The organism is Aestuariivirga sp., assembly GCF_044239095.1.
In the GTDB taxonomy this organism is placed as follows: Bacteria; Pseudomonadota; Alphaproteobacteria; order Rhizobiales; family Aestuariivirgaceae; genus Aestuariivirga.
In genome coordinates this window covers 1-42,170 of sequence record NZ_JBIICB010000005.1, presented here as the reverse complement: position 1 = coordinate 42,170, position 42,170 = coordinate 1, and the positions used below count along the sequence as shown (strand labels likewise).

The 42,170-nt window shown below is 63.0% G+C and carries 38 protein-coding genes; 20 read left to right on the top strand and 18 right to left on the bottom strand.

Features of this window, described 5'->3' with window-relative positions:
* Positions 1-248: 248 nt before the first annotated feature.
* A complete protein-coding gene (tyrS, locus tag ACILRA_RS01125) occupies positions 249-1,490 on the bottom strand; it encodes a tyrosine--tRNA ligase (protein WP_395660244.1) in 1,242 nt (413 codons plus the stop codon).
* Between the two features lie 18 nt (positions 1,491-1,508).
* Here tyrS and ACILRA_RS01120 point away from each other — a divergent pair, with 18 nt between their 5' ends.
* On the top strand, positions 1,509-2,645 hold the full coding sequence (locus ACILRA_RS01120; protein WP_395660248.1) for an anhydro-N-acetylmuramic acid kinase: 1,137 nt from the start codon (positions 1,509-1,511) through the stop codon (positions 2,643-2,645).
* Between the two features lie 4 nt (positions 2,646-2,649).
* On the opposite strand, the gene ACILRA_RS01115 is transcribed toward ACILRA_RS01120, so the two are convergent.
* A complete protein-coding gene (locus ACILRA_RS01115; RefSeq protein ID WP_395660243.1) occupies positions 2,650-3,303 on the bottom strand; it encodes an alpha/beta hydrolase in 654 nt (217 codons plus the stop codon).
* A 182-nt stretch (positions 3,304-3,485) separates the two neighbouring features.
* Here ACILRA_RS01115 and ACILRA_RS01110 point away from each other — a divergent pair, with 182 nt between their 5' ends.
* The 9 genes from ACILRA_RS01110 to ACILRA_RS01070 all read left to right on the top strand — a co-directional run bounded on the left by ACILRA_RS01110 (position 3,486) and on the right by ACILRA_RS01070 (position 10,968).
* Positions 3,486-3,956, top strand: coding sequence for an Rrf2 family transcriptional regulator (locus tag ACILRA_RS01110; protein WP_395660242.1), 471 nt, complete (start codon positions 3,486-3,488; stop codon positions 3,954-3,956).
* A gap of 56 nt (positions 3,957-4,012) precedes the next feature.
* Positions 4,013-5,029, top strand: coding sequence for a cysteine desulfurase family protein (locus tag ACILRA_RS01105; protein ID WP_395660247.1), 1,017 nt, complete (start codon positions 4,013-4,015; stop codon positions 5,027-5,029).
* A gap of 4 nt (positions 5,030-5,033) precedes the next feature.
* Positions 5,034-6,551 (top strand): Fe-S cluster assembly protein SufB, encoded by a 1,518-nt coding sequence (sufB, locus tag ACILRA_RS01100; RefSeq protein WP_395660246.1) that lies wholly within the window; start codon positions 5,034-5,036, stop codon positions 6,549-6,551.
* Positions 6,552-6,556: 5 nt separating this feature from the next.
* Positions 6,557-7,312 (top strand): Fe-S cluster assembly ATPase SufC, encoded by a 756-nt coding sequence (sufC, locus tag ACILRA_RS01095; protein ID WP_395660245.1) that lies wholly within the window; start codon positions 6,557-6,559, stop codon positions 7,310-7,312.
* Positions 7,309-8,481: a Fe-S cluster assembly protein SufD gene (sufD, locus tag ACILRA_RS01090; protein ID WP_395660241.1), complete on the top strand. Its 1,173-nt coding sequence runs from the start codon at positions 7,309-7,311 to the stop codon at positions 8,479-8,481. The genes sufC and sufD overlap by 4 nt, the downstream gene beginning before the upstream one ends.
* Positions 8,481-9,701: a cysteine desulfurase gene (locus ACILRA_RS01085; protein WP_395660240.1), complete on the top strand. Its 1,221-nt coding sequence runs from the start codon at positions 8,481-8,483 to the stop codon at positions 9,699-9,701. Before sufD ends, ACILRA_RS01085 begins: the two co-directional genes overlap by 1 nt.
* Positions 9,698-10,078 (top strand): SUF system Fe-S cluster assembly protein, encoded by a 381-nt coding sequence (locus ACILRA_RS01080; RefSeq protein WP_395660239.1) that lies wholly within the window; start codon positions 9,698-9,700, stop codon positions 10,076-10,078. The genes ACILRA_RS01085 and ACILRA_RS01080 overlap by 4 nt, the downstream gene beginning before the upstream one ends.
* Before the next feature lie 10 nt (positions 10,079-10,088).
* Entirely contained in the window at positions 10,089-10,460 is a 372-nt protein-coding gene (gene sufA, locus ACILRA_RS01075) for a Fe-S cluster assembly scaffold SufA (RefSeq protein WP_395660238.1), read from the top strand.
* Between the two features lie 76 nt (positions 10,461-10,536).
* A complete protein-coding gene (locus ACILRA_RS01070) occupies positions 10,537-10,968 on the top strand; it encodes a c-type cytochrome (RefSeq protein ID WP_395660237.1) in 432 nt (143 codons plus the stop codon).
* A 65-nt stretch (positions 10,969-11,033) separates the two neighbouring features.
* Here the strand turns inward: ACILRA_RS01070 and ACILRA_RS01065 are convergent, their stop codons facing one another.
* Positions 11,034-11,237 carry a hypothetical protein gene (locus ACILRA_RS01065; protein ID WP_395660236.1) on the bottom strand — a complete coding sequence of 68 codons (204 nt, stop codon included), beginning with the start codon at positions 11,235-11,237 and terminating at the stop codon, positions 11,034-11,036.
* Positions 11,238-11,518: 281 nt separating this feature from the next.
* Here ACILRA_RS01065 and ACILRA_RS01060 point away from each other — a divergent pair, with 281 nt between their 5' ends.
* Positions 11,519-13,873 carry a glucose/quinate/shikimate family membrane-bound PQQ-dependent dehydrogenase gene (locus ACILRA_RS01060; RefSeq protein ID WP_395660235.1) on the top strand — a complete coding sequence of 785 codons (2,355 nt, stop codon included), beginning with the start codon at positions 11,519-11,521 and terminating at the stop codon, positions 13,871-13,873.
* 105 nt (positions 13,874-13,978) lie between these two features.
* Here ACILRA_RS01060 and ACILRA_RS01055 read toward each other — a convergent pair whose 3' ends face one another.
* A complete protein-coding gene (locus tag ACILRA_RS01055) occupies positions 13,979-14,341 on the bottom strand; it encodes a hypothetical protein (protein WP_395660234.1) in 363 nt (120 codons plus the stop codon).
* 132 nt (positions 14,342-14,473) lie between these two features.
* Between ACILRA_RS01055 and ACILRA_RS01050 the strand changes: the two genes are divergently transcribed.
* The 4 genes from ACILRA_RS01050 to ACILRA_RS01035 all read left to right on the top strand — a co-directional run bounded on the left by ACILRA_RS01050 (position 14,474) and on the right by ACILRA_RS01035 (position 17,241).
* Positions 14,474-14,926 (top strand): RbsD/FucU family protein, encoded by a 453-nt coding sequence (locus tag ACILRA_RS01050; RefSeq protein WP_395660233.1) that lies wholly within the window; start codon positions 14,474-14,476, stop codon positions 14,924-14,926.
* 52 nt (positions 14,927-14,978) lie between these two features.
* Positions 14,979-16,226: a hypothetical protein gene (locus tag ACILRA_RS01045; protein ID WP_395660232.1), complete on the top strand. Its 1,248-nt coding sequence runs from the start codon at positions 14,979-14,981 to the stop codon at positions 16,224-16,226.
* Between the two features lie 66 nt (positions 16,227-16,292).
* Positions 16,293-16,751 carry a L,D-transpeptidase gene (locus tag ACILRA_RS01040; protein WP_395660231.1) on the top strand — a complete coding sequence of 153 codons (459 nt, stop codon included), beginning with the start codon at positions 16,293-16,295 and terminating at the stop codon, positions 16,749-16,751.
* A 166-nt stretch (positions 16,752-16,917) separates the two neighbouring features.
* A complete protein-coding gene (locus ACILRA_RS01035) occupies positions 16,918-17,241 on the top strand; it encodes a hypothetical protein (protein WP_395660230.1) in 324 nt (107 codons plus the stop codon).
* Between the two features lie 255 nt (positions 17,242-17,496).
* Here ACILRA_RS01035 and ACILRA_RS01030 read toward each other — a convergent pair whose 3' ends face one another.
* From ACILRA_RS01030 to ACILRA_RS00985, 10 genes are all read right to left on the bottom strand, one after another.
* On the bottom strand, positions 17,497-18,300 hold the full coding sequence (locus ACILRA_RS01030) for an outer membrane protein (RefSeq protein WP_395660229.1): 804 nt from the start codon (positions 18,298-18,300) through the stop codon (positions 17,497-17,499).
* A gap of 248 nt (positions 18,301-18,548) precedes the next feature.
* Positions 18,549-19,856, bottom strand: a complete 1,308-nt coding sequence (purB, locus tag ACILRA_RS01025; protein WP_395660228.1) for an adenylosuccinate lyase — start codon at positions 19,854-19,856, stop codon at positions 18,549-18,551.
* Between the two features lie 37 nt (positions 19,857-19,893).
* Positions 19,894-20,130: an Lrp/AsnC ligand binding domain-containing protein gene (locus tag ACILRA_RS01020; RefSeq protein ID WP_395660227.1), complete on the bottom strand. Its 237-nt coding sequence runs from the start codon at positions 20,128-20,130 to the stop codon at positions 19,894-19,896.
* A 16-nt stretch (positions 20,131-20,146) separates the two neighbouring features.
* Complete coding sequence (locus ACILRA_RS01015) at positions 20,147-21,310, bottom strand: branched-chain amino acid ABC transporter substrate-binding protein (protein WP_395660226.1); 1,164 nt, start codon at positions 21,308-21,310, stop codon at positions 20,147-20,149.
* A 118-nt stretch (positions 21,311-21,428) separates the two neighbouring features.
* Positions 21,429-22,583, bottom strand: coding sequence for a branched-chain amino acid ABC transporter substrate-binding protein (locus ACILRA_RS01010; protein WP_395660225.1), 1,155 nt, complete (start codon positions 22,581-22,583; stop codon positions 21,429-21,431).
* 135 nt (positions 22,584-22,718) lie between these two features.
* Entirely contained in the window at positions 22,719-23,048 is a 330-nt protein-coding gene (locus tag ACILRA_RS01005; RefSeq protein WP_395660224.1) for a DUF6867 family protein, read from the bottom strand.
* Positions 23,049-23,057: 9 nt separating this feature from the next.
* Positions 23,058-23,780: an ABC transporter ATP-binding protein gene (locus ACILRA_RS01000; RefSeq protein WP_395660223.1), complete on the bottom strand. Its 723-nt coding sequence runs from the start codon at positions 23,778-23,780 to the stop codon at positions 23,058-23,060.
* Positions 23,777-24,676, bottom strand: a complete 900-nt coding sequence (locus tag ACILRA_RS00995; RefSeq protein ID WP_395660222.1) for an ABC transporter ATP-binding protein — start codon at positions 24,674-24,676, stop codon at positions 23,777-23,779. The genes ACILRA_RS01000 and ACILRA_RS00995 overlap by 4 nt, the downstream gene beginning before the upstream one ends.
* Positions 24,676-26,085, bottom strand: coding sequence for a high-affinity branched-chain amino acid ABC transporter permease LivM (gene livM, locus ACILRA_RS00990; RefSeq protein WP_395660221.1), 1,410 nt, complete (start codon positions 26,083-26,085; stop codon positions 24,676-24,678). The genes ACILRA_RS00995 and livM overlap by 1 nt, the downstream gene beginning before the upstream one ends.
* Before the next feature lie 2 nt (positions 26,086-26,087).
* A complete protein-coding gene (locus ACILRA_RS00985) occupies positions 26,088-27,014 on the bottom strand; it encodes a branched-chain amino acid ABC transporter permease (protein ID WP_395660220.1) in 927 nt (308 codons plus the stop codon).
* Positions 27,015-27,203: 189 nt separating this feature from the next.
* Here ACILRA_RS00985 and ACILRA_RS00980 point away from each other — a divergent pair, with 189 nt between their 5' ends.
* The 3 genes from ACILRA_RS00980 to ACILRA_RS00970 are packed head-to-tail and all read left to right on the top strand — an operon-like array spanning position 27,204 to position 32,087.
* A complete protein-coding gene (locus tag ACILRA_RS00980) occupies positions 27,204-27,740 on the top strand; it encodes a PadR family transcriptional regulator (protein ID WP_395660219.1) in 537 nt (178 codons plus the stop codon).
* Positions 27,741-27,758: 18 nt separating this feature from the next.
* On the top strand, positions 27,759-28,904 hold the full coding sequence (locus tag ACILRA_RS00975) for an efflux RND transporter periplasmic adaptor subunit (RefSeq protein WP_395660218.1): 1,146 nt from the start codon (positions 27,759-27,761) through the stop codon (positions 28,902-28,904).
* Between the two features lie 12 nt (positions 28,905-28,916).
* Entirely contained in the window at positions 28,917-32,087 is a 3,171-nt protein-coding gene (locus ACILRA_RS00970) for an efflux RND transporter permease subunit (protein ID WP_395660217.1), read from the top strand.
* A 1-nt stretch (position 32,088) separates the two neighbouring features.
* On the opposite strand, the gene ACILRA_RS00965 is transcribed toward ACILRA_RS00970, so the two are convergent.
* The gene (locus tag ACILRA_RS00965) at positions 32,089-33,291 is read right to left on the bottom strand and encodes a hypothetical protein (RefSeq protein ID WP_395660216.1); all 1,203 of its coding nucleotides are present in this window, start codon (positions 33,289-33,291) and stop codon (positions 32,089-32,091) included.
* 137 nt (positions 33,292-33,428) lie between these two features.
* On the opposite strand from ACILRA_RS00965, the gene ACILRA_RS00960 reads away from it, so the two are divergent.
* The gene (locus ACILRA_RS00960) at positions 33,429-34,295 is read left to right on the top strand and encodes a L,D-transpeptidase family protein (protein ID WP_395660215.1); all 867 of its coding nucleotides are present in this window, start codon (positions 33,429-33,431) and stop codon (positions 34,293-34,295) included.
* Between the two features lie 131 nt (positions 34,296-34,426).
* Here ACILRA_RS00960 and ACILRA_RS00955 read toward each other — a convergent pair whose 3' ends face one another.
* The 3 genes from ACILRA_RS00955 to ACILRA_RS00945 all read right to left on the bottom strand — a co-directional run bounded on the left by ACILRA_RS00955 (position 34,427) and on the right by ACILRA_RS00945 (position 41,084).
* On the bottom strand, positions 34,427-34,567 hold the full coding sequence (locus ACILRA_RS00955) for a hypothetical protein (protein ID WP_395660214.1): 141 nt from the start codon (positions 34,565-34,567) through the stop codon (positions 34,427-34,429).
* 813 nt (positions 34,568-35,380) lie between these two features.
* Positions 35,381-39,055, bottom strand: coding sequence for a vitamin B12-dependent ribonucleotide reductase (locus tag ACILRA_RS00950; protein WP_395660213.1), 3,675 nt, complete (start codon positions 39,053-39,055; stop codon positions 35,381-35,383).
* 490 nt (positions 39,056-39,545) lie between these two features.
* On the bottom strand, positions 39,546-41,084 hold the full coding sequence (locus tag ACILRA_RS00945) for a DHA2 family efflux MFS transporter permease subunit (RefSeq protein ID WP_395660212.1): 1,539 nt from the start codon (positions 41,082-41,084) through the stop codon (positions 39,546-39,548).
* A 275-nt stretch (positions 41,085-41,359) separates the two neighbouring features.
* Here ACILRA_RS00945 and ACILRA_RS00940 point away from each other — a divergent pair.
* On the top strand, positions 41,360-42,170 hold an 811-nt coding region (locus ACILRA_RS00940), incomplete at its 3' end, for a DedA family protein (protein WP_395660211.1).

The window sequence follows — 42,170 nt, the reverse complement described above, 5'->3', positions numbered from 1 at the left end:
AGGTTACAATTAGTTCCCCTTCTCCCGTCGCAACGCGATGGGAGAAGGTGCCCGAAGGGCGGATGAGGGCCTCCCTCCACGAGTCCCGCCGCCTGAAAGGGCCCTCATCCGGCCTTCGGCCACCTTCTCCCATCCTTCGGACGGGAGAAGGGACTCATGGTGAGGTTTCCCTTCTCCCGTCGCAACGCGATGGGAGAAGGTGCCCGAAGGGCGGATGAGGGCCTCTCTCCGCGAGTCCCGCCGGGTCCCTACGCCGGCTTCACCAGCACATGCTTCTTCTTGCCCATCGACAGCTTGATCACGCCATCCGCCAGCATCTCGCGCGTCAGCGTCAGCTTGTCGTCCGCCACCGCCTGGTCGTTCACCCGGATGGCGCCGCCCTGGACTGAGCGCCGCGCCTCGCCGTTTGACGAGGCAAAGCCCGCCGCCACGCAGGCCGCCAGAAGTCCCGTGCCGCCGTCGAGGTCGAGCAGGATCGAGGGCAGCCCTTCCGCACTCTGGCCTTCCTCGAAGGTGCGCCGCGCCGTCTCGGCAGCTTCATCCGCCGCCGCACGCCCGTGCAGCATGGCGGTCGCCTCGGTGGCGAGCAGCTTTTTCGCTTCGTTGATCTCGGATCCGCCGAGTGCCCCCAGCTTCGCGATCTCGGCGAGCGGCAGTTCGGTATAGAGCTTCAGGAAGCGGGCCACATCCGCGTCCTCGGAATTGCGCCAGTACTGCCAGTAATCATAGGGCGAGAGCATGTCGGCATTGAGCCACACCGCACCTGCCGCCGTCTTGCCCATCTTGGCGCCTGAGGATGTCGTCAGCAGCGGCGAGGTGAGCGCAAACAGCTGGCGCTGGTCGCAGCGGCGGCCGAGCTCGATGCCATTGACGATGTTGCCCCACTGGTCGGAGCCGCCCATCTGCAGCACGCAGTTCTGCCGCCTGGACAGTTCGAGGAAGTCATAGGCCTGCAGGATCATGTAGTTGAATTCGAGGAAGGTGAGCGGCTGCTCGCGCTCAAGCCTGAGCTTCACCGAATCGAAGCTCAGCATCCGGTTGATGGTGAAGTGCACGCCATAATCGCGCAGGAAGTCGATGTAGTTGAGATGGTCCAGCCAGTCGGCATTGTTCACCATCCGCGCGTCGGTTGAGCCCTCGCCGAAATTCAGGAACTTGGTGAAGACCTGCCGGATGCCGGACAGATTGCTGGCGATCTGCTCCACGCTCAGCAGCTTGCGGGATTCGTCCTTGAAGGAGGGATCGCCGATCTTGGTCGTGCCCCCGCCCATCAGCGCAATGGGCTTGTGCCCCGTCTTCTGCATCCAGCGCAGCATCATGATCTGCACGAGCGAGCCCGCATGCAGCGAGGAGGCCGTGGCATCGAAGCCGATATAGCCGGTGATGGTGCCAGCCTTCGCCTGCGCGTCCAGCGCCTCGGCATCCGAGATCTGGTGGATGAATCCGCGCTCGGAGAGTATGTTGAGGAAATCGGACTTGAACTGGCTCATGGCACTCGGACTTTCGGGATAAGGCTGCGGGCTCTTAACCTTCGGAGGCCCTTCCTGTCAAAACCGCTGAACGCCCTGGGGCTGATGTCCGGCACCTCGCTCGACGGCATCGACGTGGCGCTTCTGCGCACCGATGGCGAGGACGTGGTGGAGCGTGGCCCCGCCGTCACCTATCCCTATAGGCCGGACCAGCAGGCCCTGCTGCAGGATGCGCTGCGTGAGGCAAGGCCGCTCGAGAGCCGCGACGCCCGCCCCGGCATCCTCGCTGAGGCTGAACGCGCGCTGACAGCGTGGCACGCCGAGGCGGTCGCTGACTTCCTCCGGGTCCATCCCGCGGCGGTCGATGTCATCGGCTTTCACGGCCAGACTGTCATCCACCGGCCGGAGCGCCGCCTCACCGTCCAGCTCGGCTTGGGACCGCTGCTGGCAGACCGCACCGGCATCCCCGTCGTCTTCGACCTCCGTGCCGCTGACGTTGCGGCAGGCGGGCAGGGGGCGCCGCTGGTCCCGGTCTACCACCGGGCGCTGGCCGCCGGGCTTAACGAGCGGCCGGTCGCCTTCGTCAACATCGGCGGGGTGGCCAACATGACCTGGATCGGGCGGGAGGGGGAACTGGTCGCCTTCGACACCGGACCCGGCAACGCTCTCCTCAACGACTGGTGCGCGCGTCACACGGATGTGCCCCTCGACCGGGACGGCGCCCTGGCATCGCGTGGGCATGTTGCTGCGGATGCAATCGGGCAGCTACTCAAAAACAACTTTTTTGCAACTGCAGCACCCAAATCCGTCGACCGGAATGCGTTCGATTCATCGTTGCTCGATGGTCTATCGCCGGAAGATGGTGCGGCAACTTTGACTCGCTTCACCGCCGCCACCATCGCCGGCAGTGCCGGATTGGTACCGGAGGCGCCCCGGCTTTACGTCATCTGCGGCGGCGGCAGGCTCAATCCCACCTTGATGCGAAACTTGCGGGAATTGATCCAAGCTCCTGTAATTGCTGCCGAAGAGGTTGGATTCAACGGCGACTCAATGGAGGCGGAGGCCTGGGGTTATCTGGCCGTCCGGTCGCTGAAGGCGCTGCCGATCACCTTCCCCGGCACGACGGGCGCATCCCAACCTCGTTCCGGAGGTATTCTTGCCAAGCCTGTGAAATAAAAGCCTAAAGCTGGCCTTCCGCCGCAAGGCGTTTGTCCAGATAGGTCGAGCAGGTCTTGGTCAATTCGTCGATTTTGTCCTGGAAGAAGTGGTTGGCGCCGGCAATCACCTTGTGCTCGACCGCAATTCCCTTTTGCGTCTTGAGCTTGGAAACGAGGCTGTGAACGGCCTCGGGCGGCGTCACCGTGTCCTTCTCGCCGTTCACGAAGAGGCCCGAGGCCGGGCAGGGGGCGAGGAAGGAGAAGTCATAGTGCTTGGCCAGCGGGGCGACCGAGATGAAGCCAGAAATCTCCGGGCGGCGCATGAGGAGCTGCATGGAAATCCAGGCGCCGAAGGAAACCCCCGCGATCCAGCAGATCTTGGCCTCGCGGTTGAAGGACTGCAGCCAATCGAGGGCGGAGGCGGCGTCGGACAGCTCGCCCGCGCCATTCTCGAAGATCCCCTGGCTGCGGCCTACGCCCCTGAAATTAAAGCGTAAAACGGAAAACCCACGGCTCTGGAACATCTGGTACATGGTATGCACGATGGGGTTGTTCATCGTGCCCCCGAAGGTCGGGTGCGGGTGGAGCAGGATGGCGATGGGAGAGCCTGCGGCCTTGGAGTGGTGGTAGCGCGCCTCGATGCGGCCTGCTGGCCCGCTGAAAATCACTTCCGGCATAAAATCTGGTCCTCGTGCGGAGATGTCGGTGCAGGAAAAACCGGTGAGTGGGTCACCAGATAGTTGACTCCTGCACTCGGGTTTTTTATATCCTGTTTAGAATTATTCGAAACTGGCGCACCCGCCTCCTGATCCAATGGCCTTTAGCACGGGTGAGGGGTTCAAAATCAAGGGTTTCGTGGATGAAGATGAGCACCAAGGGCCGTTATGCCGTGATGGCGATGATCGACATTGCCACGCATTCGGATGGCGAGCCCGTTTCCCTTGCGGAAATTGCGGAGCGGCAGGACATCAGCCAGGAATATCTGGAGCAATTGTTCGGCAAGCTGCGCAAGCACAAGCTGGTGGAGAGCGCGCGGGGCCCCGGCGGCGGCTACCGTCTGGCGCGTGAAATGAAGTTGATTCCGGTAGCGGAAATCATTGCTGCCGTTGATGAGGAGTTGCATTTCACACGCTGTAACGGTGATGCCGTTGAAGGTTGCGTGAAGGGCGAGCGCTGCAACGCGCATGACCTGTGGTCCAGCCTCGGCCGCCAGATGATGTATTTCCTGTCATCGATTTCACTCGAGGACGTCGTCGAGAAGCGCAACCTGGCGCTCGCTGCCACCATCAAGCAGACCAAGGACCGCCACCCGGAGGGCCAGACGGCTTGAGGAGCTACCTCGACCATAACGCAACGGCGCCGCTGCGCCCGGAGGCGAAAGTGGCAATGGTCCGCGCAATGGATTGCACGGGCAACGCCTCCTCCGTGCATGGCGAGGGCCGCGCGGCCCGCAAGGTGATGGATGACGCGCGCGAGCAGGTGGCCCGGGCGGTTGGTGTGATCGCGCCCATGGTGGTGTTCACCTCCGGCGGGAGCGAGGCCAACAACATGGCGCTGAAGAGTGCGCCGGTGGAACGGCTGATCGTCTCAGCCATTGAGCACCCTTCGGTGCTGGAGGCGGCGAAGGCGTCCGGCAAGACGGTGGAGACGGTTCCGGTGGACGGCCATGGCGTTGCCGACCTGGCGGCGCTGGAGCGGATGCTCAAGGGACCGCGGGCGCTGGTGAGCTTGATGCTGGCCAACAATGAGACGGGCGTGATGCAGCCGGTGGCCGAGATCGTGCGGCTGGCCGAGGGTCATCTCGTGCACACGGATGCGGTGCAGGGGCTGGGCAAGGTGCCGGTCAATTTCGGGCTGCTGGGCGTGGACATGATGACGCTCTCCGCGCACAAGCTCGGTGGCCCGGTGGGGGCAGGCGCACTGGTCATCCGCGACGGGCTCCCTGTCGAACCTCTGATCCATGGCGGCGGACAGGAGTTGCGGCGCAGGGCGGGAACGGAAAATCTCGTGGCGCTGGCGGGCTTTGGCGCGGTGGCGCAGGCCAGGACCAATGTGCAGGCGCTGCGCGACAGGCTGGAAGCGGCGCTGGAGGGTGCCGTGATCTTCGGGCGAGGCGCAGACCGGCTTCCCAACACCACATGTTTCGCCATGCCCGGCATGAATGCCGAGACGCTGCTGATGGCTTTCGACCTCGAAGGCATCGCCGTCTCGTCAGGTTCTGCCTGCTCGTCGGGCAAGGTTGCGAAATCGCATGTGCTGGCTGCCATGGGTGTCGCACCCGAAATCTCCCGCGCCGCGATCCGCGTATCACTGGGCTGGGACACCACAGAAAACCACATCGACCATTTCATTGCCGCCTGGCGGAAGATCGTCTCCCGCCACAAGGCAAGGGCTGCTGCTTGAGGATATCATGGCTGACATCGAAACCATCGAACTCGTCAAGGACATCGACGTCGATAAGTACAAGTACGGCTTTACGACCGATATCGAGTCCGACTATGCGCCGAAGGGCCTGAGCGAGGATACCGTCCGCTTCATCTCGGGCAAGAAGAACGAGCCAGCCTGGATGCTGGAAGGCCGTCTCGAGGCCTATCGCCGCTGGCTGCAGATGGAGGAGCCGACCTGGGCCAAGGTGAGCTATCCGAAGATCGACTTCCAGGACATCTACTATTACGCGGCCCCCAAGGGCTCGGCGGCTCCGAAGAGCCTCGACGAGGTGGACCCCAAGCTGCTCGAGACCTATGCCAAGCTTGGCATTCCGCTGAAGGAGCAGGAAATCCTCGCGGGCGTCAGGAAGCAGGGCGAGAAGAGCGAGCTGGATGAGGAGGGGGGCGAATATGCCTCCGGCAGGGTGGCGGTGGATGCCGTCTTCGACTCTGTCTCGGTTGTCACCACCTTCAAGGCGGAGCTTGCCAAGGCGGGGGTGATTTTCTGCTCGATCTCGGAAGCGCTGCGCGAGCACCCGGAGCTGGTTAAGAAGTATCTCTTCTCCGTCGTGCCGCAGGGCGACAATTACTATGCAGCACTTAATGCGGCGGTGTTCTCCGACGGCTCCTTCGTCTATGTGCCGCCGGGCGTGCGCTGCCCGATGGAGCTGTCCACCTATTTCCGCATGAACGCCAAGAACACCGGGCAGTTCGAGCGCACGCTGATCATCGCCGACAAGGGCTCCTACGTCTCCTATCTCGAAGGCTGCACCGCGCCCACGCGCGAGGAAAGCCAGCTTCATGCGGCGGTGGTCGAGCTGATCGCGCTGGATGATGCCGAGATCAAGTATTCGACGGTGCAGAACTGGTTCCCCGGCGATTCGGAAGGCAAGGGCGGCGTCTATAACTTCGTGACCAAGCGCGGCGATTGCCGTGGCGCGCGTTCCAAGATCAGCTGGACGCAGGTGGAGACGGGTTCGGCCATCACCTGGAAATATCCGAGCTGCATCCTGAGGGGCGAGGAATCGCGCGGCGAGTTCTATTCGATCGCCATTTCGAATGGCCGCCAGCAGGTCGATAGCGGCACCAAGATGATCCACCTCGGCAAGAACACCTCGAGCCGCATCATCTCCAAGGGCATCGCGGCGGGCCGCTCCGACAACACCTATCGCGGGCTCGTCTCGGCGCATCGCAAGGCGACGAACGCGCGGAACTTCACGCAGTGCGACTCGCTGCTGATCGGCGACAAGTGCGGCGCGCACACGGTGCCCTACATCGAGGCCAAGACGTCCACCGCTCAGTTCGAGCATGAGGCGACGACGTCCAAGATCTCGGATGACCAGATATTCTACTGCATGTCGCGCGGGCTCTCACAGGAGGAGGCCGTGGCGCTGATCGTCAACGGCTTCGTGCGCGACGTGCTGCAGCAATTGCCAATGGAATTCATGGCCGAGACGCAGAAGCTGATCGGCATTTCTCTGGAAGGAAGTGTCGGATGACAAGTCTGCTCAACATCGACAATCTGCATGTGAAGCTCGAAGACGAGGACCGCGAGATCCTGCGTGGCCTGTCACTCTCGGTGAAGCCGGGCGAGGTGCATGCCATCATGGGCCCCAATGGATCCGGCAAGTCGACGCTGTCCTATGTGCTGTCGGGCCGCGCGGGCTATGAGGTGACGGAAGGCTCCGTGACCTACAAGGGCGAGGATCTGCTCGAGATGGCGCCGGAAGAGCGGGCCGCCAAGGGCGTGTTCCTGGCCTTCCAGTATCCGATCGAGATTCCGGGTGTTGCCACCATGCAGTTCCTCAAAGTTGCGCTGAACGCGCAGCGCAAGGCGCGGGGCGAGAAGGAATTGTCCACGCCGGACTTCATGCGCATGGTGAAAGACAAGGCTGCGAAGCTTAACGTCTCCCAGGACATGCTGAAGCGGCCGGTGAACGTTGGCTTCTCAGGCGGCGAGAAGAAGCGCGCCGAGATCCTGCAGATGGCGGTGCTGGAGCCTTCGCTGTGCATCCTCGATGAGACCGACTCCGGCCTCGACATCGACGCGCTGCGTGTGGTGGCGGACGGCGTCAATGCACTGCGCTCGCCTGACCGGGCGATGATCGTGATTACCCACTATCAGCGGCTGCTCGACTATATCGTGCCGGACTTTGTGCATGTGCTGTCCAAGGGCCGCATCGTGAAGTCTGGCGACAAGAGCCTGGCGCTGGAGCTGGAAGAGAAGGGCTACGGCGAATTCACGAAGGACGCGGCATGAGCATCGCGCTGTCCAGGACTGTTGCGGAGGAGGCGCTGGGACTTTCCCTGCCGCACCGGCGCATGGAAGAGTGGCGCTGGACCGACCTGCGCCAGATGATCGACAAGCCCTATCCGCCGCGCCAGCAGGTGACGGCGGCTGCGGGCGAGGTCGAACGGCTGCTGAATGCCTCGATCTTCCACGGCATTGCCGCAACGCGCATGGTGTTCGTGAACGGGCATTATGATGCCGCGCATTCGAAGCTGGCCAACGGCGCTGTGGACATCTTGGCGGAAGCCGATGAGCCGGTGCTGCAGATGAATGCGGCCTTTGTGTCGGACGGTGCGCGGATCAGGCTTTCCGGCAACATCGACCGGCCGGTGGAACTCGTATTCATTGCGACCAATGCCGCACCCCGCACCATTGCCACGCGCAATGTGATCGAGGTGGCGGATGATGCCTCGGCGACCATCATCGAGACGCATCTGGGCGAGGGAAGCTATCTTTCAAACAGCGTCACCGAAATTCGCGTGGGCGCCAATGCACGGCTTGACCGGGTGAAGGCCGAGATCGAGTCGCATGAGGCAACGCATCTGGCCCACACCCATGTGACGCTGGCGCGCAACGTGACCTTCCGGGACTTTACACTCTCCACCGGTGCGCGGCTGAACCGTCAGAACGGGACATATCGCTTCGACGGCGAATTCACCGATGCCAAGGTGTCCGGCGCCTATCTGCTGGCGGGCAAGCAGCATGCGGATACGCGGCTGGTGGTTGACCACCGCGTGCCGAACTGTGCCAGCCGGGAGCTGTTCCAGTGTGTGATGGATGACCATGCGCGCGGCATCTTTCAGGGCAAGGTGATTGTGCGCCAGCATGCGCAGAAGACGGACGGCAAGCAATCGAGCCATGCGTTGCTGCTCTCCGAGACGGCCGAGTTCGATGCGAAGCCGGAACTCGAAATCTATGCCGATGACGTGGCCTGCGGCCATGGCGCGACGGCGGGCGACCTGAACCATGACCACATCTTCTATCTGAAGTCGCGTGGAATCCCTGAGGCCGAGGCCAAGGCACTGCTGATCGCCGCCTTCGTGGGCGAGGCCTTCGACATGATCCACCATGACGGCCTGCGCGAGGCGCTGACGGATTATGCCGCGCGCTGGCTGACCGAGCACCGGAGGGCAGGCTGATGGATTTCGACGTGCAGGCCATCCGCGCCGATTTCCCCATCCTCTCGCGGGAGGTCTATGGCAAGAAGCTGGTCTATCTCGACAATGCTGCTTCGGCCCAGAAGCCGAAGGCGGTGCTGGATGCGATGACCAAGTCCTATACGGAGGAATATTCCAACGTCCACCGCGGCCTGCACTTCCTCTCCAACGCTGCAACACAGGCCTTCGAGGATGCGCGTGAGAGTGTCAGACGCTTTCTCAACGCGCCGTCGCCCGAGCAGATCATTTTCACCCGCAATGCGACGGAGGCCATCAACCTCGTGGCGCAGAGCTTTGGCGGGATGGTGCTGAAGCCGGGCGACGAGGTGGTGCTGTCCATCATGGAGCACCACTCCAACATCGTGCCGTGGCATTTCCACCGCGAGCGGAACGGTGTGGTGCTGAAATGGGCGCCCATCGACGAGGATGGCAACTTCCTGATCGAGGAATTCGAGAAGCTGCTGACGCCGAAGACGAAGATCGTGGCCATCACCCAGATGTCCAATGCGCTGGGGACCGTGGTGCCGGTGGCCGAGGTGATCAAGATGGCGCATGCCAGGGGCATTGCCGTTCTGGTCGACGGGTCGCAGGCCTGCGTGCACATGGCTGTGGACGTTCAGGCGCTGGATGCGGATTTCTACGTGTTCACCGGGCACAAGACCTATGGGCCCACGGGCATCGGCGTTCTCTATGGGCGCAAGGAGCTTCTGGCCAAGATGCCGCCTTACCAGGGCGGGGGCGAGATGATCTCCGAAGTGACGACGGATGCCATCACCTACAACGACCCGCCGCACCGCTTTGAGGCTGGAACGCCGGCCATCGTGCAGGCGATCGGCCTTGGCGCGGCGCTGGACTACATGCGGGGCATCGGCCTCGACAACATCGCCGCCCATGAATCGATGCTGCGGGACCGGGCCATGGCGCGGCTTTCCGAAATCAATGCCATCCGCATCTTCGGACGCGCCAGGAACAAGGGCGCCATCGTCTCCTTCACCATGGAGGGGGCGCATGCGCATGACGTCGCCACCGTGATCGACCGGGCGGGTGTTGCCGTCCGCGCCGGGACCCACTGCACCCAGCCGCTGCTGCAGCGCTTCGGTGTCACCGCAACCTGCCGCGCCTCATTTGCCATGTACAATACCCTCGAAGAGGTTGATGTTCTGGCAGACGCGCTTATCTCTGCCCGGAGGATATTCGGATGACCGAGGCTGCCACTGAAACCCTGCCCGTGACCGGCAATGCGCCGGACCCTTCGGCCATTCCGCCGGACGAGCTGGCGCGCCTGACGGATGACATCGTCGCGGCGCTGAAGACGGTCTATGACCCCGAGATCCCGGTCGACATCTATGAGCTGGGCCTGATCTACAAGGTCGATATCGATGACGACCGGAACGTTGCGATCGAAATGACCTTGACGGCTCCGGGCTGCCCGGTTGCGGGCGACATGCCGGGCTGGGTGGAGAATGCCGTGTCCACCGTGCCGGGTGTTGCCAGCTGCAAGGCAACAATCGTCTTCGACCCGCCGTGGGACCACAGCCGCATGTCGGATGAGGCCCGCGTTGCCCTGAACATGTGGTAAGGAGGAAGCCATGGCCTCTGCAAACCCCCGTCCGCGACCCCAGATCATGAAGCTGACCGACGCCGCGGCGGCCCGCGTGCGCGAGATCATGGCGAAGTCCGAGAAGCCGATGGCCGGGCTCCGCATCGGCGTCAAGAACGGCGGCTGCGCGGGCATGGAATACACGCTCGAATGGGCCGAGGACCAGAAGCCCTTTGACGAGGTTGTCGAGGACAAGGGTGTCAAGGTGCTGGTCGATGCCAAGGCCATGATGTTCCTGCTGGGCACCGAGATGGATTACCAGACCTCGGCGCTGAAGTCGGGCTTCGTGTTCAACAACCCCAACCAGGTCTCCGCCTGCGGCTGCGGCGAGAGCGTACAGCTGAAGCCCGCCGCGGGCTGAAGCCCCCTTGCGGAGCGCCCGCTGACCGCCCTAGTCTCGAAAGCGGGAACGGAGCGTCAATCGGAAGGGTTATCTGATGGCTGTGCTCCGGCTTCGTCCACTCCTGGCACTCCTGGTGCTGGGATTGTGTCCTGCCGCTCTCCATGCCCAGGAGGCAGGCAATGCCGCCGTCTCCGGGGAGGCGGATTTCAACCTCTATTGCGCCAGCTGCCACGGGCAGGATGGCAAGGGCGATGGCCCCAAGGCCTTTGGCCTCAGCGTCCCGCTCCCGGACCTGACGACCATGACCGAGCGCTATGGCACCTTCCCAGCCGACAGGCTGGCCAGGATCATCGACGGCCGCGACGCGCTGGAAGGTCACCTCGACCGCGAGATGCCGGTCTGGGGCGTGTGGTTCAGGGAGGAAGCCGCCGCCGAACTCGGCGGCGCCGAGGGTGACGAGGGATCCGTGGCACGCCGGGTCGAGAACCTCATCGGTCATCTCGAGAGCCTGCAGGCCAGCCCTTAAGGCTTAGAGCATGATCTTGAGCGAGTTCTTTTCGGCCAGGTGATTTCACCTGGTCGAAACGCGCTCTAGAACATTGCCTGCAGCATGCTGCCGATGGTGGCCAGGCGGGGCAGGCTGACGTCGCCGGGCCAGAGGCTGGCGACGTGAACGGCCACCACGGGCACGAAGACAAGCGCCATCATCAGCAGCACGATGATGCCGGCATCAGAGCTTTCACCGCGGCCGGAGCCTCGGGCTTCTCGAAACAACGAAAGAGACTTGGAGTTCATTTTGTTCACCTCGTTCCGACCAGCCGTTACCGGCGGCGGCGGGTGAACCAGATGAAATCAGGTGCCCGCGTGAGCCAGTGACGGCATGGTCGATCGACTATGACTGTCGCTTGGCATTGGGGTTCTGGGTCCTGGTTGAGTATGGCGAAGGCATTACCTTTCGCACAGTTTCGGATCGCATGAGGGGCCTCGATTGTCAAGAGAAAGGCCCGCGGCGGCAGACCGTTACATTTCCGATACAATCTTTGATATAAGAAACCTATCATTTTTGGAGATTTCTCATGGCTATTGTGAGTGCTGTTATTGCGGCTGCCTTGGGCCTGGGGCTAGCTATTCTGGGCTTGTGGCTGGTGGGTGTCGGCGGGAGCATAGCCTATCTGGCGCTGGGGGCCGGGTTTCTGATCGTGGCATATCTGCTGGCGCGGCGCAGCCCGTGGGCCCTGTTCGCCTATGCCGGGCTTATGCTGGCGGCGCTGGCCTGGGCAGTTTGGGAGGTGGGCCTTGATTGGTGGCAGCTTGGGCCCCGTGGTGGCATCATCGTGCTGTTCGGGCTTTGGTTGCTGCTTCCGGGTGTCCGGAACGGCCTGAGCCGGGGCACGGAGGCCATGGCGGGACAGGCATGGCGCACCCTGGGACTCGCCTGTCTTGCCAGCGTGGCCATAGCTGGCATTTCTATGGTCACCGATCAGACGGCAATCAGCGGGCAAGTGCGCGCGCAAACAGTGCTCGCCGATCCGCCCACGGGCAATGCAATGGCTGCCGGAGACTGGCATCAGTATGGCCGCACCAATTTCGGGCAGCGCTATTCGCCTCTCGATCAGATCAACGCGGCGAATGTGGCGAAGCTTACGCCCGCGTGGATATATCAGACCGGCGATGTGAAGCAGCCGGAGGATATTGGCGAGACGACCTATCAGGTGACGCCAATCAAGGTGGACGGTGCGCTTTATGTTTGCACGCCGCATAATCTCGCAATCTCGCTCGACGCCGCGACGGGCAAGGAGCTTTGGCGCTACGATGCAGCGCCGGGCTTCAACCCCAGCCGGCAGCACCAGACCTGCCGGGGCGTGACCTACTGGCGCGACACCAAGCTGCAGCCGGGCCAGGCCTGTGCGGAGCGTGTCTACATGCCCACCTCTGACGCGCGGCTGATCTCGCTTGATGCGAAGACCGGCAAGCTCTGTGAGGGCTTCGGCACTGGTGGCATGATCCAGCTGGAAGCGGGTATGAAGTACAGCCCGAAGGGCTATTACTATTCGACGTCTCCGCCCGTGGCGGTGGCGGGCAAGCTCATCATCGGCGGCGCCGTCAACGACAACTATACGGCCATGGCGCAGTCCGGCGTGATCCGCGCCTTCGACATCGACACCGGACAGCTGGTGTGGAACTGGGATTCGGGAAGCCCCGACAGGACGCAGCCGATCGACATCGCCGGGGGAGAAACCTACACGACCAATTCGCCCAACAGCTGGTCCGTGTTCTCGGCGGATGAGGAACTCGGCCTCGTCTATTTGCCGCTCGGCAACCAGAGCCCGGACCAGCTGGGCATGGGCCGCTCCGCCAATGTGGAGCGCTTCTCATCCTCCGTGGTGGCCCTCGACATTGCCACGGGCAAGCTGCGCTGGGTGTTCCAGACGGTGCATCATGACCTATGGGACATGGATGTTCCGGCGCAGCCGGTTCTGCTCGATCTTACCCAGGTTGACGGCAAGACCGTGAAGGCGCTGGTGGCTCCTACCAAGCAGGGCGACATCTATGTGCTCAACCGCGAGACGGGCGAGCCGCTTCTGCCGGTGAAGCAGGTGCCAGCACCTGGCGGCGCCATTCCGGAGGATTTCACCGCACCCACACAGCCCACATCGCAACTGAGCTTCAACCCGCCACCGCTGCGCGAGGCGGACATGTGGGGCGTCACCCTGTTCGACCAGGCCTTATGCCGCATCAAGTTCCGCAGCCTGAACTATGAGGGCCGCTACACGCCGCCCTCAATCAAGGGCACCATCGTCTATCCCGGAAACTTCGGTGTATTCAACTGGGGCTCGGTGGCGGTTGATCCGGAGCGGCAGGTGATGTTCGGCATGCCGACCTACTTGCCCTTCGTGGCGCGGCTGGTGCCCGCCGCGGAGATCCCGCCCAAGGAGGCGGGCGCCAAGGGAAGCGAGCAGGGTCTCAACCGCAATGAAGGCTCGCCCTATGGGGTTTACATGGGGCCTTTCCTCAGCGCGGTTGGCCTGCCCTGCATGGCGCCGCCCTGGGGCTATGTGGCAGCCGCCGACCTGCGCACGGGGGAGATCATCTATCGCCACAAGAATGGCACAGTGGAAGACATGTCGCCCATTCCGCTGCCGTTCAAGGTGGGCGTTCCGGGCATTGGCGGGCCGATCATCACCAAGGGCGGGGTGGTCTTCCTTGCGGCAGCCGTGGACAATTATCTGCGCGCCTATGACCTGGCGACGGGCAAAACACTCTGGAGCGCACGTCTTCCTGCGGGTGGACAGTCAACGCCCATGACCTATCTGCATGACGGCAAGCAGTATGTGGTGATTGTAGCAGGCGGCCATGGTTCGGTAGGGACGAAGCCCGGCGACCATATACTGGCCTATACGCTTCCAGATGATCTGGCGAAGTCACAGTGAAGGGAGACCGGCGTGCGGCGTGATCGCCGCGCGCGATGATCGTATGGCAGGACAAAACGATCTGCCCCGCCGTGGCGGGGCCTGCCATGATGTTTCAAGACCCGTTCAGCGCCAGATGTCGCCGGTGTAGGCGTCGACATAGACGTTGACGCGCTTGCCCTTGCGGTTCGTCGCGCGGAAGCTGTAGGTGCGGCCGGAGCAATCCCGGGCCTCGACATTGTTGTAGCCGTTGCGGTCCACCCGGCGGCGGGCCTGGCTGCAGCTCATTCTGTTCGCACGGAAGTGGCCATAGCGCCCGTAATCATACCAGCCATAGCCATCATAATAGCGCCAGCCGGGCCCCACCTGATAGGGGTGGAAAGGCACGCCGAGGAAGATCCGCACATCGGCCTTGGCGGGAGACGTGGCGGACAGTCCGCCCAATGCGCAGAGCGCTACGGCTCCGGCCACAAACAGTTTTTTGAACATCGCTCAACTCCGTGGTTGCCAGCATCAAGGTGTAAGCGATTTCACATTGCGCCTGGATGGCGGAATCCGCAACCCCGGCGCGGTATGAAATTCGCCCTTGCCAGGCCGCGGCGAGGCTGCGATGGAATCGTCATGCTGAAGAACATTCCCTCTGAGTTGAGCCCTGACCTGCTGTGGTGCCTCGCCTCCATGGGCCACGGCGAAAGGCTCGTGCTGGTCGACAGGAACTTTCCCGCCCATGAGGTTGCCCAGCACACCAGCACGAAGCGGCTGATCGACCTCCCCGGGCTTGACATTCCCCAGGCGACGCGCGCGATCCTTGCCGTGATGCCGCTCGATGACTTCATCCCGGCGCCCGTCGCGCGGATGGAGGTGGTGGGCGAGCCCGGCAAGCTGCTGGCGATGCAGGCCGAGGTGCATGACATCGCCAGGGCCGCGGAAGGCCGCGAGCTGGGCATGGAGGCGCTGGAACGCTTCGCCTTCTACGAGGCGGCGAAGAAGGGCTTCTGCGTGGTGCGCACCTCGGAGTTCCGGCCCTATGGCTGCTTCCTGTTCACCATGGGCGTGATCTTCGACAGGAGGTGAGGCCTCGTTGATGGTTTGACGGCAGCGGCGTTCCGCGCCAGATTGCCGCCTCATGGATCAAAATGCCCCTCTCATTCCGGGCCATGAGGCGATTCTGGATCGCCTGATTGGCCTTTCGCTGTGCGCCGGGCCCATCGAGGGCCAGACGGACAAGTATTTCACCAACACCAGCCGCATCGTCGCGGCCAATGGCGACTCGCGCGTGACCTTCGCGGTGTTCATGCGCCGCCGCGTGGTGGCCGCACTCGAGCCGGCGATCCGCCTCATCCGGCACTTCGTGCCGGACGTGGAGATCAGGCGCTTCTGCGCGGAGGGCGACATCGTTCCTTCCGAGTCCAAGATGTTGGAGATCACCGGCTCGATGCGGAAGCTGTCCGAGATCGAGACGCTGATGCTGCAGAAGATCGGCTTTCCCTGCGTTTCGGCCAACAATGCCTATGAGATGTGCCGGGCCATTCCCTCTGCCGCCTTCATGGACATGCATGCCCGCCACGGCTCGGGCGCGGAGATGAACATTCTCGCCGCCTATGGCGCGGCGGTCGGCAGCGCCGCGGCCAAGCGCGCGGACCCGAGCGTCAAGGGCTTCGTCGGGTCCTCCCAGGACATGACGGCGCCGTTCTTCGGTGCGAAGTCCGGCATGGGAACGATGCCGCACGCCCTGGTGGGCTATACCGACGGCGATGTTCTCAAGGCGCTCAAGTTGTTCGCGCAGAGCATTCCCGAAGTGAAGAACATGATCGCGCTCGTCGACTACACGGGTCAGGAAGTGACCGACGCGATCCGCTGCGCCCGCTGGTTCTACGACGAGGCAAAACTCGACCGCGAGGGCAAGACATTCGGCGTCAGGCTCGACACCCATGGCGGGCGTTTCGCCGAGGGCCTGGACTATGAGAAGTCGGTGGACACGGTCGGGCAGTGGCTCGGCGTCCACGGCGAGTACAATATCGTGGAGCAGGTGCTTGGGGGCAGGGCGTTCCAACTCGACCCCAACAACATCCTCGTCGACAAGGTGCGACGCATCCTGTTCGGCAAGGGCGTCTCGGCAGCCGCCATCATCCACGTGCGCCGTGCGCTCGACGTTGCGGGCTACCAGCAGGCCACCATCACAGGCTCCTCCGGCTTCGACCCGCAGAAGTGCCAGATCATGGGTGCCGCGAAGGCGCCGCTGGACATGGTGGGAACCGGGAGCTTCCTGCCCGCGACCCTGACGGAGACATATGCAACGGCCGATATCATACGCTATGACGGGACAAGCCGCGTGAAGGTCGGCCGTGAGTTCCTGCTTGAGGACCACGGCTAAAGGACGCTGTGGGCGACAGGATCCGGTTAGGCATTTTCGGACGTGGACATAGGCGGGGACGGAGCGATGAACAGACTGACGGTGCTGCTGGCGGTGCTTCTGGCGCTGGTCATGAGCCTTGTGCTGAGCGGCGAGACACTGGCGAACGGCAAGCCGAAGCAGTCTTCGGGCGTCAGCATCCATGTCGACATTTCGCGCCAGTCCATGGTGGTGGATGTCGGCGGGCGCACTTATGGGCGCTGGAAGGTATCGACCGCAGGGGAGGGCTACTACACGCCACGCGGCGCCTGGCGGCCCTACATGCTGAAGAAAATGCACTACTCGCGCAAATACGATAACGCGCCCATGCCGCACTCGATCTTCTTCCTCGGCGGCTATGCGATCCACGCCACGGGCTATACCAAGTCACTGGGCCGCCCGGCCTCGCACGGCTGCATCAGGCTGCACCCGCAGAACGCTGCCAAACTCTATGCGCTGGTGCAGAAGCACGGGTTGAATTCGACGCGGGTGATCATCACCAATTGAGGGATGGGATGCCCGGACTTGAGGGGCCGGGCTGGTGCCTTAGCGCGTGTTCCGGCCAGGTGGACTCACCTGGTTGAAAATAACTCTCGTGATATCAATAGCTTGAGCGTGATCTTGCCGCAAAAGTGGTTTCCACTTTTGCGGATCATGCTCTAAAATCGTTTGCATGAAGAAAATCGTGATTCTGGTGGCGGTGATTGCCGCATTGTTCGCAGCCTATCCGCTGGTCAATGAAGGAACAGCCGGGCCCTGCGCTGCGCTGGAGAGGCGGGTTCTGACGCTGGCGACGCGTGAGGGCGGAGCGGAAGCAGTGATTCTTGCCGCCCTTGCCAAGGAACTGCTGAAGGCCGGCGACGGCCGGCTGGCGGAGGGCTTTGCACGCCGCCATAACCCGGACATTCCGGCGGTAGCCTCCTGCACGATGAATTATTGGCGGAGCCTCTTCGACCGAGATTGGCTGCTGAAGGAATTCCGCCGCGAATTCAGATAGCGCCCGGCAATGTGAAAGGCCCGGCGCAAGTGCCGGGCCTTTTTTGCTGATGCGATCTGTTTGTGGCGGGGGGCGGTGAGTTGAGATCAAAGCCCCACTCGCACCGTCATGCCAGCGAAAGCTGGCATCCCGCTTTTGTTGCGGCACATGCTGACAAAAACGTCACCCCAGCTTTCGCCGGGGTGACGGTGGTGTTGGGGCGCAAGTTTTCCAGTGATCTCAACTGATCGAAAAGAACTCGCGCAAGATCATGCTTTAGAAGCGGATCTTGGCCGTGGCGCGCACGACGCTGAACTGATAGTCAACCTCGCCTTCGCCTTGGATGTCGGCAAGGGCACCGCTGATATCGGAATCGTCCACGTTCTCGCGAAGGTCGCCATCCCATTCAGCGGAACCGAGGTCGACGAAGAGATACTCGATGCCGAGACTCCAGTTGTCGATACCGTATTCCATGCCGGCGCCGATGGTCCAACCCCAGTTGGTGGTGTCGGTCGAGGCTTCGTAGCTGACGGATTCGTCGATATCACTGACCTCAACGTCGGCAGAGGCTTCCATGTGGCCATAAGCCAGGCCGCCGGTGCCGTAGAAGAGCAGGTTATCGGCCGCGAAGCCGAGGCGGCCACGAATGGTGCCGAACCAGTTGGCGTCAAACGACAGGTCGCTCGAACCGTTGATTTGCTCGTCCGTGTTGATCAGCGGGAAGTCAATGTCGTTGAAATCACGCGAGTGCTCTTCGCTGAAGCCAACGTAGTTGATGTCGGCTTCGATACCGAGAACGAGCGATTCATGCTGCCAGTTGTAGCCGAGCATCGCGCCGCCGGTGAACACCGCGTCATCGCCGCCGAGGTCACTGTCGAAATCGCCGAGGATCTCGTTGATCTGGCTGGCGGTGATTTCCGGATCCGGGTCGTCATCAAGATCAACGCCATCGCCGGTGTAGCGGAGATTGTTATCGATTTCTGAGTTGTTGAAGGCAGCGCCTGCATTCAGACCGAAGTAAAAGCCGCTCCAGTCATATGCGGCGGGCGCCATGTCTGCGGCGTTGGCGGCAGTGCTCATGGCCGCGGCTGAAACCAGGGCGGTTGCGGCGAGAATAATCTTCTTCATGGGTACCCCTGCAACGATTGTGTTGGGCAGCTGTTTTGCTGCATTCGTTTTCAATAACACCGCCCACGGCTGAAACCCACTCCCAAAAGATTAACACATGCATATTTGTGAGTATGTGTTACCTCTGGGTGACAGGTCCTTCAGCCCATGCGTGCATTTCAGGGTTAACGCACTCTTTGGTTCGAGGCGGCTGACGCTTGTCACGCCGTGCCGAAAACACGGCGGAAGATCGTGTCGACATGCCTCGTGTGGTAGCCGAGGTCGAACAGGCGCTCGAGGTCCGCAAGGGGAAGCAGGGCCGAAACCTCTGCATCATTCTTCAGCAGGTCGAGGAAGTTTCCCTCGCCGCGCCAGACCGGCATGGCGTTGCGCTGGACGGCTGCATATGACTCCTCGCGGCTCATGCCCTTCTGGGTGAGCGCCAGCAGCACGCGCTGGGAATGGATGAGACCGCCCAGCCTGTCCAGGTTGCGCTGCATGTTCTGGGGGTAGACGAGGAGCTTGTCGATCACGCCCGTCAGCCGCTTCAGCGCGAAATCGAGGTGGATCGTTGCGTCAGGCCCAATGCCGCGTTCGACGGAGGAATGCGAAATGTCGCGCTCGTGCCAGAGCGCCACGTTCTCCAGCGCCGGGATGACGGCGGAGCGGACGAGGCGGGCAAGCCCCGTGAGGTTCTCCGTCAGCACCGGATTGCGCTTGTGCGGCATGGCAGAGGAGCCCTTCTGGCCGGGGGAGAAATACTCCTCCGCCTCCAGAACTTCCGTGCGCTGCAGGTGGCGGATTTCGGTCGCCAGCCGCTCCACCGAGGAGGCAACGACCGCGAGGGCCGCGAAATACATGGCATGCCGGTCACGCGGTATGACCTGGGTGGAAACGGGTTCCGGAGAGAGCCCCATCTTCTCCGCAACGTGCTCCTCGACGCGGGGGTCGATGTTGGCGAAGGTGCCGACGGCGCCCGATATGGCGCAGGTGGCCACCTCGCTCCGCGCCATGAGGAGGCGCGCGCGGGCCCGCTGGAACTCGGCATGGGCCTGGGCCAGCTTGATGCCGAAGGTGGTGGGCTCGGCATGGATGCCGTGGCTGCGGCCGATGCAGATGGTGTCCTTGTGCTCGAAGGCGCGGCGCTTCAGGGCGGCGAGCAGCCCGTCGACATCCGCCACCAGCAGGTCGGCGGCGCGGGTGAGCTGCACGTTGAAGCAGGTGTCGAGCACGTCGGAGGAGGTCATGCCCTGGTGAACGAAGCGCGCCTCTGGCCCCACGATCTCGGCGAGGTGCGTCAGGAAGGCGATCACGTCATGCTTGGTGACGGCTTCGATCTCATCGATGCGGGCGACGTCGAAAACCGCGTCCTTGCCCTTCTCCCAGATCTTCTGGGCGGCCTCTGCTGGCACAACACCCAGGGCTGCCAGCGCGTCCGTCGCGTGCGCCTCGATCTCGAACCAGATGCGGAAGCGGGTCTGGGGTTCCCAGATCTGGGCCATTTCCTTGGCTGCATAGCGCGGAATCATCGAACGCCTCTCGGATGTGTCGGTGCGGAATTGCGGCTCAGAACGCCTTGAAGGTGATCAGCGTATAGGTGTCGCGGATGCCAGGTATGGTCTGGATCTTCTGCGCCACGAAATGGCCGACGTCATCCTCATCCTTCAGGTAGAACTTCACCAAAAGGTCGTAACCACCTGCTGTGGAATAGATTTCTGACGCGATCTCGGCATCGGCGATGGCTGTGGCCACGCCATAGGACTTGCCGAGCTCGCATTTGATCTGGACGAAAAAGGCGCGCATGGGCTGAGGGGCTCCGTTAGGGTGTGGTGTCGAGGATGGGGGGCGCGAGTGTGGCTGGATCGACCTCGACATAGCGGCCCTCGATCCACCGGAACCAGGCGAGCCGGGGGTCTTTCAGGTCTCCCTTGAGGTCGAAGGAGATGGGCCCCACGGCCGTGTCGAAGCGGTTGCCGCTGCGCAGCCATTCGGCCAGCCGGGCGCTTTCCAATGTGCCCGTCGCTTCCGCCGCCGCGGCAAGCGCCTGGACGGCGGCATAGGCATAAAGGGTGAAGCCCTCGGCATTCTGTTCCTGCGCCCGCATGCGCTCCACCACGGGGCGGGCGGCGGGAAAATTGCGCGGGTCGAAGGTGAAGGTCATCAGCGTGCCTTCGGCGGCATCCCCGGCCTGCTTGAGATAATCCTCGGTGACAAGCGAATCGCCCGAGACGATCTGGGCGCCCGAGCCCTCAGCCCTGAGGGCGCGCGCGAGGAGGCCGCCCTCCACATAGCTGCCGGACACATAGACGACGCCCGCTTCTGCCGCGGCGATCCGCCCGGCAAGCTCCTTGAAGTCCTTGGTTCCCGCCTTGAAGCTCTCCGTCAGGGCGGGTTCAACGCCCTTTGCCTGCAGCCCATCGCGGAAGCGCTGGGCGAGGCCAGCGAAGGCGGGCTGCTGGTCATGCACCACCGCAATCCGGCGGCCCGAAAACTTGTCCAGCACCAGGCCTGCCGCGGCAAAGGCCTGCGCATCGTCACGCGGCGCGAGGCGGATTACGTTCCAGCCGCCGTCATCAGTGAATTTGGGCTGGGTCGAGGCCGGGCTGATCTGGATGATGCCGGCCGTCTGGTAGACCTTGGAGGCGGGGATCGAGGCGCCCGAGCAGTAATGCCCGATCACGGCCCTGACCTTGCCGGACACGAAGCCGGTGGCCACCTCAACGGCCTTGCGCGGGTCGCAGCCGTCATCCGCGAATGTCAGGGAAAGGCGCTCGCCGCGGATGCCGCCCGTGGCGTTGATGTCATCCACCGCCATCTGTGCGCCGCGGCGCAATTGCTCGCCCAGCGCCGCATTGGGGCCGGAGAATGGGGCCGCTGCGCCGATCAGGATCTCGGCGTGGGCCGGGCCCGCCGCGGCGATCAGCGCCAGGAGGGCGAAGGCGGTATTGCGGACTGTCATGTGGAGTGTCTTGCCGTTTGTCATGGGCTTCCTCCGCATTGCCCCAAACCGGGCGGCTGCGCAAGCCGGTGCAGCATCAGGGCAGGCAACAAAAGACCCGCGCGACAGGATCGCGCGGGCCCGGTCATGTCATGCACCAAGCTCAGTCGGCGACGTAGGTGATCTTGCCGTCAGCCAGCTTCTTCCAGGTGTAGAGCACGTAGTCCGGACGGGTGATGTCGCCCTTCTTGTCGAAGGAGATGTCGCCGATCACGGTCTTGAAGGCGACGCCCGAGTACATGTACTCGCCAACCTTCGCCGGGTCGGCAGCGCCGACCTTTTCGATGGCTGCCTTGAGGATTTCCATCGCGGCATAGGTGTAGAGCGTGTAGGCCTCGGGGTTGAAGCCGGCATCCGTGAACTTCTTCACGACTTCGGCCGCCTCGGGGCGGTTGCGCGGGTCAGGCGGGAAGGTCATGAGGGTGCCTTCAACGCCCGGGCCGCCGATCGAGGCGAACTCGTCGGAGGTGATGCCGTCGCCGGACATCATCACGGCGGTCATGCCCTGGTCACGCATCTGGCGGACGATGAGGCCCGCTTCCGTGTGCAGGCCGCCCCAGTAGACGACTTCGACATTCGCCTGCTTCATCTTGGAGACGAGCGCGGAGAAGTCCTTGTCGCCGACGTTGATGCCTTCGTAGACGGCTTCCGTCACGCCCTTGGAGTTGATGTAGGCCTTGGTCGCATCAGCCAGACCCTGTCCGTAGGGGGTCTTGTCATGGATGACGGCGACAACCTTGCCCTTCAGGTTGTTGACGATGTAATCGCCCGCAACCGCGCCCTGCTGGTCGTCACGGCCGCAGGTACGGAACATCATGAGGTCCGGAGCGGCTTCCGTCCAGTTGCCGCAGGGGCCGTTCTTGCGGTCGGTCACGCAGATGTTGGTGGCCGACGGGGTGATCGACAGCATGCCGTTCTCACGGTACACTTCCGAGGCCGGCATGGTCACGCCGGAGTTGAAGTGGCCGACGACGAACTTGATGCCCTCACCGACGTATTTGTTGGCGACCGACACGCCCTGCTTGGGGTCCGACACGTCATCGCCCAGCACCAGCTCGATCTGCATGCCCATGATGCCGCCGGCGGCGTTGAAGTCAGCGGCCGCCTGTTCGGCGCCCTTCTGCATCTGCGCACCGAAGGCTGCGTTCGGACCCGTGAAGGGACCGCCGAGGCCGATCTTCAGCGTCTCGGCATAGGCGGATGTGGCCAGCAGCACGCTTGCTGCGGCGACAACGCCCGTAATCCAGTTCTTCTTCATTCAGTTCTCCCTATCGTCTTCTCAGTGGGAGCCCCGTCTGGGGCCCTTTCAGCGGACGCACCGCCTTGGTTGGCATATTTGCGCCAAACCGAGGTCATGTCATCCGTTTTCGTGACGAGCTGCCGGAGGGCCGGATCAGCTCTTGCTCCGCCAGGTCAGCGGGCCGGTACGCTCGTACAGCCAGTAGTATTGGCTGGTCATTTGCTGGGTGCGCTTCCAGCGGAAGCCGAACAGCGCCAGCACGATCATGGTCGCGGCATCTGCAGCATAGCCCAGGGTTGTGAGCAACTGCTCCTCGAAGAGCGCGAAGTGCAGGAAGCGGACGCCGAGTGCGAGCCCCAGGGACGCGATGACGAGGAGCCAGACGTTACGCCAGTTCTGGGCGAAGCTGCGCCCCATCAGGATGGCTGCCCCGCCGCCAAACAGCAGCGTCAGCAGCACGTAGACCCAAAACGTCTTTTCCATTGCAGTCTCCTAGTGCGCTCCGCCTTCGAGGTAGGCAGCGCGAACCTCCGGGCGCTTCAGCAACTCTTCCCCGGTGCCGCTCATGGTGACGAGCCCATTCACCATCACATAGGCGCGGTGGGCCAGCTTGAGGGCGTGGAAGGCGTTCTGCTCGACAAGGAAGACGCTGAGCCCTTCCTTGCGGTTGAGATCGCGGATCGCCTCGAAGATCTGCTTCACGATCAGCGGGGCGAGACCCAGCGACGGCTCGTCGAGGAGCAGAAGCTTCGGCCGCGCCATCAGGGCGCGCGCGATCGCCAGCATCTGCTGCTCGCCGCCCGAAAGCGTGCCGCCGCGCTGGTTCATGCGTTCCTTCAGGCGCGGGAACAGCGTGAAGGCGCGCGCTACGTCCTCTTCGAGATGGGCATAGCCGTCGACGGTGGCGCCCATCTGCAGGTTCTCGAGGACCGACATGCGCGGGAAGATGCGGCGGCCTTCCGGCGACAGCGCGATCCTGAGCTTGGCGATCTCCTGGGTCGGCAACCGCGTGATGTCCTGGCCGTTGAAGGTGATCGTTCCCTCACGGGCCTGCGGATTGCCGAAGATGGTCATCATCAGCGTCGACTTGCCGGCACCGTTGGAGCCGATCAGCGTGACGATCTCGCCTTCGTTCACATCGATGTCGACGCCCTTGAGGGCGGCGATCTTGCCGTAATAGGTCTTGACGCCGCGGGCAGAGAGGAGGGCGCTCATGGGTGGCCTCCAGCGCCGCCCTGCGGCAGCTCGGCACCCGCCTTGGCAACCAGTTCGGCGATTTCGGGCCTGGACTCGATCTCGTCATCCTCGACGCCGAGATAGGCGGCGATGACGCGCGGGTCGGCCTTCACGTCGGCTGGTGTGCCGTCGGAGATCTTCTGGCCGTATTCGAGAACCACGATGTGATCGGAAATCTTCATCACCACGGACATGTCATGCTCGATGAGCAGGATCGACGTCTTGTCGGAATCCCGGATGGACAGCAGCAGTTCATTGAGTTCGGCCGACTCGCGGGGGTTGAGGCCGGCCGCTGGCTCGTCGAGGCAGAGGAGTACGGGATCGGTGCACATGGCGCGGGCAATCTCGAGGCGGCGCTGCGCGCCGTATGACAGTTCGCCTGCCGGATCGTCCGCACGGTCATAGAGGTTGACCCGGTTCAGCCATTCAGCCGCGCGCTCTTTTGCGCTGCGCTCGGCACGGGTATAGGCGGGCAGGCCGAACACGCCGGCGACCGACATGCCCGACGCCCTCATCAGCATGTTGTGCTGGGCCACCAGCAGGTTCTCCAGCACCGTCATGCCCGAAAACAGCCGGATGTTCTGGAAGGTGCGCGCCACGCGTGCCCTTGCGGCAACGTGGAAGTCCTGCATGCGGTCCAGGTAGAAGGAGCGGCCGTCCAGATGGGACATGGTGATGAGGCCTGCCGTCGGCTTGTAGAAGCCGGTAATGCAGTTGAACACCGTCGTCTTGCCAGCACCGTTCGGCCCGATGAGGCCCGTGATCTCGCCGTGGCGAGCCACAAAGCTCAGATCGTTCACGGCAGTCAGGCCACCGAAACGGACCGTCAGGTGCTCCACGGAGAGCACACTTGCGGAAGTTGCCAAGCCCGCCATCAGCCGTGACCTTCTTTGACATTATCCGAACCTATGGCCTTCTTTTCGTGGAGGAAGGCTGTTGGTTGCCGGACTGAGACGAATCCTCGCGGTTTCCAGAGCATGATGATCACCATGGCGGTACCGAAGATCAGCATGCGGAAGAGTTCCGGCTTGAAGTCCTGGCCGAAGATGCTCTTCAGGAAATCGAGTTCACGCAGGATCTCGGTTCCGCCCTGCATGGCCACGGCCGCAATCGCCACACCGAGGAGCGAACCCATGCCGCCAAGCACGACGATGGCGAGGATGATCGCCGATTCGATGAACTTGAAGCCCTCCGGATCGACGAAGCCCTGGCGGGCGCCGAAGAAGGCGCCGGCAAGGCCACCGAAGAAGGCGCCGCAGGCAAAGGCCGTGAGCTTGGTGCTGGTGGTGTTGATGCCGAGCGAGCGGCAAGCGATCTCGTCCTCGCGCAGCGCCTCCCAGGCGCGGCCCACGGGCAGGCGGCGCAGCCTCAGCGTGACCCAGGCTGTCATGAGCGCCAGTACGACAATCACGTAGTAGAGGAAGATCGTCCGGTACCAGGGCGCGGGCGGGATCGTCACCGGATCGAAGCCGAAGGTGGTGGTGATGCTGCTCAGCAACCAGGATAGCCAGGCGGCAAAGCCGTCGGGCGTGCCGTCGAACTTGATGCCGAAGAAGGTGATGCGCGGCGCCGAGATACCGGCACCGCCGCCGGTGAAGTCTTTCCAGTTCTTGGCCACGAGATAGATGATCTCGCCGAAGGCAAGCGTCACGATGGCAAGGTAGTCGCCCCGCAATCGCAGCACGGGGAAGCCCAGAAGGATGCCCCAGAAGGCCGCGAGAATGCCCGCGACCGGCAAGCACAGCCAGAACGACCAGCCGAAATGCAGCGCCAGGAGCGCGTAGGAGTAAGAGCCGATGGCGTAGAAGGCGACATAGCCAAGGTCGAGAAGGCCCGCGAGGCCCACCACGATGTTGAGCCCCCAGCCGAGCATCACATAGATCAGGATCAGGATGCCGAAATTGTCGACCCACTTCGGAATGCCGCCGACGCCCGCAAGCAGGATGACGAGCAGCGGATAGCCGATGACGAAGGCAAGCCCGCCCGGCGCCAGCACCTTGGCGATCGCCGAAGGGGCTGCAGCTGGCTTGGTGGTGGCGGAGGCAGCGCGCTTCTCCGCGGCGGCCTTCACGGCCTTGATGATGAGATAGCCCACCACTGCAGCGAGGATGGCAGCGAAGGCATGCCAGGGCCTGAACAGCAGTATGAGCTCATTGTCCATGTTCTGCTCGGTCTTGAGACCGATCAGGGGTCCGAACAGGCCAAGCGCAATGGCCGCGACGATCAACACGCCGATCAGCGTGTTGCGGACGGATGAGCCCGCGGAGTCTTTCGTGCTAGCCATGATCAGACCTTCTCGACCTCAGGCCGCCCGAGCAGCCCTTGTGGCATGAAGATGAGGACGATGGCGAGGATCGAGAAGGCGGCGACGTCCTTATAGGCCAGGGAGAAATAGCCGGAGAAGAAGGTCTCGATGAGGCCGATCAGCAGTCCGCCGATGACGGCGCCCGGGAGCGAACCAATGCCCCCCAGCACGGCAGCGGTGAAGGCCTTGACGCCGGGGATGAAGCCGTCCTGGTAGGAAATCACACCATATTGCATCAGATACATGACACCCGCCACGGCGGCGAGGCCGGCGCCCATGACGAAGGTGGCTGAGATCGTGCGGTCGACATTGATGCCAAGCAGGGCGGCCATCTTGCGGTCCTGCTCGCAGGCACGCTGGGCGCGGCCGAGCGACGTCTTCTGAACAATGTACCAGAAGATGCCAAGGAGAACAGCCGTCACCAGCACGATGACGATCTGCTTGTAGGCGAGGACCACCGCGAAGCCGTTTTCGCCGGTGGTGATCGGGATGACCGCCGAGGGGTCGAACATGGGCGGAATGGGCTTGTTGCGCGGGTCCTGGACGATCTGGATGAAGTTCGAAAGCACGAGCGACACGCCGATGGCGGAGATCAGCGGCGCGAGCCGGAAGCTGCCGCGTAGTGGCCGGTAGGCCAGTTTTTCGATCACCCAACTCCACAATCCCGTCAAGGTCATGCCCACGACCAGCATGACGATGAGGGCGATGGCAATGCTGGAAATCCCCAGCCATGTGGTGACGACCAGAAAAGCGATCAGGGCAATGAACGCTGAAACCATGAAGACGTCGCCATGGGAGAAGTTCACCATGCCGATGATGCCGAATACCATGGTGTAGCCAATGGCGATCAGGCCGTAGATTGACCCAAGCGTGATGCCATTGATCAGTTGCTGGAGAAAATACTCCATCGTCCCACCCTTTTTGTGATTTGCTCGGCGTTATTCTTGTGCTGCCGTTGATCCCTCTTACCTAGATGGATTTTTCCGCACAAGGGGCCGTCCACCGAAGTGGTGGCAGATTCGACTTGTGTACTATTCCGATCCGATATATATCGGATCGTCATCTATCGAACTGGAATATATCGGAACGTAATTGACATGAACGTCAGGACGCTCTGCCTTGGCATCCTCTCCACTGGAGAGGCTTCGGGCTATGAGATCAAGAAGGACATCGAGGAGGGGCTGTTCAGCCATTTCATCGATGCCAGCTTCGGATCGATCTATCCCGCGCTGACACAACTTGCGGGCGAGGGACTGGTCACCGTCAGGGCGGAGGAGCAGTCCGGCAAGCCAGACAAGAAGGTGTATGCGATCACCCCCAAGGGGCATGATGCGCTGGCCCGCGCCATTTCGGTGGTGCCAGGGCGCGACAAGTACAAGTCCGAATTCCTGTTCCAGATGCTGCTGCAAGAGTATATCACGCCGGAAATGATGCGGGCTGCAATCGACAAGCAGATTGCTGACATCGAAGGCGATCTCGCACGTATAGGTGAATGCCGGTGCTCGGAGCAGCCCCTCGCCGGGGCGCGCTTCGTGGCGGATTACGGTGAGGCGGTGCTGAGCGCTGGCCTGCGAGTACTAAAGGAAAAGAAGGCCGAACTCCTGCTGGGTCTCCCGCAGCAGGCGGCGGAATAGGACTGGGACCCGAACAACATGATACGCCGTATTCTCTATCTCCTGCTCTCAACCGTGATCCTTGGCGGATTGGCCGGGGCCATCGCCTTCTATGCCTTCGACTTCAAGCCGAAGATGCTGGCGGAAGTCATTCTGGGCGCCCCCGTGCCGCCTGAAACGGTCTCGGCCGAGGCGGCGCGCACCGATACATGGCAGCCGCAGATTTCGGGCATTGGCACGCTCACCGCCTTCCAGGGCATCGACATCACGCCGCAGGTCGGCGGCATCGTCACGGAAGTGAATTTCGTGTCGGGTGAGGACGTGCCCAAGGGCAAGCTGCTCGTGAAGCTCGACACCCAGACCGAGGAGGCCGACATGCGTTCGATCGCGGCCGAACTCGCCAATACCGACACGGACCTGATCCGCCGCGAGGCGCTGGCCGCCAAGGGCGTGGTGGCGCGCACCGAACTCGACACGCTGAAGACCCGCAAGCGCGTTCTCCAGGCCACGCTCGACCGCCGCCGCGCGGAAATTGCGCAGAAATACATCTATGCGCCGTGGGACGGCCGCGTGGGCCTCAATGACATTGCGCTCGGCAGCTTTCTGGCGCCTGGTCAGAAGATCGTCTGGCTGCAGAAGATCGACCCCGTCTACGTCGACTTCACCGTGCCGGAGACGGATTTCGGACGCATCGTCCTCGGCCAGAAGGTGACCGCAACCTTCAATGCCTACGCCGGGGAGAGCTTCACCGGCAAGATCACCACGACCGATGCGCGGGTCTCCGACACCAGCCGGATGATTACGGTGAGGGCCGAGATTGCCAATCCGGACAAGAAGCTGGTGCCCGGCATGTACGCAAACGTGCTGGTCGACGCGGGCGACACTCAGGAGGTCATCACCGTGCCGCAGACGGCGGTGACCTTCTCGCTCTACGGCGACAATGTCTTCGTCGTGAACACGGTGAAGACGACCGGCACGGACGGCAAGGAGATCGAGGAGCGCGTGATCGAGCGCCGCTTCGTCAAGACCGGCTCCGTGCGAGAGGGCCGCGTGGCGATCGAAAGCGGGCTGAAGCCGGGAGACCAGGTGGTGACCGCCGGGCAGAACAAGATCGACCAGGGCAGCAAGGTGGTGATCGACAATTCGATTGCCCTTAAGCTCCGCGACGCGAACACCATCCAGTAAGGGCCAAGCGGCATGCATTTCACCGACATCTTCGTGAAGCGCCCGGTCCTCGCGACCGTGGTGAGCCTCCTGATCCTGCTGGCGGGCCTTCAGGCGATCTTCCAGCTGCCCATCCGCCAGTTCCCCGAGGTGTCAGACACCAAGATCGAGATCGTCACTGTCTATCCTGGCGCCAATGCCGATCAGATCAAGGGCTTCATCACCACCCCCCTGCAGCAGGCCGTGGCCTCGACCGAGGGCGTGGACATTATCGAATCGCGTTCGTCCCAGAACGTCTCGACCATCACGCTGAAGCTTCGCCTGGATGCCAACGCTGACCGTGCCCTTGCCGACGTTCTCTCCAAGGTGAACGAGGTCAAGGGCGTGCTTCCCGAGGAGGCGAACGACCCCGTGGTCAAGCGCACCACGGGCGCGGGCTTTGCGCTGATGTACATCAGCTTCAAGTCGGAGCAGATGTCGCCGCCGCAGATTTCCGACTATCTCGACCGCGTGGTGAAGCCCAAGCTGCAGGCCATCAACGGCGTGGCGTCTGCCGAGATTCTCGGCGGGTCAACCTTCGCGATGCGCGTCTGGCTGGACCCGGAGAAGATGGCCTCGCTCGGCATCACCCCGCTCGACATCCGCCAGGCGCTGGCGGCCAACAACTTCACCACGGCGGCGGGCGAGGTGAAGTCGGACTTCACCCAGCAGAACATCAATGCCCAGACCTCGCTCGAGACGCCGGAGCAGTTCGAAAACCTTGTTATCGCCACGCGCGACGGCTCCGTGATCCGGCTGGGCCAGGTTGCAACCGTCGACCTCGGGCCCGAAAACTACAATTCGACCTCCGCCTTCGACGGCCTCAAGGCCGTGTTCATGGGCATCCAGACGACGCCCGACGCCAACCCGCTCACCGTCATCGCGCAGGTGCGCGAGGCCATGCCCGAGGTCCAGCGCATGCTGCCCTCCGGACTTGAGGCGAACATCGCCTATGACGCGACCGAATTCATCAATGCCTCGATCTGGGAAGTGGGCAAGACGCTGGCCGAAGCCGGGCTCATCGTCATTGTCGTGATCTTCCTGTTTCTCGGCAACATCCGCTCCACCATCATTCCGGTGGTCACCATTCCGCTCTCGCTCATCGGCGTGGCCCTGGTGCTGGTGGCCTTCGGCTATTCGATCAACCTGCTGACGTTGCTGGCGCTGGTTCTCGCCATCGGCCTCGTGGTCGACGATGCGATCGTGGTGGTCGAGAACATCCACCGCCACATCGAGGAGGGGATGAAGCCCTTCGACGCGGCGATCAAGGGTGCGCGCGAGATCACCGGCCCGGTCATCGCCATGACCGTCACCCTTGCCGCGGTCTACGCGCCGATCGGCTTTACCTCGGGCCTCACCGGCGCGCTGTTCCGCGAATTCGCCTTCACGCTGGCGGGTGCGGTCATCGTGTCTGGCATCGTCGCGCTGACGCTGTCGCCGATGATGACCTCCAAGATGCTGAAGCCGCATGCCGAGCTCTCCTGGTTCGGCCGCCTGGTGGAGCGCGTCTTCGGAGGCCTGCAGCGCTTCTACCGCAGGCGTCTTGACGGCACGATCCGGCAGCGCTCGGTGTTTGCCTGGATCGCGGTGCTCACCATCGTGCTCTCCGGAATTCTCTACAACGCCATCAACCGTGAGCTGGCGCCGGCGGAAGACCAGGGCGTGCTATTCGCCTTCATCAATGCACCGGAGCACACCAACCTCGATTACCTCACCACCTACACCGATGACCTGACGAAGACCTTCCTCGCCGTTCCGGAGAAGCAGAACCTCTTCGCCATCAACGGATTCCCCAACCCGCATTCGGCCTTCATGGGCCTCATCCTGAAGCCATGGGGCGAGCGTGACCGCTCCGACCTTTCGGTGATGGGCGAGCTGCAGCCGAAGTTCAAGGCGGTCTCGGGCGTCAACATCTTTGCCACCGCGCCCTCGGCAATTCCTGTGGGTGCGGGCGACCTCCCCATCGAATTCGTGCTCACCTATCCGGGTGACTACACGCGGCTTGCCGATGTGCTGGATCAGCTCAAGGCTGAGGCGATGAAGAGTGGCCTGTTCATCTTCACCAACGCCGACCTGCGCTTCCAGACGCCGCAGGTGGAACTCGTCGTCGACAAGGACCGCGCCAACCGGCTGGGCGTCACCATGCAGGACGTGGGCGCAACGCTTGCCACGCTGCTCGGCGGCAACAATGTCAACCGCTTCACGGTGGACGGGCGCAGCTATCAGGTGATCCCGCAGGTGCCGCGCACCGAGCGGGAGTCGGTCGACCAGATCCTCAGCTTCCGGGTGCGCGCGGCCGATGGCTCCATGGTGCCGCTCGGCGCCTTCACCACGGTCTCGCAGACGGTGCAGCCCAACGGGCTCTCCACCTTCCAGCAGCTGAACTCCGCCATGCTGCAGGGCGTGCCATTCCCCGGCCGCACCATCGGCGAAGGCATCGACTTCCTCAAGAAGAAGGCCGACGAGATCATGCCGCAGGGCATGGCCTATGACTTCAAGGGCGAGAGCCGCCAGTTCGTGAAGGAGGGCAACACGCTGGCTGTCACCTTCGCCGTGGCGTTGCTGCTGATCTACCTGGTGCTGAGCGCCCAGTTCGAAAGCTTCCGCGACCCGTTCATCATCTTGATCGGCCTGCCCGCCACGGTGTTCGGTGCGCTCTTCGTGCTGTTCATCCTGGGCGAGATCAATGGCGCGATGATGAATAACCCGCCCGTGAACCTAGGCTCCGGCACCATCAACATCTACACCCAGATCGGCCTCGTGACGCTGATCGGCCTCATCGCCAAGCACGGCATCCTGATGGTGGAATTCGCCAACAAGCTGCAGGAGACCCTGGGCTACGACAAGAACACAGCCATCAAGGAGGCCGCAGCCGTCCGCCTCAGGCCCATTCTGATGACGACCGCCGCCATGGTGATCGGCGTCGTGCCGCTGCTGATCGCGGATGGCGCTGGCGCCAGGAGCCGCTTCGACATCGGCGTCGTAATCGCGGCGGGCATGACCATCGGCACGCTGTTCACGCTGTTCATCACGCCCGCGATCTATTCCTATGTGGCGCGCGACCGGCGGCACATGCACGACGCCGAGAACGCCTCGGACGTGCTGGGCCTGCCGGTCTCCGCGCCCGCCAATGATGCCGGGCTGATCGCGAAAGCGGCCGAGTAGGTCAGTCGTTCGCCGTCACCGTCAGGCCGAGCTTGGTGATTGCCTCGCCCGGCTTGTTCGGATCCATGGCGGAGAGTTGGGCGACGCTCAGGGAAGCGGCCGGCTTGGCGGTGATGGTGAGGGACTTGGGGTTGGCGAAGAACGCATTCACCGCCGCCATGGCCTGTTGCGCGAAGGCCTCGTTCTGGAACTGCACCAGGGCAAGCTGCAGCATCGGACCGATCGAGGCGCGGAGCGTGTTCTCGTCCATGCCGTTGATCGCGGCGGCCATGGGCATCAGCCTGTTCACCAGCGACTGATCCTCGAAGCGCAGGCTGGCGCCGTTGAGCAGGACCTGCTGCATCTGCGGAAGCAGGGCGGCGTAGTCCGGCTCCTTGCCCTCGGTGTGGGCGCTGAGCAACTGGGCATAGACCGCGAGCGGAATATCGGCAAAGCTGGCGCCGAGGCTGAGCTTCGCGATGTCGCGGCCATTGATGCCCACATCGAAGCGGTAGCTGACCTTGTCACCTGTCAGCTTCATGTCGCCCGTGGTGGTGAAGTCGAGGTTGAGACTGGTGTAGCCAAGCTGCTTCAGCATGCCGCCCTGGTCCATCAGCGCCAGCGCCGCTTCAGGTATCGCAATGTTGTTGACGTTGATGCTGAAGGTGCCCGCGCCGGTGTTGGGATCGCCGTCCCATGTGCTTTGCACGCCGTCAACCGCGATCGACTGGCCCCCGGCGTTCAGATTGATCTGGCCGCTGCTGATCTTGCGGGCGAAGGAGGACGTGGCGAGGAGCTGATCCACCGGCGTGGGATTTTCGCCGAGCGCGCGAATATACCAGCCTTCGGCGCTGGACTGGGGAACGGAGATGCTGAAGCCGTCCGCGCCGCTCACCTCCATCGAGAGGTTGCTGAAGTTCGCCTTCTCGACCTGATAAAGGGCCTGGCCTTGCTCGCTGATACCGGAGAACGTTACCTCGCCCACCTTCAGGTTGAGGCCCGGTGAAGCGCCGTCGGCGGGTACGGCCAGCGTGAGATTGGTGATCGTGGCGTTGCCGTTGCCATCGGTCGTGATGCCTTCATAGGCATGCTTGCCTGACATCTGCCGCTCGAGATTGTCGAGGAAAGCCTGCACGGCCGGCGGAGCATCCGCTGCCTGCGCGAGGCCGGGGAGGGCAGTGGCGGTGATGAGGGCAAGGGCGAATAAGGTGTGGAAGGTTCGCATGATGGCTCCTGGGGAGTGGACGCAAGGCGTTTGCCCGAGCATAGGTGAACGCCATATGAACGTAAATGCAATTGCCTGCCACGCCGAACTTTGCTGAAAGGCGGGCATTGCGGGACTTTGGAAGGATTGGAATGGGAATGCGCAAGTTTCTTTTGCTCCTGGTGCTGGCGGTGATGCCGGTGCTGGCATTCACGGTGGAAGCGCCCGCCGCCACGCCGAAGCCCACGGAGCAGCAGTTGCTGATCAAGAAGAAGAAGGCCGAGGAGGCTCGCAAGGCCGCCGAGGCCCGGGAGGCCAAGGAGAAGAAGGCCGCCGAGGCCCGGAAGGCGAAAGAGAAGAAGGCCGCAGAGATCCGCAGGGCGAAGGAGAAGCAGGTTGCCGAGACCCGCAAGCGCGAGCAGCGTTTGGCGCTGGAGAAGAAGCAGCGTGAGAGAAAGGCGCAGGCAGCCGCGCAGCGCCGGGATTGTGGAGGCTTCCTCGAATGCCTGCTCAACAAGCCGCGCCGCGGCGTCCAGACCGCTTCGGCCAGCGCCACGGCGCGCGACATGCCGACGGGCGAGGACATCCGCTGGGCGCCGGCCACCGGTTACGCGCCGGGCTCCATTGTGGTGAAAACGCCTGAGCGCGCGCTTTACCTTGTGACGGGCGATGGCAAGGCGCGCCGCTACAAGGTGGGCGTCGGCAAGGAGGGCTTCCAGTGGGCTGGCACCTCGACCATCGTGCAGAAAGCCGAATGGCCGACATGGCGCCCGCCACAGGCAATGATCAAGCGTGAGGCAGCCAAGGGCCACATGCTTCCCGCCGAGATGGAGGGCGGCCCGGGCAATCCACTCGGCGCGCGCGCACTCTATATTGGCGGCTCCATCTACCGTATCCACGGAACCAACGCGCCAGGCTCGATCGGCGGTGCTGTCTCCTCCGGCTGCATCCGCATGATGAACAGTGACGTGATCGACCTCTATGAGCGCGTCAAGCTGGGCGCCAAGGTCTACGTCACGCAGTAGGCTGCAAAGGCAGAAGCCGGATCGAACGCGAAAGGGCCGCAACCATCGTTGCGGCCCTTTCGCATCAGCAGAGAAAGAACTGACCCCGGAGGCAGGCGCCGTCCGGGGTCCAGTCCTGAAGTCTCAGAAGATTACTTCTTGGCGGCCTTCTTGGCCGGCTTCTTGGCGGCCTTCTTGGCAACCGTCTTCGCAGCCGGCTTCTTGGCAACCTTCTTGGCCGGCTTCTTGGCGGCCTTCTTGGCAGGCTTCTTTGCAGCTTTCTTCGCAGCCATCGCTGTCTCTCCTAGTGTTGATAGTGCCCCACAACGCAGGTAAGCCTCACACAGACGGGCAGGCTGGCATGTAAGAACCGTGCTTGACCGTCATTGGTATGTTTACTGCACCCGCTTGTGTGATTCGGCAATATGCCGACAACATGTTGTATGCTCCGAAAATCTCTCTAACAATCGGTAAACGCTGGGGAAACCGGCGAACACGTCCTTGTACGGACGAAAGCGCCACGATGCGCTCAAAATCCAATAAAACAAGGCTTTTCTGCCATCGTTCAGTATGCTGACGATCAGCGTTTTCCGGTGCGGGCGAGTGCTCCGCTCTGTCAAGGCCTGGCGGCCCAATGAGCAGGAAGCTGTGGATATTTTTTTCGCGAGCTGTCCCCGGCGCCGCTTTCCGGCCCTTCGCAAGGCGCGTGAGAAGGGTCTTCGCACCGAGAGCGGCGTAGCCGTTCAGGTGAGATCAACTCGCAATTCTCGCACCGTCATGCCAGCGAAAGCTGGCATCCCGCTTTTGTTGCAGCACGTGCGGACAGAAAGCGGGACCCCAGCTTCCGCTGGGGTGACGGCAGTGATGATGAGATGTCTGAGGTGGCGGACGGTCAGGTGAGATCAACGCCCCACTCGCACCGTCATGCCAGCGATAGCTGGCATCCCGCTTGTATTGCAGCACATGCTGATAGAAACCGGGACCTCAGTTTCTGCTCGTATGATGGAGCAGACGGAGCGCGCTCCGCTCCAAGGCAGTGTCCCGAACAAACGAAAAGGCCGGAACGTGTCCGGCCTTTTCCTCATACCGTCGATCGTCTGCTTCGCTCAGGAGCAGCCGCTTGTCGAGCCGCAGGTATCGCACTTGAGGCAGGTTCCGTTGCGGACCATCGTGAAGTTGCCGCATTCGGAGCAGCTCTCGCCCTCGTAGCCCTTCATGCGCGCTTCTGCGCGGCGGTCGCTTGCGGTGATGACCGCGGTCTCGACCGCGATCGACATTTCCTGGCGGACCTGGGTTGCAACCACGGGCATCTCGGCGAGCGCAAGGGCGCCGTGCGCATCGGCCTTCAGCTGCAGCGCGGGCATCGGCTGATTGCCTGACATCACCACCACATTGGAGGTGGCGAGGTTGGGGCGGCGCACGAAGCCAGACGACAGCACGCGGGAGGCAGGCACACGCGGCGCGTTGTCCGAGCCTTCGCCCTTGCCAAGCGAATCGAAGCCCATCTCCGAGGGTTCGACATGGGCCAGGTCGGTGCGGCCGAGGTAGGACACGGCCAGCTCACGGAACACGTAGTCGAGGATCGATGTCGCGTTCTTGATCGAGTCATTGCCCTGCACCATGCCCGCAGGTTCGAACTTGGTGAAGGTGAAGGCGTCCACGAACTCCTCCAGCGGCACGCCGTACTGGAGGCCGACGGAGACCGCGATGGCGAAATTGTTCATCATCGCGCGCAGCGCCGCACCCTCCTTGTGCATGTCGATGAAGATTTCGCCCAGCTTTCCATCATCGTATTCGCCGGTGCGGAGGTAGACCTTGTGGCCACCGACCACCGACTTCTGGGTATAGCCCTTGCGGCGGTTCGGCAGCTTCTCACGCGAGCGCTCGCGTTCGATGACGCGCTCCACGATCTTCTCCACCACCGTCTCGACGCGGGCGGCCAGCGGCTTCGCAGCGAGGGCGTCCACCGCATCCTCTGCCTCCTCCTCGTCGTCCGCGATCAGCTGGGCGGAGAGGGGCTGGGAGAGCTTGGAACCGTCGCGGTAGAGCGCATTGGCCTTGAGCGCCAGCTTCCAGGACAGCATGTATGCGTTGGCGCAATCCTCGACATTCGCATCATTCGGCATGTTGATGGTCTTCGAGATCGCCCCCGAGATGAAGGGCTGGCTCGCCGCCATCATGCGGATGTGGCTGTCGACCGAGAGATAGCGCTTGCCGAGGCGGCCGCAGGGATTGGCGCAGTCGAAGACGGGCAGGTGCTCAGGACGAAGGCCCGGTGCACCCTCAAGCGTCATGGCGCCGCAGACATGGACGTTCGCCTTCTCGATATCGGCCCTGGAGAAGCCGAGATGGCTCAGCATGTCGAAGCCGAAGTCGTTAAGCTGCGCGTCGGTGACGCCGAGCACTGTCCGGCAGAACTCCTCGCCCAGCGTCCACTTGTTGAACACGAACTTGATGTCGAAGGCAGAGGCGAGGCCGGACTCGATCTTGGCGATCTGCTCCTCGCCGAAGCCCTTTGCCTTGAGGGCGGTATGGTTCAGGGCAGGGGCATCCGCCAGCGTGCCGTGGCCCACCGCATAGGCGATGATCTTCTCGATCTCCGCCTGGCCATAGCCCAGCGTGCGCATTGCCTCGGGAACGGCCTGGTTGATGATCTTGAAATAGCCGCCGCCTGCCAGCTTCTTGAACTTGACGAGCGCGAAGTCAGGCTCGATGCCGGTCGTATCACAGTCCATGACCAGGCCGATCGTGCCGGTGGGCGCGATCACGGTGGCTTGCGCATTGCGGTAGCCGTGCTGCTCGCCCAGCGTCACCGCATTGTCCCAGGCGCGGCGTGCGGCTTCGGCAAGGCGCTTGTCCTTGAGGCCGGTCTCATCCAGCGCGACGGGGGCGGTGCGCAGGCCCTCGTAGCCCACGGCCGCGCCATAGGCTGCACGGCGGTGGTTGCGCATCACGCGGAGCATGTGCTCGCGGTTCTTTGCGAAGCCGGCGAAGGGGCCGAGTTCCTTCGCCATCTCTGCGGAGGTGGCATAGGAAACGCCCGTCATGATGGCCGAGATCGCAGCGCAGATGGCACGGCCCTCATGGCTGTCATAGGGGATGCCAGCCGTCATCAGCAGGCCGCCGATGTTGGCGAAGCCCAGGCCCAGCGTGCGGAATTCGTAGGAGAGCTTGGCGATCTCCTTGGACGGGAACTGCGCCATCATCACCGACACTTCGAGGACGATAGTCCACAGACGCACCGCATGCTCGAAGGAGGCGATGTCGAACTCGCCCGTAGTCCCGTCGCGGAACTGCAGAAGGTTGAGCGAGGCCAGGTTGCAGGCCGTATCGTCCAGGAACATGTATTCCGAGCACGGGTTGGATGCGCGGATTTCGCCCGAGGCGGGGCAGGTGTGCCAGTCGTTGATGGTGGAGTGATACTGGATGCCCGGGTCGGCCGAGGCCCATGCGGCAAAGCCAATCTTGTCCCACAGCTCGGCGGCCTTCACCGTCTTGGTGATCTTGCCAGAGAGGCGTGACTTGAGCTGCCAGTCGCTGCCGCGCTCCACGGCGTGGAGGAACTCGTCGGTCACCCGCACCGAGTTGTTGGAATTCTGGCCCGAGACCGTGCGGTAGGCTTCGCCGTCCCAGTCACTGTCATAGGTATCGAACGCGATCTCCTTGTAGCCCTGGCGGGCGAACTGGATGACGCGCTTGATGTAGTTGTCGGAGACCAGCGCCTTGCGGGCATCCTTCACGGCGCGCTTCAGGGCCGGGTTGCGGTCGATCTCGTAGCAATCCTCGCCCGGGCCTTCGCAGTTGACGCAGGCCTTCATCACGGCCTGAAGATGCTTCTTCACCGTCCTGGAGCCGGTGACGAGGGCCGCCACCTTCTGCTCTTCCTTCACCTTCCACTCGATGAAGTCTTCCACATCCGGATGGTCGACGTCGACGATGACCATCTTGGCCGCGCGCCTGGTGGTGCCGCCCGACTTGATGGCGCCCGCTGCCCGGTCGCCGATCTTGAGGAAGCTCATGAGGCCAGACGACTTGCCGCCGCCCGACAGCTTCTCGTTCTCGCCGCGCAGGTCCGAGAAGTTGGAGCCCGTGCCGGAACCGTACTTGAACAGCCGTGCCTCGCGCACCCAGAGATCCATGATGCCGCCCTCGTTCACGAGGTCGTCGGCCACCGACTGGATGAAGCAGGCATGGGGCTGGGGATGCTCATAGGCCGACTTGGACTTGGTCAGGCGGCCCGTTTCGGAGTCGACATAGTAGTGGCCCTGGCCTGGGCCATCGATGCCATAGGCCCAGTGCAGGCCGGTGTTGAACCACTGGGGCGAATTGGGGGCGCATTTCTGGGTGGCGAGCATGAAGCACATCTCGTCATAGAAGGCGCGCGCGTCCTGCTCGGTATCGAAATACTTGCCCTTCCAGCCCCAGTAGGTCCAGGTGCCGGCAAGACGGTTGAACACTTCCGTTGAGGACCGCTCACCCGTGAAGCGCTCCTTCTCAGGCAGGGCGGCAAGCGCCTCCTGGTCGGCGACGGAGCGCCACAGCCAGGACGGAACAGTCTCTTCCTCCACGCGCTTCAGCGCCTTCGGCACGCCTGCCTTGCGGAAATACTTCTGCGCCAGAATGTCGGTCGCGACCTGGCTCCACGATGCCGGAACATCGATGCCCTCCAGGCGGAACACCACGGAGCCGTCAGGATTCTTGATCTCGCTGGTGGCGCGGCGGAACTCGATCTCCGCATAGGGTGCCTGTCCGGCCTTGGTGTAACGGCGTTCAATCCGCATCTTTTTCAGTCCTCTTTCATATCGTTGCCACGAGCGCGCAAAAAAACGCCCCGAGGTGCCAATTCCACCTAGTTCGAAACACACACATCCCCGTCCCCGGAAACTGCTGTTCCCGGGCGTGCAGGCTCTTTTCTTGAGTTATGCTCTGCAGAAGAAACCACTCGATCGGTCTCTTCCGTCAACCCCTCGGCCTCATTCGCGAAGATAGTCCCTATAGACTTGGTGCGTCAATGCCTAGTGTTTTAACAAAAGGTTAACACCACATCTTGTGTCCGAGATCTTGCGTTCCCCGCGGATGAATTTCTTTTCGTACGATTCTATGGATAAGCTCAAGAACTCCCGCAACTTATGAGCGCTATACACAGGGGCGGGCCGTCATTGGCCTGTCACTTTGGCCGTCGATTACAGGCTATGACCGGACAGATCGAGCCGGGGAGGGAGCGGTTGTCACCGCTATCCACAGTTACGAAAACAGCCTTTCCGGCAACCCTCAGTTCATTCCGGCGCCCGGCTCTTCCCGAATCGGCCCCAGGCGCCACAACAGAATCAGGGCCAGGGCGGTGAGTGCGCCCATCATCAGCCATGCTTCGTTGACGGCCAAGGTCACGGCAGTCTCCTGCACCGTGTCCATGATGCCAAGCAGGCCCGTGGGGTCCTCGGGGTCGGGAAGCTCGTCGGGCGTGATCCGCAGCAGGCTTGCCGCTGCGGCAGGGTCGGCCGTCATCATGCTGGTGATCCGGTCGGCGTGCTCGGCGCTGCGGGTGAACAGCAGTGTGTCGATCAGCGCGATTCCGATGACCCCGCCCAGCGCCCGGCTCAGGTTGTAAAGCCCGCTCGCATCGCTCACCTTCTCCACCGGCAAGAAGCCCAATGCAAAACGGGTGACGGGAACGATGCAGAAGCCGAGTGCCAGGCCGCGCACCACCTGGGCCCAGAACAACTCGTCATACCCCGACTCGCTTGTCTCGAAGCCGCTCATGGCCAGCCCGGCAGCAAAGACGCCGAAACCGATCATGGCCAGCAGGCGCGGCGGTAGGAGGCGGTCGAGGACGACCGACAGCGGGGCTGAAACGAGCTGCGCGATCCCGGTGACAAGAATGATGATGCCGATCTCGAGCGGTCCCATGTAGCCCACCAGCGCGAGGAACACGGGAAGCAGATAGACCGATCCGATAAGGCCGATGCCGAGAATGAAGCTCAGCCCGCAGCCGTAGGCGAGGTAACGGTCCTTGAGCAGGCTGAAGTCGACAACTGGCGCGGGCCGGATCACCATCAGCCAGGTCAGGCCTGCGAAGGTGCCGAACAGCGCCAGCGAGAGGGGTGACAGCCACCCCTGGTCGGGCGCCTCCTTCAGGCCGATCTCGAGGGCGGCGAGCGACACCGCAAGGAAGATCAGAGATGCTACGTCAAGTTGCTTCAGGAGCCCGAGCTTGATGGGCTCGCGCGGGAAGCAGGCAAAGACCAGAACCGCGGCGATGAAGCAGGGCGCCACGTTGATCAGGAACAGCCAGTGCCAGGACAGCGTTTCGGTGATCAGCCCGCCGGTAACCGGGCCCATGGTCGGAGCGATGACAGCCAGAATGCCGCCCATGACTGTGGCCAGCGCCTGTTCCTGCCCCGGCCGGAACAGCAAGAAAACGGCGGAAAACATCGTGGGGATCAATATGCCTGCCCCCATGCCCTGGAACGTGCGGAACGTCACCAGCTGGGCGAAACTCGTGCTGAGCGCGCAGCCGATCGAGGCGGCGGTAAAGACGGTGATGGCGATGAGTACCAGCCGCTTGAGTGACAGGACCCGCATCAGCAGCCCGGTGAGCGGAATGGTGATGATCTCGGCGATGAGGTAAGAGGTCTGGATCCAGCTCATCCTGTCGGCGCCGATGCCGAGCGCCTCCTCGATGACGCTCAGCGAGGTGATGACGATCTGAATGTCCAGGACCGCCATGAACATGGCGATGCAGAGGCCGGCAAAGCCTAGCCACTTGCGGGTTTCACTCACCGTGCCGAGGTTCATGGGAATATCTGACATGGGGGCCCATAGCATGAACCGGCCGGATCTTGCATCCATTCGCCATGCGGGACAGGCAGGGTCTGTGTTTTTCGCGTCATATTGCTTATCTGTTGCCCCATGTCCGCCGCCCCGCCACCATTACCGCCGAGCTCCTTACCCACACCCGCCGGGAAATGGGAGGGGCATGACGGCTTGACGGCGGAAGCGGACCGGCTCATTGCGGGCCGTCTGGCGGCTGTCGCAATCATTTGCGAGATGGCCGCCTGGAAACCTCGAGGACCAGCCCCGCCGTGATGGATGTGATCAAGCCCTATCTTGACTTTTTCTCCACCAATCCGGAGTGGGCACTGGTCATCATTTTTTTCGTCGCCATGGGCGAGGCGCTGCTGATCATCGGCCTGTTCGTGCCCTCGACCGCGGTTCTCGTGGGCGCCGGCGTGCTCATCGGCACGGGGCACCTGAGTTTCTGGCCCGTCATTATCGTTACCACGCTCGGCGCAATTGTGGGTGACCAGCTTTCCTACTGGGCAGGGCGTTTCTTCGGCGAGAGCCTCAAGACCATGTGGCCGCTCAACCACTATCCGCAACTCGTCGCCAAGGGCGAGGACTTCGTGCGCGAGCACGGCGGCAAGAGCGTCGCGATCGGCCGCTTCGTACCGGGCGTCAAGTCCGTGGTGCCGGGCGTGGTTGGCATGCTGGGCATGAACCAGGCCTTCTTCCTCTTCGTGAACGTGACCTCGGCCGTCGTCTGGGCCTTCGTCCATGTGCTGCCGGGCGTTCTGATCGGCCAGGGGCTGGCCTTTGCGGGCGAGCTGAGCGGACGCCTGCTGGTTGTGCTGCTGGTGCTGCTGGTCCTGCTGGCGCTCGCGGGCTACGTCATCCGTCTGGCCGCTGCCGGTGTGTCGCCCTACCTCAACCACCTGCTCGCACGCGTCTCGGACTGGGCGCGGGCGAAGCCCGGAAGGTCCTGGCAGCGCTTTGCCCGGGCCGTCGCGCCCGAGAACCCGCGCTCCGTCGCGATCGTGCTGTTCGCCGCCATCGCGGTTGCAGGCGTGATCGGGCTTCTCAACCTTGGCTTCCGGGCCGCAACGGGCGATGCCGTCT

Bases quoted from the DNA above. Each gene is read 5' to 3' on its own strand.
- ACILRA_RS00975 (WP_395660218.1), top strand. From the start codon at position 27,759: ATGATACGCCGTATTCTCTATCTCCTGCTCTCAACCGTGATCCTTGGC.
- ACILRA_RS01005 (WP_395660224.1), bottom strand. From the start codon at position 23,048: ATGGAAAAGACGTTTTGGGTCTACGTGCTGCTGACGCTGCTGTTTGGC.
- ACILRA_RS01085 (WP_395660240.1), top strand. From the start codon at position 8,481: ATGGATTTCGACGTGCAGGCCATCCGCGCCGATTTCCCCATCCTCTCG.
- ACILRA_RS00945 (WP_395660212.1), bottom strand. From the start codon at position 41,084: ATGTCAGATATTCCCATGAACCTCGGCACGGTGAGTGAAACCCGCAAG.
- ACILRA_RS01070 (WP_395660237.1), top strand. From the start codon at position 10,537: ATGGCTGTGCTCCGGCTTCGTCCACTCCTGGCACTCCTGGTGCTGGGA.
- ACILRA_RS00965 (WP_395660216.1), bottom strand. From the start codon at position 33,291: ATGCGAACCTTCCACACCTTATTCGCCCTTGCCCTCATCACCGCCACT.
- ACILRA_RS01115 (WP_395660243.1), bottom strand. From the start codon at position 3,303: ATGCCGGAAGTGATTTTCAGCGGGCCAGCAGGCCGCATCGAGGCGCGC.
- ACILRA_RS00950 (WP_395660213.1), bottom strand. From the start codon at position 39,055: ATGCGGATTGAACGCCGTTACACCAAGGCCGGACAGGCACCCTATGCG.
- purB (WP_395660228.1), bottom strand. From the start codon at position 19,856: ATGATTCCGCGCTATGCAGCCAAGGAAATGGCCCAGATCTGGGAACCC.
- tyrS (WP_395660244.1), bottom strand. From the start codon at position 1,490: ATGAGCCAGTTCAAGTCCGATTTCCTCAACATACTCTCCGAGCGCGGA.
- ACILRA_RS01080 (WP_395660239.1), top strand. From the start codon at position 9,698: ATGACCGAGGCTGCCACTGAAACCCTGCCCGTGACCGGCAATGCGCCG.
- ACILRA_RS01050 (WP_395660233.1), top strand. From the start codon at position 14,474: ATGCTGAAGAACATTCCCTCTGAGTTGAGCCCTGACCTGCTGTGGTGC.
- ACILRA_RS01035 (WP_395660230.1), top strand. From the start codon at position 16,918: ATGAAGAAAATCGTGATTCTGGTGGCGGTGATTGCCGCATTGTTCGCA.
- ACILRA_RS00980 (WP_395660219.1), top strand. From the start codon at position 27,204: ATGAACGTCAGGACGCTCTGCCTTGGCATCCTCTCCACTGGAGAGGCT.
- ACILRA_RS01055 (WP_395660234.1), bottom strand. From the start codon at position 14,341: ATGTTCAAAAAACTGTTTGTGGCCGGAGCCGTAGCGCTCTGCGCATTG.
- ACILRA_RS01060 (WP_395660235.1), top strand. From the start codon at position 11,519: ATGGCTATTGTGAGTGCTGTTATTGCGGCTGCCTTGGGCCTGGGGCTA.
- ACILRA_RS01030 (WP_395660229.1), bottom strand. From the start codon at position 18,300: ATGAGCACTGCCGCCAACGCCGCAGACATGGCGCCCGCCGCATATGAC.
- ACILRA_RS01020 (WP_395660227.1), bottom strand. From the start codon at position 20,130: ATGCGCGCCTTTTTCGTCCAGATCAAATGCGAGCTCGGCAAGTCCTAT.
- ACILRA_RS01045 (WP_395660232.1), top strand. From the start codon at position 14,979: ATGGATCAAAATGCCCCTCTCATTCCGGGCCATGAGGCGATTCTGGAT.
- ACILRA_RS00955 (WP_395660214.1), bottom strand. From the start codon at position 34,567: ATGGCTGCGAAGAAAGCTGCAAAGAAGCCTGCCAAGAAGGCCGCCAAG.
- ACILRA_RS01105 (WP_395660247.1), top strand. From the start codon at position 4,013: ATGGTCCGCGCAATGGATTGCACGGGCAACGCCTCCTCCGTGCATGGC.
- ACILRA_RS01000 (WP_395660223.1), bottom strand. From the start codon at position 23,780: ATGAGCGCCCTCCTCTCTGCCCGCGGCGTCAAGACCTATTACGGCAAG.
- sufD (WP_395660241.1), top strand. From the start codon at position 7,309: ATGAGCATCGCGCTGTCCAGGACTGTTGCGGAGGAGGCGCTGGGACTT.
- sufA (WP_395660238.1), top strand. From the start codon at position 10,089: ATGGCCTCTGCAAACCCCCGTCCGCGACCCCAGATCATGAAGCTGACC.
- ACILRA_RS00960 (WP_395660215.1), top strand. From the start codon at position 33,429: ATGCGCAAGTTTCTTTTGCTCCTGGTGCTGGCGGTGATGCCGGTGCTG.
- ACILRA_RS00970 (WP_395660217.1), top strand. From the start codon at position 28,917: ATGCATTTCACCGACATCTTCGTGAAGCGCCCGGTCCTCGCGACCGTG.
- ACILRA_RS01040 (WP_395660231.1), top strand. From the start codon at position 16,293: ATGAACAGACTGACGGTGCTGCTGGCGGTGCTTCTGGCGCTGGTCATG.
- livM (WP_395660221.1), bottom strand. From the start codon at position 26,085: ATGGCTAGCACGAAAGACTCCGCGGGCTCATCCGTCCGCAACACGCTG.
- ACILRA_RS00985 (WP_395660220.1), bottom strand. From the start codon at position 27,014: ATGGAGTATTTTCTCCAGCAACTGATCAATGGCATCACGCTTGGGTCA.
- ACILRA_RS00995 (WP_395660222.1), bottom strand. From the start codon at position 24,676: ATGGCGGGCTTGGCAACTTCCGCAAGTGTGCTCTCCGTGGAGCACCTG.
- ACILRA_RS01110 (WP_395660242.1), top strand. From the start codon at position 3,486: ATGAAGATGAGCACCAAGGGCCGTTATGCCGTGATGGCGATGATCGAC.
- ACILRA_RS01065 (WP_395660236.1), bottom strand. From the start codon at position 11,237: ATGAACTCCAAGTCTCTTTCGTTGTTTCGAGAAGCCCGAGGCTCCGGC.
- ACILRA_RS01015 (WP_395660226.1), bottom strand. From the start codon at position 21,310: ATGACAAACGGCAAGACACTCCACATGACAGTCCGCAATACCGCCTTC.
- ACILRA_RS01010 (WP_395660225.1), bottom strand. From the start codon at position 22,583: ATGAAGAAGAACTGGATTACGGGCGTTGTCGCCGCAGCAAGCGTGCTG.